The sequence below is a fragment of the Streptomyces sp. SID4985 genome (genome assembly GCF_009863025.1).
GTDB lineage: Bacteria > Actinomycetota > Actinomycetes > Streptomycetales > Streptomycetaceae > Streptomyces.
Genome location: NZ_WWIR01000306.1, coordinates 1 through 45567 on the forward strand (window position 1 = coordinate 1; position 45567 = coordinate 45567).

At 71.5% G+C, this 45567-nt stretch carries 45 protein-coding genes, 1 tRNA gene and 2 pseudogenes; 19 read left to right on the forward strand and 29 right to left on the reverse strand.

Annotated features, from left to right (window positions below; translation table 11 throughout):
* From GTW40_RS12440 to GTW40_RS12480, 9 genes and pseudogenes are all read right to left on the reverse strand, one after another.
* The coding region (locus GTW40_RS12440; protein WP_237525472.1) for an SDR family NAD(P)-dependent oxidoreductase at positions 1 to 806 on the reverse strand (806 nt) is incomplete at its 3' end.
* 82 nt (positions 807 to 888) lie between these two features.
* Positions 889 to 1320 (reverse strand): gas vesicle protein K, encoded by a 432-nt coding sequence (locus GTW40_RS12445; protein WP_161180233.1) that lies wholly within the window; start codon positions 1318 to 1320, stop codon positions 889 to 891.
* On the reverse strand, positions 1310 to 1561 hold the full coding sequence (locus tag GTW40_RS12450) for a gas vesicle protein (protein WP_161180234.1): 252 nt from the start codon (positions 1559 to 1561) through the stop codon (positions 1310 to 1312). Before GTW40_RS12450 ends, GTW40_RS12445 begins: the two co-directional genes overlap by 11 nt.
* Complete coding sequence (locus GTW40_RS12455; protein ID WP_161180235.1) at positions 1558 to 2373, reverse strand: GvpL/GvpF family gas vesicle protein; 816 nt, start codon at positions 2371 to 2373, stop codon at positions 1558 to 1560. Before GTW40_RS12455 ends, GTW40_RS12450 begins: the two co-directional genes overlap by 4 nt.
* A 346-nt stretch (positions 2374 to 2719) precedes the next feature.
* Positions 2720 to 3040, reverse strand: a pseudogene (locus tag GTW40_RS12460) (gas vesicle protein); the annotation flags it as partial.
* A gap of 42 nt (positions 3041 to 3082) precedes the next feature.
* Complete coding sequence (locus GTW40_RS12465) at positions 3083 to 3340, reverse strand: gas vesicle protein GvpG (RefSeq protein ID WP_161180236.1); 258 nt, start codon at positions 3338 to 3340, stop codon at positions 3083 to 3085.
* A gap of 10 nt (positions 3341 to 3350) precedes the next feature.
* Positions 3351 to 4064, reverse strand: coding sequence for a GvpL/GvpF family gas vesicle protein (locus tag GTW40_RS12470; RefSeq protein ID WP_161180237.1), 714 nt, complete (start codon positions 4062 to 4064; stop codon positions 3351 to 3353).
* A 3-nt stretch (positions 4065 to 4067) separates the two neighbouring features.
* Positions 4068 to 4544 (reverse strand): gas vesicle structural protein GvpA, encoded by a 477-nt coding sequence (locus tag GTW40_RS12475; RefSeq protein ID WP_161180238.1) that lies wholly within the window; start codon positions 4542 to 4544, stop codon positions 4068 to 4070.
* A 38-nt stretch (positions 4545 to 4582) separates the two neighbouring features.
* Positions 4583 to 4900 carry a gas vesicle protein gene (locus GTW40_RS12480; RefSeq protein WP_161180239.1) on the reverse strand — a complete coding sequence of 106 codons (318 nt, stop codon included), beginning with the start codon at positions 4898 to 4900 and terminating at the stop codon, positions 4583 to 4585.
* A 247-nt stretch (positions 4901 to 5147) separates the two neighbouring features.
* Here GTW40_RS12480 and GTW40_RS32620 point away from each other — a divergent pair.
* Positions 5148 to 6243 (forward strand): annotated as a pseudogene (locus GTW40_RS32620) (histone protein).
* Positions 6168 to 7088 (forward strand): SRPBCC family protein, encoded by a 921-nt coding sequence (locus GTW40_RS12490; protein ID WP_343245673.1) that lies wholly within the window; start codon positions 6168 to 6170, stop codon positions 7086 to 7088. Before GTW40_RS32620 ends, GTW40_RS12490 begins: the two are co-directional and overlap by 76 nt.
* Before the next feature lie 3 nt (positions 7089 to 7091).
* Here the strand turns inward: GTW40_RS12490 and GTW40_RS33715 are convergent, their stop codons facing one another.
* The 4 genes from GTW40_RS33715 to GTW40_RS12505 form a co-directional block, all read right to left on the reverse strand.
* Complete coding sequence (locus GTW40_RS33715) at positions 7092 to 7349, reverse strand: DUF6221 family protein (RefSeq protein WP_202485786.1); 258 nt, start codon at positions 7347 to 7349, stop codon at positions 7092 to 7094.
* Between the two features lie 122 nt (positions 7350 to 7471).
* Entirely contained in the window at positions 7472 to 8389 is a 918-nt protein-coding gene (locus GTW40_RS12495; RefSeq protein WP_161180241.1) for an aminoglycoside phosphotransferase family protein, read from the reverse strand.
* A gap of 164 nt (positions 8390 to 8553) precedes the next feature.
* Entirely contained in the window at positions 8554 to 10728 is a 2175-nt protein-coding gene (locus GTW40_RS12500; protein ID WP_161180242.1) for a TerD family protein, read from the reverse strand.
* 90 nt (positions 10729 to 10818) lie between these two features.
* Positions 10819 to 11412: a TetR/AcrR family transcriptional regulator gene (locus GTW40_RS12505; RefSeq protein WP_161180243.1), complete on the reverse strand. Its 594-nt coding sequence runs from the start codon at positions 11410 to 11412 to the stop codon at positions 10819 to 10821.
* A 54-nt stretch (positions 11413 to 11466) separates the two neighbouring features.
* Between GTW40_RS12505 and GTW40_RS12510 the strand changes: the two genes are divergently transcribed.
* Positions 11467 to 12054, forward strand: a complete 588-nt coding sequence (locus GTW40_RS12510) for a GNAT family protein (RefSeq protein ID WP_161180244.1) — start codon at positions 11467 to 11469, stop codon at positions 12052 to 12054.
* Complete coding sequence (locus tag GTW40_RS12515; RefSeq protein WP_343245672.1) at positions 12047 to 12538, forward strand: YbaK/EbsC family protein; 492 nt, start codon at positions 12047 to 12049, stop codon at positions 12536 to 12538. The genes GTW40_RS12510 and GTW40_RS12515 overlap by 8 nt, the downstream gene beginning before the upstream one ends.
* Positions 12539 to 12542: 4 nt before the next feature.
* Here the strand turns inward: GTW40_RS12515 and GTW40_RS12520 are convergent, their stop codons facing one another.
* Positions 12543 to 13775, reverse strand: a complete 1233-nt coding sequence (locus tag GTW40_RS12520) for an MFS transporter (RefSeq protein ID WP_161180245.1) — start codon at positions 13773 to 13775, stop codon at positions 12543 to 12545.
* A gap of 76 nt (positions 13776 to 13851) precedes the next feature.
* Here GTW40_RS12520 and GTW40_RS12525 point away from each other — a divergent pair, with 76 nt between their 5' ends.
* Positions 13852 to 14268, forward strand: coding sequence for a cytidine deaminase (locus GTW40_RS12525; protein ID WP_202485776.1), 417 nt, complete (start codon positions 13852 to 13854; stop codon positions 14266 to 14268).
* A 23-nt stretch (positions 14269 to 14291) separates the two neighbouring features.
* On the opposite strand, the gene GTW40_RS12530 is transcribed toward GTW40_RS12525, so the two are convergent.
* The gene (locus GTW40_RS12530) at positions 14292 to 14789 is read right to left on the reverse strand and encodes an inorganic diphosphatase (RefSeq protein ID WP_161180274.1); all 498 of its coding nucleotides are present in this window, start codon (positions 14787 to 14789) and stop codon (positions 14292 to 14294) included.
* Positions 14790 to 15633: 844 nt separating this feature from the next.
* On the opposite strand from GTW40_RS12530, the gene GTW40_RS12535 reads away from it, so the two are divergent.
* From GTW40_RS12535 to GTW40_RS12560, 6 genes are all read left to right on the forward strand, one after another.
* Entirely contained in the window at positions 15634 to 16125 is a 492-nt protein-coding gene (locus GTW40_RS12535) for an inorganic diphosphatase (protein ID WP_161180247.1), read from the forward strand.
* A 253-nt stretch (positions 16126 to 16378) separates the two neighbouring features.
* A complete protein-coding gene (locus GTW40_RS12540) occupies positions 16379 to 17692 on the forward strand; it encodes a GAF domain-containing SpoIIE family protein phosphatase (protein WP_161180248.1) in 1314 nt (437 codons plus the stop codon).
* A 142-nt stretch (positions 17693 to 17834) separates the two neighbouring features.
* Entirely contained in the window at positions 17835 to 18110 is a 276-nt protein-coding gene (locus GTW40_RS12545) for a hypothetical protein (protein ID WP_202485777.1), read from the forward strand.
* 63 nt (positions 18111 to 18173) lie between these two features.
* On the forward strand, positions 18174 to 19097 hold the full coding sequence (locus GTW40_RS12550) for an LLM class F420-dependent oxidoreductase (protein WP_161180249.1): 924 nt from the start codon (positions 18174 to 18176) through the stop codon (positions 19095 to 19097).
* Positions 19098 to 19152: 55 nt separating this feature from the next.
* A complete protein-coding gene (locus GTW40_RS12555; protein WP_161180250.1) occupies positions 19153 to 19995 on the forward strand; it encodes a DUF1684 domain-containing protein in 843 nt (280 codons plus the stop codon).
* A gap of 106 nt (positions 19996 to 20101) precedes the next feature.
* Positions 20102 to 20557: a hypothetical protein gene (locus GTW40_RS12560; protein ID WP_161180251.1), complete on the forward strand. Its 456-nt coding sequence runs from the start codon at positions 20102 to 20104 to the stop codon at positions 20555 to 20557.
* 10 nt (positions 20558 to 20567) lie between these two features.
* On the opposite strand, the gene GTW40_RS12565 is transcribed toward GTW40_RS12560, so the two are convergent.
* From GTW40_RS12565 to GTW40_RS12585, 5 genes are all read right to left on the reverse strand, one after another.
* Positions 20568 to 21587 (reverse strand): LacI family DNA-binding transcriptional regulator, encoded by a 1020-nt coding sequence (locus tag GTW40_RS12565; protein WP_161180252.1) that lies wholly within the window; start codon positions 21585 to 21587, stop codon positions 20568 to 20570.
* Positions 21588 to 21668: 81 nt separating this feature from the next.
* Positions 21669 to 22754, reverse strand: coding sequence for a rhamnose ABC transporter substrate-binding protein (gene rhaS / locus GTW40_RS12570; protein ID WP_161180253.1), 1086 nt, complete (start codon positions 22752 to 22754; stop codon positions 21669 to 21671).
* 15 nt (positions 22755 to 22769) lie between these two features.
* The gene (locus tag GTW40_RS12575; protein WP_161180254.1) at positions 22770 to 23777 is read right to left on the reverse strand and encodes an ABC transporter permease; all 1008 of its coding nucleotides are present in this window, start codon (positions 23775 to 23777) and stop codon (positions 22770 to 22772) included.
* Positions 23770 to 24828 carry an ABC transporter permease gene (locus GTW40_RS12580; protein ID WP_161180255.1) on the reverse strand — a complete coding sequence of 353 codons (1059 nt, stop codon included), beginning with the start codon at positions 24826 to 24828 and terminating at the stop codon, positions 23770 to 23772. Before GTW40_RS12580 ends, GTW40_RS12575 begins: the two co-directional genes overlap by 8 nt.
* Entirely contained in the window at positions 24825 to 26321 is a 1497-nt protein-coding gene (locus tag GTW40_RS12585) for a sugar ABC transporter ATP-binding protein (protein WP_161180256.1), read from the reverse strand. The genes GTW40_RS12580 and GTW40_RS12585 overlap by 4 nt, the downstream gene beginning before the upstream one ends.
* 200 nt (positions 26322 to 26521) lie before the next feature.
* On the opposite strand from GTW40_RS12585, the gene GTW40_RS12590 reads away from it, so the two are divergent.
* The 4 genes from GTW40_RS12590 (at position 26522) to GTW40_RS12605 (ending at position 34593) form a co-directional block, all read left to right on the forward strand.
* Positions 26522 to 29746 (forward strand): alpha-L-rhamnosidase, encoded by a 3225-nt coding sequence (locus GTW40_RS12590; RefSeq protein WP_161180257.1) that lies wholly within the window; start codon positions 26522 to 26524, stop codon positions 29744 to 29746.
* A 34-nt stretch (positions 29747 to 29780) separates the two neighbouring features.
* Positions 29781 to 30980, forward strand: a complete 1200-nt coding sequence (gene rhaI / locus GTW40_RS12595; RefSeq protein WP_161180258.1) for an L-rhamnose isomerase — start codon at positions 29781 to 29783, stop codon at positions 30978 to 30980.
* A gap of 110 nt (positions 30981 to 31090) precedes the next feature.
* Positions 31091 to 33127, forward strand: a complete 2037-nt coding sequence (locus tag GTW40_RS12600; RefSeq protein ID WP_161180259.1) for a bifunctional aldolase/short-chain dehydrogenase — start codon at positions 31091 to 31093, stop codon at positions 33125 to 33127.
* Positions 33124 to 34593, forward strand: a complete 1470-nt coding sequence (locus GTW40_RS12605) for a rhamnulokinase family protein (protein WP_161180260.1) — start codon at positions 33124 to 33126, stop codon at positions 34591 to 34593. The genes GTW40_RS12600 and GTW40_RS12605 overlap by 4 nt, the downstream gene beginning before the upstream one ends.
* A 95-nt stretch (positions 34594 to 34688) precedes the next feature.
* Here the strand turns inward: GTW40_RS12605 and GTW40_RS12610 are convergent, their stop codons facing one another.
* Entirely contained in the window at positions 34689 to 35231 is a 543-nt protein-coding gene (locus GTW40_RS12610) for a TetR/AcrR family transcriptional regulator (RefSeq protein WP_161180261.1), read from the reverse strand.
* A gap of 61 nt (positions 35232 to 35292) precedes the next feature.
* Here GTW40_RS12610 and GTW40_RS12615 point away from each other — a divergent pair, with 61 nt between their 5' ends.
* Positions 35293 to 35505: a DUF4287 domain-containing protein gene (locus GTW40_RS12615; RefSeq protein ID WP_161180262.1), complete on the forward strand. Its 213-nt coding sequence runs from the start codon at positions 35293 to 35295 to the stop codon at positions 35503 to 35505.
* Positions 35506 to 35565: 60 nt separating this feature from the next.
* Here GTW40_RS12615 and GTW40_RS12620 read toward each other — a convergent pair whose 3' ends face one another.
* The 4 genes from GTW40_RS12620 to GTW40_RS12635 all read right to left on the reverse strand — a co-directional run bounded on the left by GTW40_RS12620 (position 35566) and on the right by GTW40_RS12635 (position 38925).
* Complete coding sequence (locus GTW40_RS12620; RefSeq protein ID WP_161180263.1) at positions 35566 to 37182, reverse strand: cation acetate symporter; 1617 nt, start codon at positions 37180 to 37182, stop codon at positions 35566 to 35568.
* Complete coding sequence (locus GTW40_RS12625) at positions 37179 to 37613, reverse strand: DUF485 domain-containing protein (protein ID WP_161180264.1); 435 nt, start codon at positions 37611 to 37613, stop codon at positions 37179 to 37181. The genes GTW40_RS12620 and GTW40_RS12625 overlap by 4 nt, the downstream gene beginning before the upstream one ends.
* 556 nt (positions 37614 to 38169) lie before the next feature.
* A tRNA-Pro gene (locus tag GTW40_RS12630) sits at positions 38170 to 38243 on the reverse strand.
* Between the two features lie 160 nt (positions 38244 to 38403).
* Positions 38404 to 38925 carry a hypothetical protein gene (locus tag GTW40_RS12635; protein WP_161180265.1) on the reverse strand — a complete coding sequence of 174 codons (522 nt, stop codon included), beginning with the start codon at positions 38923 to 38925 and terminating at the stop codon, positions 38404 to 38406.
* 238 nt (positions 38926 to 39163) lie between these two features.
* On the opposite strand from GTW40_RS12635, the gene GTW40_RS12640 reads away from it, so the two are divergent.
* Both GTW40_RS12640 and GTW40_RS12645 read left to right on the forward strand, forming a co-directional pair.
* On the forward strand, positions 39164 to 40324 hold the full coding sequence (locus GTW40_RS12640) for a Gfo/Idh/MocA family oxidoreductase (protein ID WP_161180266.1): 1161 nt from the start codon (positions 39164 to 39166) through the stop codon (positions 40322 to 40324).
* Between the two features lie 109 nt (positions 40325 to 40433).
* Positions 40434 to 41438: a Gfo/Idh/MocA family oxidoreductase gene (locus GTW40_RS12645; RefSeq protein ID WP_161180267.1), complete on the forward strand. Its 1005-nt coding sequence runs from the start codon at positions 40434 to 40436 to the stop codon at positions 41436 to 41438.
* Between the two features lie 130 nt (positions 41439 to 41568).
* Here the strand turns inward: GTW40_RS12645 and GTW40_RS12650 are convergent, their stop codons facing one another.
* Complete coding sequence (locus tag GTW40_RS12650; protein ID WP_161180268.1) at positions 41569 to 42126, reverse strand: TetR/AcrR family transcriptional regulator; 558 nt, start codon at positions 42124 to 42126, stop codon at positions 41569 to 41571.
* 142 nt (positions 42127 to 42268) lie between these two features.
* Between GTW40_RS12650 and GTW40_RS12655 the strand changes: the two genes are divergently transcribed.
* A complete protein-coding gene (locus GTW40_RS12655) occupies positions 42269 to 43315 on the forward strand; it encodes an NAD-dependent epimerase/dehydratase family protein (RefSeq protein WP_161180269.1) in 1047 nt (348 codons plus the stop codon).
* Here the strand turns inward: GTW40_RS12655 and GTW40_RS12660 are convergent.
* The 3 genes from GTW40_RS12660 to GTW40_RS12670 form a co-directional block, all read right to left on the reverse strand.
* Positions 43303 to 43500: a hypothetical protein gene (locus GTW40_RS12660; RefSeq protein WP_161180270.1), complete on the reverse strand. Its 198-nt coding sequence runs from the start codon at positions 43498 to 43500 to the stop codon at positions 43303 to 43305. The genes GTW40_RS12655 and GTW40_RS12660 overlap by 13 nt on opposite strands.
* Positions 43501 to 43694: 194 nt before the next feature.
* Positions 43695 to 44567 (reverse strand): ATP-binding cassette domain-containing protein, encoded by an 873-nt coding sequence (locus GTW40_RS12665; RefSeq protein WP_202485778.1) that lies wholly within the window; start codon positions 44565 to 44567, stop codon positions 43695 to 43697.
* Positions 44568 to 44572: 5 nt separating this feature from the next.
* The gene (locus GTW40_RS12670) at positions 44573 to 45559 is read right to left on the reverse strand and encodes an ABC transporter permease (RefSeq protein WP_161180275.1); all 987 of its coding nucleotides are present in this window, start codon (positions 45557 to 45559) and stop codon (positions 44573 to 44575) included.
* Positions 45560 to 45567: the final 8 nt, after the last annotated feature.

A 45567-nucleotide genomic window follows, 5' to 3' on the forward strand; every position in this document is an offset into this window, starting at 1 on the left:
CGGGTCGTGAGGTCGGGCGCCACACCGTGCGCGAGGGAAGCGAGGCGGGCGGCGGGGGTGAGCACCAGCCGGGGGCGGCGGCGCTCGACGGCCCGTACGATCCGCCGCGCCGCCCGCTCCGCGTCCATGGACAGCAGGGGCGCGCCCGCGAGGGCGGAGAACCAGGCGTACTCCGCCTCGGCCTGCCCGCCGAACTCCGCCTGGAGATGCGAACCGGTGCGCATCAGCCCGGGGTGGACGGTCGTCACGCTCACCGCGCTCCCCGCCGTCTCGGCGCGCAGCCCCTCCCCCAGCGCGCGCACGGCCGCCTTGGCGCACGAGTACGGCACCATGTGCGGCACCGACAACAGCCCGCCGACCGAGCCGACGAGCCCGAGCCGTCCGCCCACCGGACTGCGGCGCAGATACGGAAGAGCGGCCAGGGACGTGTTCAGGGCGCCCTCGAAAATGGTGGCCGAGGCGTCGCGGAAGGCCCGGTTCCCGGCGATCTCGGCGGGGGCGACCTGGATGACACCGGCGTTGGCGATCACCACGTCGAGCCCGCCGGACGCCTCGGCCGTACGCCGCATCGCGTCCGTCACCGCGTCCTCGTCCCGTACGTCGCACGGGACGAGCCCCACGCGCCGCCCGGTCCGCTCCCGCATCCAGTGCGCGGCCCGCACCAGTTCGTCGGTGTCCCGGGCGAGCAGGGTCACCCGGCAGCCCCGCCGGACCAGGCACTCGGCCATCAGCAGCCCGAGCCCCCGCGACGAGCCGGTCACCAGGGCCGACAGACCGTGGGGCATGGTGTACCGGGGAACCGCCATGTCCTCACCTCCTCCCCGCGCCGCAACCTCCCGAGCACGGCACGCTCACCGAGTACCCCCGCGCCGGTACGTCAACAGCGGCTCAGTCGGCCGGTGGCAACAGCGTCCCCAGCGGGCCGAGGTCGAGGTTGAGGTCGTCCATGGTGAGCCCGTACCGCGCGCACAGGGCGTTCATCCGGTCGTGCAGGATCATCAGCGTGGCCCCGAGCCGCTCCTCCTGCTCCTCGGTGAGGTCCCCCTGGTCGACCCGGTGCAGCGCCTGCCGCTCCATGAGCTGGCGCAGGAGTTCCACCAGCGTGAGGACCAGCCGGACGAGGTCCCGCTCGACGGTGTCGGGGTCGGAGCTGATCCGGCGCGCCGGTGAGCGGTCCCGGCCGCCGGAGGGGGGCAGCTCGCCGGGCGCGGCGGGCAGCAGTCGGAAGGCGCGCTCGGCGGCCTCGGCGACCTCGGCGAAACGGTCGTCGGCGGTCTCGCCGGAACGGCGCTCGGCACCGCCCCTCTCCTCAGCCGCCATGCTCGTCCCCCGGCCCCAGCGGCAGCGCGAACGGCGACGGGCTGTTCTCCCCGATCGACACGATCAGCGCCCGCAGCGACACCCGCACCAGGTCGATGTCGGCGATGGACAGCACGACATCCCCGGTCAGGACGACCCCGCCGCTCAGCAGCCGGTCCAACAGGTCGATGAGCGCGACCTGCCGCTGCGGCAGGGGCTCGTCCGAGGACGAGGGAGACGGCGAGGGGGCGTTCGCGTTCACCGCACCGCCCCCGTCGGCGCGTCGTCGTACCCGGTGGCCGGTGTGGCGAAGGAGTACGGCACCCAGGGCCCCGTGACCTCCACCCGGACGCCCGGCAGCCCCTCGGCGGCGCGGGCCGCCTCGGCCCGGAACGCCTCGGAGTCCTCGCCCGCCACGAGGTAGGCGTCGTTGACGACGTTCTCGCCCGCCCCACCCGCGAGGGCCCCCTGCTGCACCCGGTGCCGGGCCCGCTCGACGGCGTACCGCCGCCCGGCCGCCTCGACCGCCCCGGCCGCCTGTTGCGCGACGCGGTGGACGCTGTCGCGGTGGGTCTGCTGCCGTCTGCGGCCGCGCAGATACGACCGGCCCGGGGTCAGCTCCGCGGTCTGCTCGGTCCCGGGTTCCGGAGCGGCCGACGCGGGGTCGGCGTAGATCTTCACGCCCCACTCGACGTGCCCGGCCAGCCGGTCGAGCCGGGACGCGAACAGCTCCCGCCCCTCGTCCAGGGTGCCCCGCGCCCGCGCGTCGTCCAGGTACACGGTCGCCAGGCGCAGCGGCAGTACGGTCGTCCGGGCGCCCAGGGTCTCGATCACCTGGTGATGGGCGCGGGCGACGGCCTCCAGCCAGTCCAGGTCCTCCAGGTGCCGGGCGAGCGCGTCCTCGCGGAAGTCCTCGGCGGGGACCTGCCCGGTCACGAGCAGCAGCGTGTCGTCGTGGGCGGAGGGCAGCAGCCGGACGGGAGCTCCGGCCACCCCGTCGAGCGCGGCGGCGGCTTCGTCCAGGCCGTCGGCGGCGCGGGCCACGGCGTAGGCGTAGGTGAGGAGGTCACTCATCGCGCATCCGTCGCCGACTGCGGGTCGCACGCGGTCGCTCTGCTCGGGACCGCTCCGTACGCGACTTCTCCGTACGTGACCTCTCCGTACGCGTGCGCGGTCTCTTCGTACGCGGCTTTTCCTCCGGCTCGACCGGCTCCTCGGCCTCCTCCGGCTCCCCCGCCTCCTCCGCCTCCTCCAGTTCCTCCGCCTCTTCGGCTTCTTCCGGCTGCTCCGCCTCGTCCGGCTCCTCGGTGTCGATCAGTTCGCCGTCCTCGATCAGTTCGCCTTCCTCGGCAGGCTCGTCGGCCTCGGCCGCTTCGAGGACCTCGGCTGCCTCACCGGCCTCGGCGAGCTCCCGCTCCTGCCGCAGCGCCTCGATCTCCTCGCGCAGCCGCCGGTTCTCGTCGGCGAGCGACCGCTGCCCCTCGCCCCGGGCGCGCGAGGACAGCGCGGGATCGTGCTCCCACCAGTCGATGCCCATCTCCTTCGCCTTGTCGACGGAGGCGACGAGCAGCCGGAGTTTGATCGTGAGCAGTTCGATGTCGAGCAGGTTGATCTGGATGTCACCCGCGATGACGATGCCCTTGTCGAGCACCCGCTCCAGGATGTCGGCGAGGTTGGCGGAGGAGCCCTGTCCGTACTGCGGCGCCGCTCGTGACGGTGAGGAGCCGAGCCGGTTGCCCATGGGATCAGTCACGGTGGTGGCCTCGTGTTCCCTCGCGCCCGATCAGGTCGGTCCGGGCCCGCCCTGCCGGAACGCCTGGATCTCGTCCAGCCGGTCGAGCAGTTCGTCCTCGCGACGGTCGAAGGTCTCCTCGTCGATCTCCCCGGCGACCAGCCGCCGTTCCAGGCCGGCGAGTTCACGGTGGATGGGCGCGGGGTCGTAGTACTCGTCCTCGGCCGCCTCCAGGACGCGCTCCAGCACCCAGCCGACGCCGCGCACCGGCGCGAGCGGCAGGGTCACGAGCTGTGTGAAGAGACCCATGCGATTGTCCTCATACGAAGCTGTAGGGCGGAAGAGGCCCGTGCAGCCGCAGGTCGAGGTCGTCGCCCAGCTGATGCGCGACGCTCAACTCGGTTGTCAGGAAGGCTTCTTCCTGGTCTTCGGGCACCAGAAAGGACACGCTGAGGAAGTTCTCGCCGGTCGGCTGGCTGGAGTCCACGTCCCGCGCGAACGGGCGCAGCGCCTCGACCACTCCCGTGGCCAGGGCCTCCTGCCGGGCCTGCACCTCCCGCGCGACCATCTCACCCAGGCGGACCGGGGCGCCGACATCGGCGGTACCTGCGCGGATCGCGTCGTTGAGCTCCCGTGCCGCGCTCGATTCCTGGAGGATCTGCCGCAGCAGGGTGTCCTCGTCCTGCGACGCCTTCAGGTGATATTCAGAACACCCTTCGAGTGCCCGCAGCCGCTCGGTGTATTCATCGGCCCGCTCCTCCAGCGCGGCCCGTACGGCGTCGTCGTCCTCCGCGACGAGCCCGAAGCGCAGCGGCAGTACGGTGCCGTCGGCCATGAGGCGTTCCTGCACCTCCTGGTGCGCGCCGATGTCGCGGCGCTTGGGCCGCAGGTTGTCGGGCGCGTCACTGACGACGGCGCACAGCGCGCCCGCCGACACGGCGCGCAGGCCGGACGGGGACTCGCCGACCGCGCGCAGGCCGTCGAGGCGCAGCGGGTGCTGTTTTCCGGTGACGGAGTAGATGTATACGGCCATGGCTCATTCCTTCTCGCGGGCCGAACTCCGCTCCCGCCGGGAGGTCCGCCGGGCCGGACGCCGTTTCCTCTCCACGGGCTCCTCCTCCGCTTCCTCTTCCTCTTCGTCCTCGTCACCGCCGGTCACGCCCTTGAGGGAGTCGGTGACCGCCTCGACGGCGCCGGTGATCGCGCCCTTGGACTTGCCCTGCGCGCCGCTCTCCATCGAGTCGCCGACGATGTCGGTCAGCTGGGCGGGGGCCTTCCGGCCGGATTCGAGGTCGAGCCGGTTGCACGCCTCCGCGAACCGGAGATACGTGTCGACGCTGGCCACGACGATGCGGGCGTCGATCTTCAGGATCTCGATGCCGACCAGGGACACACGGACGAACACGTCGATGACGAGTCCGCGGTCGAGGATGAGTTCCAGGACGTCGTAGAGGCTTCCACCGCCGCCACCGCCTTGGGCGACTGGTCCTCCGCCTTGTGGCACCAGGCTCATGGCGCCTCTCCCTTCACCGGCCGCCCGGGCGCCTCGCCTCAGCCTCGCCGGTCGATCTGTCCTCGGGTGTAGCGGCGGGTCCTCTCGTACGCCATGAGATCGCCCTCCTTGTCGAGGGTGACCCGGTACGTGGCCATCACACTGGTGGTCTCGGGGACTCGCTCCAGTTCGAGTACCTCGACATCGGCTTCCCACCCGTCATCCGTGGGTTTCAATGCGGAGACCGACTCCGGAGAGCGGCCGAGCAGCTCGCTCAACTGCTCGGCGGCGGTGCGCATGGCCCATGCGGCGTTGCCCTTGCCGGTTCCGCGACCGCTGCCGGAGCGGCGCTTGGCGGGTTCTTGTGCTGCGGCCATGGTGTCTCCGGTGATCGGATCTCTCCGCTGGTTGGGAGGGGGCGCCAGATTCCACGCGCGAACATACACTTTCATCATAACGGCGTATATGTCGCACGAATGTCGGCCGGTGTCGCCCCAGCGCACCGCGGCGGGCGGGTGCGGCGACGGTTCGCCGTACGTCTATGTCTCATGATCGCGGGCTGGGCCCGGGGCTGTCGTCCGGGAGAGCGGGCACCCGTCCTGCCGCTCTTGGAGGGACCGTTTCATGAACGACACGACCAAAATCGCTCTCGCCGCCGCGGTCGCGGGTGGCTATGTGCTCGGGCGCACCAAGAAAGGGCGTCTCGCTTTCGGCCTGGCGACGTACCTCGCCGGCCGCCGTTTCGGGCTCAACCCGCAGCAACTGCTGACCGAGGGCCTGGGACGGCTGGGCGAGGTACCGGGCGTCGCCGAGCTGAACGAGCAGGTGCGCGGAGAGCTGCTGAACGCGGGCCGCAAGGCGCTGGTCGCCACCGCCGACCGCCGGCTGACCGGCCTCGCCGACTCCCTGCGCGAGCGCACACTGCGCATCGGTGAGAAGGAAGAGGAAGAAGAGGAGTACGAGGAGGAGCCGGAAGAGGTCGAGGACGAGGCGGAGTTCGAGGAGGAGGAAGAAGAGGAAGAGCCCGAGGAGGGCGAGGAGGAAGAGGAGCCTCGCGGGGAGGAGGAAGAAGAAGAGGAGGAAGAGGAAGAAGAGGAGCCCGAGGAGGAAGAAGAGGAAGAGGAACCGGAGGAAGAGCCGGAGGAAGAAGAGGAACCGCGCGCCGACGAAGAGGACGAGGAAGAGGAAGAAGAAGAGCCGGAGGAAGAAGAGCCGGAGGAAGAGCCGGAGCCGCCGCGCCGCCGTCGCCCCACCGAGGGTGCCGCGAAGAAGCAGGCGGCGCCGTCCCGTTCACGTAAGCAGGCTGCCGCCAAGAAGGCACCGGCCAAGAAGGCACCCGCCAAGAAGGCACCGGCGAAGAAGACCGCGCAGAAGCAGGCGGCGAAGAAGTCCGCGCCCGCCGCGAAGAAGCAGGCACCGAAGAAGGCGGCGGCCAAGAAGACGGCGGCCAAGAAGGCACCTGCGAAGAAGGCTCCCGCCAAGAAGGCCCCGGCCAAGAAGGCAGCGCCCGCGAAGAAGAGCGCCGCGAAGAAGACGGCTGCCAAGAAGAGCGCCGGTCGGGGGAGGTAGGACATGGCCACCAAGGAAGGCGTCAAGGACAAGGCGGAAGGCGCCAAGGACAAGGCGCCGGGATCGGGCCTGGACATGCTCCGCGACGAACTCGTCGACTACCTCGGCGCCCAGGCGGAGCACCTCGTCGGGAAGACCGGCGACAAAATAGCCGACCTGACGGATCATCTGCTGGACAGTGCCGACAACGGCGGCGGCTTCCTCACCGGCGTCGGCAGCCGCATCCTCCACGGCGAGTCCCCGCTGAAGGCGATCGTCAGCGAGAAGGCCGGGAACATCAAGGACAGCGTGGTCGGCAAGGCGAAGGAGATGTTCGGCGGCGGCAAGGGCAAGGGCGGCTCGGGCACCACCAAGGTCATGAACATGATCGAGGTGCTGGACGTGGGCGTGCCACTCCGCATGGCGTACGACCACTGGACCCAGTACGACAAGTTCAGCGGCTTCACCAAGGGCGTGCGCAACGTCAGCCGGCACGACGAGATCAGCAGCGACTGGAAGGTGAAGGTGGGCCCCTCGACACGCGGCTGGAAGGCCACGGTCGAGGAACAGATCCCGGACGACCGGATCATCTGGAACTCCGAGGGCGCCAAGGGCACCACCCACGGCTGCGTCAGCTTCCACGAACTGGCGCCCAGCCTGACCCGCATCGTCCTGGTCGTCGAGTACTACCCCTCCGGCTTCTTCGAGAAGACCGGCAACATCTGGCGCGCCCAAGGCCGGCGTCTCCGCCTGGACTTCAAGAACTTCCAGCGCTACGTGACGTTCGCCGACGAAGAGGTGGAAGGCTGGCGCGGCGAAATCCGCGACGGCGAGGTCGTCCGCAGCCACGAGGAAGCGATGGAGGAGGAAGAACAGGAAGAGCCGGAGGAGGGCGAGGAAGAAGAGTACGAAGACGAGGACGAGGAGTCCCCGGACGAGGACGAGGACGAGGACGAAGGGGACGGCGAGTACGAGGACGAAGACGAGGAGTTCGAGGAGGAGGAAGAGGAGGGCTGAACCCTACGGGCGCCACTCCTGACGGTAATCAGGGTGCTCGGCGTAGGACTGCGCGAGCACCCTGAGCCCGTAAGTCAGCCCTTCATGGCGTGCGTCCGCCGGTTCCATCGCCTCGTACTCCCGGGCCAGCATGTCGATGAGGTCGAGCATCGGCAGGTGACTGTCGAGGAGGGCGTCACCACCGAAGCGGTGGGCCACATCGGCGTAGGCATGACCGTCCGCCATGTTCCGGTCCCGAAGGAACTTCACGAAGCCGCTCACCGGCTCATCTTGTCGCACTGGCGTCACCTACCATCAAGTGCCTTTCGTGGGAGGCCAGTTCTCCCGCGCTCCCGACGAAGGCCGGCCCGCAGCGCGGTGGCAGGCGTTCGACCTGGCCCTGGTCATCCGCGTACCGTCGCAGCGAGGCGCTCCAGCGACGCCCGCCCCGGAGGCCCCCAACTCGGCTTGCCCCCAGGGCGTCCCTCGTCGCCCGCGTGTCCGATGTGGAGGCAGGCCAGTGCGCGCAGCACGGCCCAGCCTCGGGCGCGGCGGAGGGTCGCGCGGTCCGGGGTCGGCTGGTACGTGGCGTGGAAGAGGTCGGTCGTGCCGTCCGGGAGGAGGATCCAGGCGGCGGCCAGGTCGAAGGCGGGGTCGCCCGCGAAGAGGTCGCCGAAGTCGATGACGCCGCAGAAGGTGCCGTCGGCGGTGAGGACGTTGGCCGGGTGGAGGTCGCCGTGGAGCCAGAGGCGGGGGCCGGTCCAGGGGGGCGCGGCAGCGGCGTCCTCCCACACCTCACGGAGGGCGGAGGGGTCGCGGATCAGGCCCAGGTCGGCGGCGGAGGCGAGCGCTCCGGTGAAGGACTCGGCGGTCTCGGCCAGCCGGCCGCCCCGGTCGCGGCCCGAGGGCGCGCGGTCGGGGGCCGGGCGGTGGAGTGCGCTCAGGAAGGCGGCCAGGGCGACCGCCGCCTCGGTGGGGTGCGTCGCGGGGGCACGGTCGGCGGGCTCGCCCGGTACCCAGGTGGTGACGAGCCAGGGGCGCGGGAACCGTTCCGAGGGCTCACCGAGCCGCTGCGGTACGGGAATCGGCAGCGGAAGCCGCGGGGCGAGCCCCGGCAACCAGGCGTGCTCCTTGCGCAGCAGCGCGTCCGCCGACTCCGTCGCCCAGGGCATCCGGACCGCGAGGTCGTCGCCCAGCCGCCACACCTGGTTGTCCCAGCCGAGCGCTCCGAGCTTCAGGGGGCGATCCGCGAGGTCGGGACACTGCTCGCGCAGCAGCTCCCGGACCAGGTCCTCGGTGATGTCCATCTGGGTCGCTGTCATACGGAGCAACGGTAGCGGGGCGGCGGCCGGTCCGGGCTTCACCCTCGGCCGCCACGCGCACGCGCACCTGCCGGAAAAGTCGAGGACGAGGAAAGCGAAAGGGCTGGTTCATTGAAAGTGAGAAGGAAGCCCCTTCATGGCCTCGTCTCCGGCGACTCTAACAGTCACGCCGGAATCAAGTCGCGCAGATTTTCCGGGGTGATGACCACCGAGTCCGGGTGCAGCCCCTCCGGGCGCTCCAGGCCGATGTAGGTGACGGGCCCGGCGGGAAGCGCCGCCTCACCGTCCCACACCGTGACGTCCGTGGCGCGATCGGACACCAGGCCGACCACATGACGCACCGTCAACTGCTCACGCTCGACAATGCCCCGCAACAGCAGCGCCGCCGACACCCGGTTCTCCTCCACCCGGTTGAACCCAGGGCTCCCCTTGAGATACAGGTGCAGCCACTTCGCCCGCCAACTCCCGTCCTCCGCCCGCACGAACGCCAGCGGCAGCGCCACCCGCCCCGGCCCCCGCAGCTCCGACTTCATCCGCACCGTACGCGGTTCGAACGGACGCCCCACCTGCTCGGCATCCCGCAGCATGAACCCGAAGAAGGACTCCTCGACCTCCTCGAACCCCTCCCCGGAGTAGATGTTGACCTGCGGCACGATGAAGTCGCCGCGCACCACGCCCAACCGCAGGTTGATGAACTCCGATGCCCCTTCGGGCGCGTCGGTGATGTCACCGGAGTGCTCGCCCTCGACCTCCTTGAGCGAGGTGTACGACAGCCAAGTGACCGTTTCGTAGCGGGAGTTCAGCAGTAGGGCGGAGAGGTCGTAGTCCGTGCTGCGCCGCTTCTGCTTCCAGTGCACGAAGAAGCGCAGCAGGTCCCCCTCCACCGCCGAGAGAGAACCGCGCGGAAGCACCCCGAGACCTGCGGTGGTCGCCCTGCCGCTGAGCGGGAGCGCCACGTCGAGGACGGCCGGGTCGACGAGCAGCTGCCCTGGGTCGGGCAGCCGGCGGCGCGTCTCGGCGTCCAGGACGGCGAGCAGGCGCTCGCGCGTGGACGCGGGCAGAGCGGGCCGGGTGTCGGCCTCGGCCCAGGCACCGCCGTGCCGGTTGACGAACACCCGCCGCGCGTCCGCCCTTTCGCGGTTGCCCACGTGCTCGCGCACGGACAGCAGGACCCGCCCGGAGACCTCCGGAGCGGCCGACTCGGCGGCAGCCACCACCGCTTCCCGCTCGTCCGGTGTCGCGGCCGTACGCAGCAGCCGGTCCAGGGCGCGGAACAACTTGCCCGGAGCCGACCCCAACAGCCGTGCCGCGCCGCCGACATCGCCCGCGCCGAGCAGCTCCTCGACGCGGCTGTCGAAGGACGGCGCCTCCTTCTCGCCCCGCGCGACGGCGAACACCTCGGCTGCGTGCGGCCACCGCTCCGCGTACTCGTGCGCGTGCAGCCGCTCGCCGAGCCGCTTCCACCGCTCCCGGTGCGCGTTCACGTCCGCGAGCTTGGCGGGGCTCGCCGCCACCACCGAGTCGAGCGCCGCGAGCAGGGTGCGCCGTACGGACCGCGACGGCGAGCGGAACCGGGTCGGCCCGACCAGGGTCACATCGCCGTCCGACAGCGCGCACGCCAGGCGGAGCACATCGGTGACGGTGTCCACGACGAGATCCGCCCCCGCCTTCAGCCGGGCCCGGTTGACGACGGCGCGGTTCTCCCGGACGGGTATCTCCTCGGGCTGCGGTCCCGTCGCGCAGCGCCCGGCGAGGGTCACGAGGTCACGCAGGCCCTCCTCGCCCAGGGGTGTGGTGCTGCCCGCGAGGGCGAGGTAGAGCGCCGTGACCTCGTCGTCCAGGGGGCCGCCGAGGTGCAGGACGGTCATGCGGTCACCCGCCGCGGCGATCAGTTCGTCATGGGCGGCGAGCATCTCGGCGTACGAGTGGCGGTAGTTGCCGTACGCCGGGAGAGTCAGCAAGTCGACCAGTCCGGTGCGGAGTTGGGCGAGTGTGTTCTCGCGGGACGACTCGTCGGCGAGCGCGTCGGCGATGCAGTCGGTCCAGAAGTCGTACGTGTCCGGCACGTTGGCCGGGAAGTCCACGAAGTAGACGTTGTGCCGGACATGATCGCCGACCATCTCGCGGACGGTCCCCAGCGTGCGCCGCGCGATCACGGTGACCGCCTTCGGCTCCAGTCCCGACAGTCGCGCCAGCAGCTCCGCCGAGAGCTTGAATCCCATGGACATCAGCACGGCGTCGAACTGCCGCGCCACAACGTCCCCTTGACCGGCCGGGCCGGAGGGGACCGGGAGTCGGAGGGTGTGCCGGAGAACCAGGGATTCGAGACGGTGGATCATCGGAGCATCTTCGCAGCGCACGCCGGGGCGGGTCATCGGAGTTTTTCCGGCACGGACACCGGCACCGGCACCGGGACCGCCCCCGCCGGGTCAGGCCGCCGCGAGAGACGCGAGGAAGTCGTCCAGCATCGCGGTCTGCACGTCCCCCGAGAACCGGCCGGGGTCGAAAAGGGCCTGGACGACCAGCCCATGGGCGAACGCGACTGCGGTGGCGGCAAGTTGGTCCGGATCGGCACCGGCGGGGACTTCTCCCAGGTCGCGGGCCGCTTCGAAGTGCGGGTACATGGTCGCGCGCAACCGTGCGTAGCGTTCGGCCTGTTCGGCGGCGAGGGCGTCGTCGGCCAGCGACAGGTCCCACGAACTGACCCAGATGCGGTTGCGGGCGGTGTCGTCGGGGGTCAGCGGCAGGATGTCGAGCAGCATGGCCCGGACGGTGGCGAGTCCGGGGGTGGGGTGTTCGCGGCGGGGCCGCCCCGCCGTGTTGCTCTCCAGCAGGCTCAGGGCGTGCGCGATCAGGGCGCGTTTGGTCGGGAAGTAGTGCATGAGCATCCCGGTCGAGACGCCCATCGCGGCGGCGACGGCACGCAGCGTCAGTGCGCCGAACCCCTTCTCGGCGAGCACCTGCCACACGGCACGGCTCACGTCCTCACGGCGGGATTCATGGTCGACGGGTGCGGGTGGCATACTGCTACCTTACATACCGAACGTTTGTTACGTACCCAGGGAACGAGGTGCCCCGTGTTCGCTCTGCCGCTCGGTGACCAGGCTCAGCTCCGCCCGCTGGAGCCCTGGCAGGCCCAGGAGTTCCTGGAGCACATCGACCGCGCGCGGCCCACGGTGGACCCGTGGATACCCTGGGCGACCTTCAGCACGGACCTCGAATCCGCCACCGCCACCCTCCAGCGGTACGCCGACCGCCAGGCCCAGGACTCCGGCCGGATCTACGGCATCTGGCTGGAGGGCACCCTGGTCGGCGGTGTCATGTTCACCCACTTCGACACCGCCTCCGGGGTGTGCGAGATCGGCTGCTGGCTGGAGGCCGCCGGTGAGGGGCGCGGCCTGGTGAACCGGGCCTCCCGGGTCCTGATCGACTGGGCCTTCCACGAGCGCGGGATGAACCGTGTCGAGTGGATGGCCGCGTCGGGCAACACCCGCAGCACCGAGGCCGCGCGCCGTCTCGGCCTGACCCGCGAGGGCGTGCTGCGGCAGCGCTATCCGTACCGGGGGGTGCGGCTCGACAAGGAGGTATGGTCGGTCCTCGCCGAGGAGTGGCCCCCTGCGGCGGCCGACACGACCGGAGCACCCGAGGGAGTCACCCGTGCGTGAACGAGTGGAACGCGTCCAGGCGGCCCTGCGCGCGCACGGCAGCACCGCCGACGTGGTGGAACTGCCGGTCCCCGCGCCGACGGCGGCGGCCGCGGCCGCCCAGCTCGGCTGCCCCGTGGGCGCCATCGCCAACAGCCTGGTCTTCACCGCCGCCGGTGAGCCCCTGCTCGTCCTGACCAGTGGCGCCCACCGCGTGGACACCCGCCTGGTCGCCCGTCTCCTCGACGTGAGCCGGAACAAGATCCGCCGCGCCGACCCCGACTACGTCCTCACCGTCACGGGCCAGGAGGTCGGCGGGGTGGCCCCCGTGGGTCACCCGGGCCCCGTACGCACCCTGATCGACACCACTCTGGCCGTGTACGACCATGTGTGGGCGGGCGCCGGGATGCCGCACACCGTATTCCGCACCACGTTCGCGGAGTTGGTGAGCATCACGGGTGGGGAACCGGCCGTGGTCGCGGACGAACGGGCCACCCCGGCCTGATCGTTCAGGCCGCGCGGGCCACCTCCACGCCCCGGTCCGAGCGCAGATTGCGTACGCCCGGCACGAGGGCCGTACCGGCGCAGACGACGGCGACCAGGACGGCTGAGGCCGCGAACGGCACGCGTGCGCCCCAGAGGTGCAGGGCGACGGGGGCGACGATCACGCCGAGCGGCTGTGCGGCGAGCGAGAGCAGCCAGTCGTAGGAGCTGACCCGGGCGAGCACGTGGTGCGGGATGGCCTCCTGGACCGTGGTCTGCCAGGTGGGGCTGAGGAAGCCGAGGCCCGCCATGGCGATGCCGTATCCGGCGACCAGCAGCGGAACGGGGGCACTTGCCGCGAAGAGCGCCAGCGGCAGGGCGTAGGTCGCCAGGACGAGGTTTCCGGCGAGCACCGGGCGCCGCGGGCGGGCCCGTCCGGCCAGCAGTGATCCGGCGAGCAGACCGATGCCGCCCGCCTGGGTCACGGCGATCCAGGCACCCTGCCCGCCGAGCCGGGTGACCGCCACGAGCGGGCCGAGGGTGAGCAGCACGTTGGCCACGAGGTTCCACGCGGCGTGGGCGACGAGGCTGGTCCAGTACCAGTCCCGGGCCCTCACTTCGGCCCAGCCCTCGACCAGCCCGGCGCGGATGGCGCGGCGTGCAGGCGCCGAACTCCCCTTCTGGTGAAGCCGGATGAACGGCATCAGGGACGCACTGGCCGCGAAGGCGGCGGAGTCGAGCACGAAGACCCAGCCGATGCCGACCACCCAGATCAGCAGGCCCGCGAGGGCGGGACCGGCGAGCAGCGCAACGCTTTTGGCCACCCCCATCAGCGAGTTGGCCTTCTGTCGCGCCGGACCGGAGACCGGCGCCACCCGTACGAGAAGCGTCGCGAGGTTGGACAGGCTGACGGCGGAGGCCGCGCCCGCCACCGCCTGGGCCGCGGCGATCACCGCGATCGAGGCGTGGCCGGTGAGGAGTTGGAGGGCCACGACGGCCTGGGTGAGGAGGCGGGTCGCGTCGGCGCCGAGGGCGACCCAGCGGGGGTTGTAGTGATCGGCCAGCACCCCGGCAACGGGCAGCAGGAGCAGCCGGGTTCCGAGAGCGCAGCCGAGCACCAGCGCGAGGGCGGTCGCCGATCCGGTGAGCTGGACGACGGCGAGGCTCAGGGCGGTCGGCACCAGGGCGTCACTCAGGGTGGACAGGGTGCGGCTGATCAGGAGCAGACGGAAGCCCGGCAGACGGAGGGGATGCGTCACGCCCGCATACTATGGGGGCCCGGCCGCCCGGCGGCGACCCGCCCTGATCAGCGAAATGACCCCCAGAGGTGGAGAGTTGACCATGCAGAGTCCCGGCGTCGACCACGAACTCGTCCAGGCCGCGACCCACCTCGTCCGCACCCGCGCCCGCGGCGACAACCACACAGTCGCCGCCGCGGGCCGCGCCCCGGACGGCCGGATCGTCACCGCGCTCAACGCCTACCACTTCACCGGCGGCCCCTGCGCCGAACTCGTCCTGATCGGCACGGCGGCCGCCCAGGGCATCTACGACCTGGACACCGTCGTCGCGGTGGGCGACCGCGAACGCGGCGTGATTCCCCCCTGCGGCCGCTGCCGCCAGGCCCTCCTCGACTACTTCCCCACCTCGCACGTCGTCGTCGGCACCGGAGACGACCTGCGCACCCTCCCCATCACCGCCCTGCTCCCCGAGAGCTACATCTGGTCCGACCACCAGCTCGACGCCGCCGACTGAGTTCGTCGGCCACGCGGGCCCGGTCAGGTGCCCTGGTGCGCCGGTGCGGCGGCGCGGGCGCGGGAGGCGGCGATCTCCGCGTACGCCTGCTCGCGGCCCTCCCAGTGCGAGCCCTCGACGGACTTGCCCGGCTCCAGGTCCTTGTAGACCTCGAAGAAGTGGGTGATCTCCATCCGGTCGAAGTCGGGGATGTCACCGATGTCCTGCACGTCGGCGTAGCGCGGGTCGTGCGCGGGGACGCAGAGGATCTTCTCGTCGGGACCGTGCTCGTCCCGCATGACGAACATGCCGACCGCCCGGCACTCGACGACACAGCCGGGGAACGTCGGCTCGCCGGTCAGCACGAGCGCGTCCAGCGGGTCGCCGTCGCCGCCGAGGGTGCCGTCGATGTAGCCGTAGTCGGCCGGGTACTGCGTGGAGGTGAACAGCATCCGGTCCAGGCGGATGCGGTGCAGTTCGTGGTCCATCTCGTACTTGTTGCGCGAGCCCTGGGGGATCTCCACGGTCACGTCGAGTTCCATCGTTTCCTCCTGGTGGCGGGTGCGGTCGCCCAGCGCGTGCGGGTGCCGGTGCGGACGTACGGCGTGGGCGAGGGGCCGGGCGTGGGGGGGGCGGGACCGTACGACGGCGCGAGGCGGATGGCGGCCGCGGCGGGGAGTCTCACCGGAGGCCGACGGAGCGGCGAGGACCGGAGTGGCGGGTGCGGGCATGATTCCTCCTGGTCGCTTCGTTGGACCAGGGACCGTCAGCGGCGGATGCCGCGGTTCACGGTGAGCCCCATCACCGGCGCGCTCGGCGCATTCGTAGTATGCCCGGCGCTGTGCCGTGGCAGGCATTCAGCGTACGCCGAACGGGGCGTGTCGGCCGAGCGCCCCGGGTCGTCCCGGTCGCGGCCCGCTCCCCTGGCCGCGCCGCGCCCCGCGAGGTGCGGTAGGAGCCGATCTCGTCGCCATTTGGAGGTCGTCTCGATTGGTGCGTATGACGGGCACCTGTCATCGGTGCCGGATTCGTGTGACCCAGGCCGTGCGGCCTCGGCCGCCCGCTCTTCGTACCGCCGCGCGCACGCCCCGTGCACTGCCCGCCGCGCCTTGGCACCGGAGGGCGGCCACTCCAGCTCCTCCGTGAGCCGTGCGCGCCCCTGGTGTCCTTGCGGCCCTAGCCTCACAGCCGGGCTCGCCGGAATCGACCGATTCCACGATATCCGCCCCGTCAGGTCCGCTTCGCGTGGTTGGTCCCCGCCTCCGTGCGGGAAGAATGGTGGTGCCGGGGGCGATGGGGCTCGCCCTGTGACCGCATGGCGACCGTGCTTCGACCGTGCTGATGGCCTCTGCGTGGATGGTGTGCGCATCACGGGAGGTGGCTGCGATGGAGTTCCTGGTCACGGTGGACGCGACGATCGGCTCGCCGTTCGCCCCGCCCGACGGCTCGGACGGGCACGACCTGATGAGCGCGGGCTCGACGCGGGTGACCGGCTACCCGGTCGGCGCGGGCTGGATCGGCGACACCCTCACCGGACAGGGCGGTACGGTCCCCGTCCTGCTGCTCATGGAGGAACCCGCGCTGCCGGACCGTACCGTGCGGGCCCGTCCCGTGGCCCTGCTCCACGCGCTGGTGGACGGCCGCCCGGAGACCCGCGTGCTGTGCGTGCCCGCGCACGACGCGAACTTCGCCTCCCTCGGCAACGTGAGCGCCCTGCGCACCTGGCACGCCGACGAGGACACCGTCGCGACCGTACTGCGCCGCTTCGACCGCTCCCACCGCTGGCGCGTCATGGACTTCGAGGGGGCCACTGCGGCGGAGGAGTTCCTGACGGAGGCACGGATGGCGTACGAGCAGCTGACGGGAAGCCTGGAGTGAGGGGTGCCGCAGCGCCCGCGCCCTCACGTGATACGCGACCAGCCGCGCGGCCAGTTCACGGAACTTCCGCTCCACGAAGCCCAGTTGGGGTGTTATCGCGACCTGGTCCGTCCCTCCCGCGCGTACACACCGGCCGCGACCTCGATCACGCACCGCGAGCTGGATCGACGCCAAACCGCCGGAGGCAACACGCTGAGGTTTCCGAACCAAAGGCACCAAAGGTTAGAAAGGGGGCACAAGGATAGGGAGTGCGATGAAACAGGACGATCCACCACAGCCCGAAGCCATGTCCGACGCGTCCGCTCCGGAGGCCTCCGCGGCGCGGCTGCGGCTGCTGGCCGAGGCGAGCCGCGCGCTGGCGTCCAGTCTGGACGCCGGGGAGGCGCTGCGCAGGCTGGCCCGGGTGGTGGTGCCCAATCTGGCCGACGCCTGTGTGATCGACGTGATCGAGGGCGACGGTCTGCGGCGGCTGACGGTCACGGACCGTGACCCGGAGCGGGCGGTACGGGTGCTGCCGGGCTCGTCCCTGCCCGCGCCGGACGAGTCGGCGGCCGAGCTGGCCAAGGTGCTGCGCGGCGCGGGCCCCGTGGTGATCGACCGCTTCGGCGGGCCGGAGCCGCACGACCCGCTGCGGGCCGCGCAGTGGCGGCTGTACCGCAGCCTGGGCGCCGAGACCGCGCTGATCGTCCCCCTGCGCGCCCGGCGGCAGGCGCTCGGCGCGCTGACCTTCGTCCGGCGCGCCCCCGCGACCCCCTTCGACGAGCAGGAACAGGCGCTCGCGGCCGACCTCGGACACCGGGCGGGCCTCGCGCTGGACAACGCCCGGCTCTACGCGCTTCAGCAACACACCGCCGAACAGTTGCAGCTCTCCCTGCTGCCGGACCTGTCCGGCGTCGGCGACGTACAGCTGGCCGCCCGCTATGTGGCCGCGCGCGAGCGGGCCGAGGTGGGCGGCGACTGGTACGACGCGTTCCGGCTGCCCGACGACTCGCTGATCCTCGCCATCGGCGACGTGGTCGGCCACGACCTGACCGCCGCCGTCCGCATGGGCCAGTTGCGCAACATGCTGCGCGCGCTGGCCTACGACAGCGGGGACGACCCGGCCGGCACGATGGGCCGTCTGGACCGGGTGATGCAGGGCCTGACCGCCGTCGAACTCGTCACGGCGGTCATCGCCCGCGTGGAGACACCGCCGGACGCGCCCTGGCGGCTGCACTGGACCAACGCCGGGCATCTGCCGCCCCTGCTGGTCTGCCCCGACGGCCGCAGCGACCTCCTGGAGGAGGGGCACGCCCCCATCCTCGGTGTGGACCCGGGCCTCGACCGCGACACCGCGACCGTCACCCTGCCGCCCGGCTGCACGTTCCTGCTCTACACCGACGGGCTGGTGGAGCGCCCCGGTGAGGACATCGGGCGCGGTCTGACCCGGCTGCGCCAGTGCGCGACCGCGTTCGCGGACGAGCCGTTGGAGGTCTTCCTGGACGAGCTGCTCGCCCGGATGGGCGACGACCGGCAGGACGACATCGCCGTACTGGCCATGCGCGTTCCCTCCGGTCCGCCCCGCTGAATCCGTCCGCCTTCGGGAGGTACACGCGCCCGCGCACCCAACTGCTCCACCGGGCAGCAGACTTGGGCGCCTCGACCAAACGCCGGTCCGCGCGGCGCCTGCTGTGCGAGACCCGCGCGGTGGCCGAACTCGGCGCCGCAACGTGCGCTTCGCCGTGATCGGCCCCGGCGCCGTCGACACCGAACCCTTCGGCCACCAGCAGCCGCACGTCCAGGAGAGCGACGAGCGATTCATCGCCGGTATCGAGAAGTTGCACCCCGAGGACATCGCCGACACGGTCGCCCACGTCACCACCAGCCCCCGCCGCCGCGCCATCAACGAGATCGTCATCCGCCCGACGGACCAGGCGGTCCGAGCGCCCTTCCATGTGGCCCGCGCACATGTCTGCCCCGGACACACGGCTGCCCCGTACACATGACTGACAAGAAGCTGTCACAAAAGAACCGGAATGCAACCCCCGCCGAGGGCCGTTTCCACTGACATGACTGTGGGAGTAGCGCTCAACGCGGCCGACGCGCCGAATCAGGTGGACGCCACGGTGCGGCTGGCCCAGGAGGCCGCGGCCGCCGGGGTGCGGTCGGCCTGGTTCGGCCAGACCTTCGGTGCGGACTCGCCCCAGCTCGCGGCGATCGTCGGGCGCGAGGTACCCGGACTGGAGGTGGGCACCTCCGCGATCCCCGTCTTCGGCCGCCATCCGCTGCTCGTGTCTAGCCAGGCGCTCACCGCCCAGGCGGCGACACACGGCCGCTACCACCTCGGCCTGGCCCTCGGCACGAAGCTGCTGACGGAGACCGGCTTCGGCCTGCCCTTCGCACGCCCCATCGCCCGCCTGCGTGAATTCCTCACCGCGCTACGACAATTGACGCAGACCGGGACGGCCGACTTCCACGGCGAGCTGCTGACCGCGACCACCCCGGTCCCCGCGCGCGTACCGGGCGCCGACGGCGGCGTCCCCATCCTGGTCGCCGCGATGGGACCACAGGCGCTGCGCGTCAGCGGCGAACTGGCGGACGGCATCCTGCCGTACCTGGCCGGACCGCGCGCCCTCGCCGACCACGTCGTCCCCGCCCTGACCGCCGCGGCCGAGGCCGCCGGCCGTCCCGCACCCCGCGTCGTGGCCCTCGTCCCCGGTGTGGTCACGGACGACGTGGACGCGGTGCGGCAGAAGGCCACCGAGTACCTCGCCTTCTACGAACAGATCCCGTCCTACGCCCGCGTCCTCGAACTCTCCGGCGCCCGCCGCGCCTCCGACGTGGCCGTGATCGGCGACGAGAAGACGGTCGCGGCGGGGGTACGCCGGTACCGCGACGCCGGTGCGACAGAGGTCGTCTTCTCCGGCACGGAGATCGCGGGCGACGAGAACCGCCGCCGCACCTGGGCCCTGCTCGGCGAGCTGGCTTCCTGATCCCGTCGTCACACCGTGCCGCCGTACACCACTCTCGCGTATGAAGGAGCCCCGTATGACCACCGAAGCGACCACGACCGACCTCCGTGCCTTCACCGAGGACTGGCTGGAGTGGTACCGCGCCCACGAGGCCCGGCTCGCCGCCCCGCACGGCTTCCTGTCGATCACCGGTCTGCACTGGCTGGACGACCACCCGCAGCGCTTCCCCGACGCGCCGGGCACCTGGCACACCGGCGGCGAGGGTGTCGTCGTGCACTTGGACGAAGGCGAAGAGTTGCTGGTGGACGGCGTGCAGGTCCGGGGCGAACACCACTTCGGCGTCCTCCCCGAGCGCGGCGGAGTCGACGCCGTCTGGGGCGACGCCGTCATCGAGATCGCCAAGCGCGGCGGCCACGACATCGTCCGCCCCCGCCACCCGGACGCGCCCCTGCGTACGGCCTTCACCGGCACCCCCGCCTACGCCCCCGACCCCCGCTGGGCCGTCACCGGCCACTACATCCCCTTCGACGTGCCCCGCCCCACCACCGTCGGCGCCGCGGTCGAGGGCCTTGAGCACGTGTACGACGCTCCGGGCCGGATCGAGTTCGAACTCGACGGCCACGTGCTCTCGTTGACCGCTTTCCCGGGCGCGGGCGAGGGCCGCCTGATGGTCCTGTTCACCGACGCCACCTCCGGCGTCACCACCTACGCCGCGAACCGCGCCCTCACCATCGACCCGCCCGCCCCCGACAGCACGGTCCTCCTGGACTTCAACCGCGCCGCGAACCTCCCGTGCGCGTACACCGACCTCGCCACCTGCCCGCTGCCTCCGACGGAGAACCGGCTGCCGGTGGCGATCGAGGCGGGGGAGAAGATTCCGCGGGAGCGGGGGGGCGTGAGCGGGGTGCTCGACGCCTGAGGCGGGCCGTGGGGGCGTGAGGCCGAGGTGCCCGTGGAGGTCGACAGCGGCCTTCGCTGGACGGGAGCTCAACCTCACGCCGCCGACGACAGGACACAATGCGGCCGTGGACCTGAGACCGGAGCTGTTGCCCCCGCCCGTGAGCCCCCAGCGGCTGGACGCGCTGTGCCACGACATCGAGCGGATCGCTGAGCTGCTGCTCCGCGGAGCGGAGAACGCGGACGACGAGATCAGGGCCTTCAACGCGAAGACGGGTCACCACTACGTGGCACCGGACTTCACCGAGTACGACGGCAGCCGAAGCCTGAGCGCGTTCGCGTCGGAGGCCGCCCGCCCCGCCCGGCCCCGGATCGCGGACATCACCACGGACGAACTCACCGAGCTGGTCCGCAGAGTCCTCGCCGACAGCCCGGAGTCCGGCTATTACCTGCGGCTCCTCCGAGCCAACGTGCCCCACCCCCGGATCGGCGACCTGATCTTCCACCCACCGCCCGAACTGCGCGAGGCCTCGGCCGAGCAGATCGTCGCCGAGGCCCTCGCTTACCGGCCGATGCCCCTCTGACCAACCCCGCTCATCGCGCCACCAGACTCGACCCCCGCACCACCAACTCCGGCTGCAGCACGACCCGTTGGTGCGTATGGCCGCCCGCCCCCGCCTCCGTCTCCTCCAGCAGGAGCTCCGTCGCGAGCGCCCCCATGGTCACCGCGGGCTGGCGCACAGAAGTCAGGGGTACCGCCGAGGCCGCCGCGAACTCGATGTCGTCGTAGCCGACGAGGGCCATGTCCTGGGGGACTCTGACTCCGGCCGCGTAGAGGGCCTGGAGGACGCCCAGGGCCAGGAGGTCGTTGGCGCAGAAGACGGCCGTGGGGCGGTGGGCGAGGCCGAGGAGGCGGGCGCCCGCGTCGCGGCCGGCGGCGACGTCGAGGCGGTCGGTGGGGAGTTCGCGCAGGGCTTCGGGGGGCAGGCCGGCCTGGGCGAGGGCGAGGAGGGCACCTTCGCGGCGGTCCTTCACCTGGTTGAGCTGGGGCGGACCGCTGACGTAGGCGATGGAGCGGTGGCCGGTGTCGACGAGGTGGCGTACGGCGAGCAGTCCGCCCGCCACGTCGTCCACGGAGACGGAGCACTCGGTGGTGCCCTCGGCGACCCGGTCGACCAGGACGAACGGGATGCGGTGGCGGCGGAAGGCGTCGATGTTGCGGCCCGTGGCGTCGGCGGGGGTCAACAGGACGCCACGGACGCGGTGTTCGGCGAAGAGGGAGAGGTACTCGGCCTCCTCGGCGGGACTTTGGCCGCTGTTGCAGACCATGACCCCGATCCCCGCCTCGCGGGCGGCGCGTTCGGCTCCGCGTGCGACGTCCACGAAGAAGGGGTTGCCCATGTCGAGGACGAGCAGGGAGATGATCCGGCTGCGCCCGGCGCGGAGTTGGCGGGCGCTCTCGCTGCGGACGTAGCCGAGCCGGTCGATCACGGCCTGGACGCGCAGCCGGGTCTCCTCGGTGACCGTCTCGGGGCGGTTGATGACGTTCGAGACGGTGCCCACCGAGACCCCCGCGTGCCGGGCCACGTCCTTGATGCCGACTCTGCCTGCCATGCGCGCCTGTGCTCCGTTCCGCCGTCCCCCACCCCGCGTCCAGCCTATGCCGGGCGCGACGCACCGCCCCCGGGCGCCGGGTCAGAAGTTGTACTGGTCGATGGTGCCCTTGTCGAAGACGGTGGGCTTGCCGAGGTCGACGACGCCCTGGTCGCCGATGGTGAAGCTGCCGAGGTTCCCGGCCTTGAACGTCTCGCCGCGCTGCCCGGTGATCTGCCCGGAGGAGAGCGCGACGGCGGCGTGCGCGGCGAGGGCGCCGAGCTTGGCCGGGTCCCAGAGCTCGAAGGCCGCGACGGTGCCGTTCTTGACGTACCGGCGCATGTCGTTGGGGGTGCCGAGGCCGGTCAGCTCGACCTTGCCCTTGTACTTGGAGCCGGACAGGTACTGCGCGGCGGCCTTGATGCCGACGGTGGTCGGGGAGATGATCCCGGCCAGCTTCGGGTGCTCCTGGAGGAGTCCCTGGGTCTGCTGGAAGGACTGCTGGGCGTCGTCGTTGCCGTAGGCGGTCGCGACCAGCTTCATGTCCTTGTACTTCGGCTTCTTGAGTTCGTCCTTCATGAACTCGATCCAGGTGTTCTGGTTGGTGGCGGTCTGCGCGGCGGAGAGGATCGCGATCTCCCCCTTGTAGCCGAGCCGTTGGCCGAGCAGCTGGACCTGGGAGCGGCCGAGGGCTTCGGCGCTCGCCTGCGAGACGAACACGTCGCGGCACCCGGCGTTGGTGTCGGAGTCGTAGGTGACGACCTTGATGCCGTTCCGCATGGCCTGCTTGAGCGCGGTGCACAGGGCGCCGGGGTCCTGGGCGGACACGGCGATGGCGTCGACCTGTTGCTGGGTGAGGGTGTTGACGTAGGAGACCTGGCCCGAGGTGTCGGTGGCGCTGCTCGGGCCGACTTCCTTGAAGGAGGAGCCCAGTTGCCTCAGCGCCTGCTCTCCGCCCTTGTCCGCGACGGTGAAGTAGGGGTTGTTCACCTGCTTGGGCAGGAAGGCGACCGTAAGTCCCTTCTTGGTGGCGGCGTTCGGGTCGGCGTGGGCGTGGGACGCCTTGGCGCCGCCGTCCTCCTGGGCCACGGATTTCTTGGTGGTGCCCCCGCACGCGGTCGCGGTGAGGGCGAGCGTGATGACAGCGGCGAGTGCCGTACTCGCCTTGCGGATCGCGGGAGTTGACATCGCGGGTGGTTCCCTTCAGGAGGCGTGCGTCGGGACGGTGGCCGCAGCGCCGCGCCCGGCCCGCGCGGTGGTGATCCGGCGTGCGAGGCGCGGACCGAGCACGGAGACGACGAGCAGGACGCCGGTGACGACGATCTGGGACTGCGCGGAGACGTCGAGCAGGCTCATCACGTTCTGCAAGGTGCCGAGCAGGAAGACCCCGGCGAGGGCACCGCCGAGCGTGCCCCGGCCGCCGTCGAAGGAGACGCCGCCGAGCAACACCGCTGCGATGACGGAGAGTTCGAGTCCTGTGGCGTTGTCGTAGCGGGCGCTGGCGTAGTGCAGGGCCCAGAAGATCCCGGTGGCGGACGCCATCAGGCCGGTGGCGGTGAACAGGTACAGCTTCTGCCGCTTCACCCGGATTCCGGCGAACCGGGCCGCCTCCTCGCCCGCGCCGATGGCGAAGAGAGACCGTCCGAACGGGGTGGCGTGCAGGGCGACGACGGCGACGGCGAGCAGGACGAGGAAGGGCGGCAGGGCGTACGGGAGGAAGGTGCCGTCGATGCGGCCCGCCGCGAAGTCGAGGTACTGGCCGGGGAAGTCTGTGACCGCGTCGGAGCCGAGGACGATCTGCGCGATGCCCCGGTAGGCCGCCAGGGTGCCGATGGTGACGGCGAGGGACGGCAGCCCGAGGCGGGTCACCAGGAGGCCGTTGACCAGCCCGCACACGACGCCGAGCAGCAGGCAGAGCGGGATGATCGTCTCGATGGCCATTCCGGCGTTCCACAGGGCGCCCATCACCGCCCCGGACAGTCCGGCGGTGGAGGCGACCGAGAGGTCGATCTCGCCGGACACCACCAGCAGCGTCATGGGCAGCGCGATCAGCGCGACCGGCAGGGTGTTGCCGATCAGGAACGACAGGTTGAGGGCGTTGCCGAAGCCGTCCACGAAGGAGAAGGACAGCAGGAGGAGGACGAGCAGGAGGGCGCCGACTATGGTGTCCCAGCGGATGGCGCGCGCCAGGGGTGTGGGCGTGTCAGCCATGGTGGCCTTCCCTCCTGTTCGACAGGGACCGTTTCTTCAGGGCGCGGGCGACGCGCAGCGCCACGATCCGGTCGACGGCGATGGCGAGGACGAGCAGGACGCCGTTGACGGCCAGCACCCACACGGAGCTGACGCCGAGGGCGGGCAGCACGCTGCCGACGGTGGTGAGGAGCAGGGCGCCGAGTGCCGCGCCCCAGACGCTGCCGGAGCCTCCGGTGAAGGCGACGCCGCCGACCACCACGGCGCTGACGACGGTGAGTTCGTAGCCGCTGCCGGTGGAGCTGTCGACGTTGCCGAAGCGGGCCAGGTAGAGGGCTCCGGCGAGTCCGCTGAGGGCACCGCAGGCGGTGTAGACGGCGAGGACGCGCCGTCGTACGGGGATGCCGGCCAGGCGTGCCGCCTCGGGGTTGGAGCCGAGGGCGTACAGTTCGCGGCCGCCGCCGTAGTGGCGCAGGTAGGAGGCGGTGGTGACGAGTACGGCGAGGGCGATAAGGACGAGCCAGGGGACGGCCCCGATGCCGCCGGAGCCGAAGTCGACGAAGCCGCCGGGCAGGTCGGAGGCAGTGATCTGGCGGGAGCCGACCCAGAGGGAGTCCAGGCCCCGCACGATGTAGAGGCTGCCGAGGGTGACGACGAGGGCGGGGACCTGGCCGAGGCTGACGAGGGCGCCGTTGAGCAGCCCGCAGCCGATGCCGAGGGCGACCGCGAGCAGGATCGCGGCCGTGACGGAGCCGCCGCTCTGGAGATGGTCACCGGCGGCGAAGGCGCAGAGGCCGAGGACGGAGCCGACGGACAGGTCGACGTTGCGGGTGACGACGACCAGCGCCTGGCCGGTGGCGACGAGGACCAGGATCGTCGCGTTGAGCAGGAGGTCCTTGACGCCCTGGGTGGAGAGGAACGCGCTGTTGCCCGCCTGGGCGACCACGATCATCACCAACAGGACCAGGAGGATGGCGAGTTCGCGCAGTTTCAGCACGCGGTCGACGAGCCGGGTGGCGCGGGAGCGTTCCGGTCCGACGGCCGGGGCCTGCGGGTGCTCGGTGACGGTCATGCCGCCCTCCCGGTGGCCGCCGCGAGCACGGATTCCTCGGTGGCGGCCGCGCGCGGTATCTCGGCGGTGAGCCGTCCCTCGCGCATGACGAGGACACGGTCGGCCATGCCGAGGATCTCCGGCAGATCGGAGGAGATCATCAGGACGGCGACCCCGTCGGCGGCGAGCCCGGACAACAGCCGGTGCACCTCGGCCCGGGTGCCGATGTCGATGCCGCGCGTGGGCTCGTCGACGATGAGCACCCTGGGCCCGGTGGCGAGCCACTTGGCGAGGACGACCTTCTGCTGGTTGCCGCCGGACAGGGTGCTCACGGCGTCCGCGAGGCGCGCGTACTTGACCCGCAGCCTGGCCGCCCAGTCGACGGCCCGGCCGCGTTCGGCGCGGCGGCTGCTCAGTCCGGCCCGCGTGGTCGTGCGCAGTCCGGTCAGGCCGATGTTGCGCTCGATCGACTGGGCCATCACCAGGCCCTGGGCGCGCCGGTCCTCGGGGACGAGGCCGAGACCGGCCGCCATGGCGGCACTCGGGGCGCCCCCGGTCAGCGGCTTCCCGCACACTTCGACCGATCCGGCGTCCCACCGGTCGACGCCGAACACGGCCCGCGCGACCTCGCTGCGACCGGCGCCGACCAGGCCCGCGAGCCCGACGATCTCCCCGCGCCGCACCTCGAAGGACACGTCGGTGAAGACACCCTCCCGGGTCAACCGGCTTACCCTGAGTGCGACTTCACCGATCTCGGCGGCTTGTTTCGGATAGAGCTGATCAAGGTCCCGGCCCACCATGCGGCGTACGAGATCGTCCTCGGTGAGCCCCTCGACGGGCTCGCTCGCGATCATTCTGCCGTCGCGCAGGGTCGTGACGTCCTGGCAGAGGGCGAAGATCTCCTCCAGGCGGTGGGAGATGAACAGGATCGCGGAGCCCTGTTCGCGCAGCGTGCGCACGACACCGAAGAGGCGGGCGACCTCGCTGCCGGTGAGGGCGGCCGTCGGCTCGTCCATGATCAGGACGCGGGCGTCGAAGGAGAGCGCCTTGGCGATCTCGACCAGCTGCTGGTCGGCGATGGACAGACCGCGCGCGGGCCGCTCGGGATCGAGGTCGACGGCGAGCCTGGTGAACAGGTCCCTGGCGGCGGCGTTCATGACCTTGTGGTCGACGCGCCCGAGGGAACGGCGGGGCTGCCGCCCCATGAAGATGTTCTCGGCGACCGACAGATCCGGAAAGAGCGTCGGCTCCTGGTAGATGACGGCCACCCCGGCGTCGCGGGCGTCGGCCGGGCCGTGCAGGACGACCGGCCTCCCGTCGAGCAACAGGGCACCGGCATCGGGGCGGTGGACGCCCGCGAGCGTCTTGATGAGGGTGGACTTCCCGGCGCCGTTCTCGCCCGCCAGGGCATGGGCCCGGCCGGCGTACAGCTCCAGGGAGACGTCGTGGAGCGCGCGGACGGCACCGAAGGACTTGCTCAGGCCCTGCGCGGCCAGGACGGGGGGCTCCGGCATGGTCACACCGATCAGTCGGGTGAAAGGTTTCAGTCAGTGCCCACGGAAGCTAGACCCGGGCCAACTATGCAGTCAATGGGCCGGAGTTGGATTTGTTTCCGACGGCCCGAGACCGTCCCGCACCCTTGACGGGCCGCCTCCACGCCCCTAGCTTCGCCTCCCGTGAAACGATTCATCGCCGAGTCGTTACGGAGCCGACCGTGATCAGCAGAAGACAGCTGTTGGGCACCACCGCCACGTCCGCGCTTGTGACCGCCGTGGGCACCGGGGCCGCCTCGGCCGCCGAGCCCTCCGGGACTGCCGGGCTCCCTGGGTCCGAGGTCGCCGCCGCCGTCGAACACCGGCCGCTGCGCGTCTCCCGCCCGACCGTGGAATACGTGAGCCATCCCCTGGGTCTCGACACGGCACGCCCCAGGCTCAGTTGGCCCCTGGCACCACAGGGACGGGGCCAGACGCAGAGCGCCTACCAGGTCCGGGTGGCCACCGCCCCGGGCCGCTTGACCGCGCCCGACATATGGGACAGCGGCAAGGTCGTCTCCCGGGAATCGAACCTGGTCCCTTACACCGGGCCGGAGTTGAGGTCCCGCACTCGCTATCACTGGCAGGTCCGCGTCTGGGACTCGGCCGACCGCGCCGGTGAGTGGAGCGAGCCCTCCTGGTGGGAGACGGGCCTGACGGCACCTTCCGACTGGTCGGCGCGGTGGATCGCCGCTCCCGCACGCCTGGTCGGCGCACCCTCCCTGGAAGGCGCGTCCTGGATCTGGTTCCCCGAGGGCGATCCCGCCAACAGCGCCCCCGCCGCTACGCGTTGGTTCCGGGGCCGCGTCGAGGTCCCCGCGGGAGCGACCCGGGTCCGCCTGGTCATGTCGGCCGACGACGGCTTCACCGCTCACGCCAACGGCGTACAGCTCGCACACGTCGAACCGGACGGCCCGGCGGACAACTGGCGGCGCCCGGTCGTCGTGGAGACTCAACCGGAGCCCGGGACCGTGGTGTTCGCCGTCTCCGCGACCAACGCGACGGCGGGACCCGCCGGTCTCATCGGCCTGATCGAACTGACCACCCCGCAAGGCGTCCGCACCGTCGTGACCGACGCCTCCTGGAAGTCCGTCGACAAGGAGCCTGCGGGCGACTGGCGTTCGGCCGGTTACGACGACGGCTCATGGGCTTCGGCCAAGGTGCTCGCGCCATGGGGCGGCGGCCCCTGGGGCAGGATCTCGGCCGCCTACTCCCCCGCCGCGCAGCTGCGCCACGAGTTCCGCCTCCCGGCCGGGAAGAAGGTCGCGCGGGCCCGTCTGTACGCGTCGGCGCTCGGCCTCTACGAGGCTCACCTCAACGGCACCCGCGTGGGCGAGGACCGGCTCGCCCCGGGCTGGACCGACTACCGCCGACGCGTCCAGTACCAGACGTACGACGTGACGAAGCAGCTCACCCGTGGCGCCAACGCGCTCGCGGTGACCCTCGCGGCGGGCTGGTACGCGGGCAACATCGCCTGGTACGGCCCCCATCAATACGGTGAACTCCCCGCCTTCATCGGCCAGTTGGAGGTGACGTACACCGACGGCTCGACGGACCGGGTGCTGTCCGGCACCGACTGGCGTGCGGCGACCGGACCCGTCACGAGTGCCGATCCGATGGCGGGCGAGGACTACGACGCCCGGCGCGAGACCCCGGGCTGGACCCGGCCCGGCTACGACGACTCCGCCTGGACCGCCGTGGAGGGCGTGGAAAAGGTGACGGCCGCGCTGGTCGCCCAGGTCGACGGTCCCGTACGCCTGGAGCGCGACCTTCCCGCGCAGCGGGTGACCGAACCGCGGCCCGGCGTCTTCGTCTTCGACCTCGGCCAGAACATGGTGGGCGCCGTCCGTCTGCGCGTCCGGGGCGATGCGGGCACCACCGTACGGCTGCGGCACGCGGAAGTGCTGAACCCCGACGGCACGCTGTACACCGCGAACCTGCGGACGGCGCGGGCCACGGACACCTACGTCCTCAAGGGCGGCGGCACCGAGACCTTCGAACCCCGCTTCACCTCCCACGGGTTCCGCTACGTCGAGGTCACCGGCTACCCCGGCAGGCCGCCCCTCGACGCGGTCACCGGCCGGGTGATCCACACGTCGGCCCCCTTCACGATGTCCTTCAAGACCGACGTCCCCCTGCTCAACCAGCTGCACAGCAACATCACTTGGGGACAGCGCGGCAACTTCCTGTCCATCCCCACCGACACCCCGGCCCGCGACGAACGGCTCGGCTGGACCGGTGACATCAACGTCTTCGCGCCGACGGCCACTTACACCATGGAGTCCGCCCGCTTCCTCACCAAGTGGCTGGACGACCTGAGGGACGGCCAGACGGCGGACGGCGCCTTCCCCAACGTGGCGCCGTACATGGACGTCGGTACGGGCGTGGCGGGTTGGGGCGACGCCGGAGTGACCGTCCCGTGGGCGCTGTACCGGACGTACGGAGACGTACGGGTCCTGGAGCAGGCATGGGCGTCGATGGTGCGGTGGCTCGACCACCTGAAGGCGCACAGCACCGGATACCTGCGCCCGGCCGAGGGCTACGGCGACTGGCTGAACGTCGACGACGAGACCCCGAAGGACGTCATCGCCACCGCGTACTTCGCGCACAGCGCCTCGCTGGTGGCCTCCGCGGCCGAGGCCCTGGGCAAGGACCCGGCCCCGTACCGAGCACTCTTCGGGAACGTCCGGGACGCCTTCCGGGCCGCGTACGTCACCGGGGGCGGCCGCGTGAAGGGCGACACCCAGACGGCGTACGTCCTGGCCCTCTCCATGGACCTGCTCGCCGCGTCGGACCGCACACCTGCCACCGACCGCCTGGTGGAGCTGATCGAGGCACGCGACGGGCACCTCTCGACGGGCTTCCTCGGCACCCCGCGCCTGCTGCCCGTGCTCACCGAGACCGGCCACACGGACGTCGCCTACCGGCTCCTGACCCAGCGCACCTTCCCCAGCTGGGGCTACCAGATCGACCGGGGTGCCACCACCATGTGGGAGCGCTGGGACTCCATCAAGCCCGACGGCACCTTCCAGGACGCCGGGATGAACTCCTTCAACCACTACGCGTACGGCTCGGTCGGCGAGTGGATGTACGCCCACATCGCCGGGATCGCCCCCGCCGCCCCCGGCTTCCGGAAGATCCTCGTGCGCCCGCGCCCCGGCGGCGGCGTGACCGAGGCGCACGCCCGCTTCGACTCGGTGTACGGCCGCGTCTCGACGGACTGGAAGACGGACGCCCAGGGCTTCCGCCTCACCCTGACCGTGCCGCCCAACACCACCGCCGAGGTGTGGATCCCCGACGGCCGACGGCCGGCCCACGTCACCGGCGACACCGCCCGCCTCCTGCGCCGCGAGGACGACAGCACCGTCTTCACCGCTCCCCCGGGAACCCACCACTTCTCCAACTGACCTACCGGACACCATCCTTGAGAAGGGCTGCGCGATGACCTCCGGAACCAGCAAGGACGCCGCCGGCATCAGGACCTTGTCCCCGGACGAGGTGAAGGCGGCGCTGAGGACCCAGGCCGTCGAGACGCCGTCGTGGGCGTACGCCAACTCCGGTACGCGCTTCAAGGTGTTCGCGCAGCCCGGCGTCCCCCGCACCCCCTTCGAGAAACTGGACGACGCCGCCCAGGTGCACGCGTACACGGGCGTGGCGCCGACCGTCGCCCTGCACGTTCCGTGGGACCGCGTCGACGACTACGGGGCGCTGGCCGCCCACGCGGAGAAGCGTGGGCTGCGGATCGGGGCGATCAACTCCAATGTGTTCCAGGACGACGACTACAAGCTGGGCTCGGTCACCAACCCCGATCCCGCGGTGCGCCGCAAGGCCGTCGCCCATCTCCTCGACTGCGTCGGCATCATGGAGGAGACCGGGTCGAGGGACCTGAAGCTCTGGTTCTCCGACGGCACCAACTACCCCGGCCAGGACGACCTCCGGACCCGCCAGGACCGACTCGCCGAGGCGCTGCGCACGGTCTACGACCGCCTCGGCGACGGCCACCGGATGCTCCTGGAGTACAAGCTCTTCGAACCGGCCTTCTACGCCACCGACGTGCCCGACTGGGGCACCGCCTACGTCCACTGCCTCCAACTCGGCCCGAAGGCACAGGTGGTGGTGGACACCGGCCACCACGCGCCCGGCACCAACATCGAGTTCATCGTCGCGACGCTGCTGCGCGAGGGAAAGCTCGGCGGCTTCGACTTCAACTCCCGCTTCTACGCGGACGACGACCTGATGGCCGGTGCCGCCGACCCCTTCCAGCTGTTCCGCATCATGTACGAGGTGGTACGCGGCGGGGGGTTCACCCCGGACGTGGCGTTCATGCTCGACCAGTGCCACAACATCGAGGCGAAGATCCCGGCGATCATCCGCTCGGTGATGAACGTGCAGGAGGCCACGGCCAAGGCGCTACTGGTCGACGGCGAGGCCCTGGGCGAGGCCCAGCGCGCGGGGGACGTCCTGGCGGCCAACGGGGTCCTGATGGACGCGTTCAGCACGGATGTGCGGCCGCTGCTGGCGGAGGTACGGGAGGGGGCGGGACTGGAGGGCGATCCGCTGTCCGCCTACCGGCGGTCGGGCTGGCAGGAGCGGATCGTCGCGGAACGGGTCGGGGGCGTGCAGGCGGGGTGGGGGGCATGAGCGGTATGGGGGCTGAACACGTGGCGGGGCGGCACATGGGGGAAGGTCACATAGCGGGGCAGCACATGGAGGAAGGCCACGTAGCGGGGCACCACATGGGGGAAGCGCACATGCCTGAGCAGCATCCTGTGGTGGCCGAGCTCCTGCACCGCGCCCACCGCCTCGGCGCCGATCCCCGCAACACCAACTACGCGGGCGGCAACGCCTCCGCGAAGGGCACCGCCCCCGACCCGGTGACCGGTGACGACACCGACCTGATGTGGGTCAAGGGCTCGGGCGGTGACCTCGGCACCCTCACGGCGGAGGGCCTCGCCGTACTGCGCCTGGACCGGCTGCGGGCACTCGTGGACGTCTATCCGGGGAAGGCCCACGAGGACGAGATGGTCGCGGCCTTCGACTACTGCCTGCACGGCAAGGGCGGTGCGGCGCCCTCCATCGACACCGCCATGCACGCCCTGGTGGACGCCCCCCACGTGGACCATCTGCACCCTGACTCCGGCATCGCCCTCGCCTGCGCGGCGGACGGCGAGAAGCTGACCGCCGAGTGTTTCGGCGACCAGGTGGTGTGGGTGCCGTGGCGGCGCCCCGGTTTCCAGTTGGGCCTGGACATCGCCCGCGTCAAGGAGGCCAACCCGCGGGCGATCGGGGTGATCCTCGGCGGCCACGGGATCACCGCCTGGGGTGCCACCTCGGCGGAGTGCGAGCGCAACGCCCTGCACATCATCCGCACCGCCGAAGCCTTCCTCACCGCACGCGGAAAGGCGGAACCCTTCGGCCCGCCGCTCACCGGGTACGCCCCGCTGGAACCGGCCGCACGCCGGGACCGGGCCGCCGAGCTGGCCCCGACGATCCGCGCCCTCGTCTCCCGGGACCACCCCCAGGTGGGCCACTTCGACGACTCCACCGACGTCCTGGACTTCCTCTCCCGCGCCGAGCACCCGAGGCTCGCCGCGCTCGGCACCTCCTGCCCCGACCACTTCCTCCGCACGAAGGTCCGCCCCCTCGTCCTCGATCTCGCCCCGAGCACACCGCTGGACGACGTGAAGACCCGGCTCCGAGAGCTGCACGCCGCCTACCGTGAGGAGTACGCCGCCTACTACGCGCGGCACGCGGGCCCCGGCTCCCCCGCGATGCGCGGCTCGGACCCGGCGATCGTCCTCGTCCCGGGGGTCGGCATGTTCTCGTACGGCAAGGACAAGCAGACGGCCCGGGTGGCGGGTGAGTTCTACCGCAACGCGATCCGCGTGATGCGCGGGGCCGAGGCGGTGTCGTCGTACGCGCCCGTCGAGGAGCGCGAGAAGTTCCGTATCGAGTACTGGGAGTTGGAGGAGGCCAAGCTGCGGCGGCTGCCCGCGCCCCGGCCGCTGGCCACCCGGATCGCGCTGGTGACGGGCGCGGGCTCGGGCATCGGCCGCGCGATCGCGCATCGGCTGGCCGCCGAGGGTGCCTGTGTGGTGGTGGCCGACGTCAAGGGCGCGGCGGCGGTGGCCGAGGAACTGGGCGGTCCGGACAGGGCGGTTCCCGTCGCGATGGACGTGACGAGCGAGGAGCAGACAGCCGACGCCTTCCGCCAAGCGGTCCTCGCCTTCGGCGGGGTGGACCTGGTCGTCAACAGCGCCGGGATCTCCGTGTCCAAGCCACTGCTCGAGACGACGGCGCGGGACTGGGATCTCCAGCACGACATCATGGCCCGCGGCTCCTTCCTGGTGTCCCGCGAGGCGGCCCGGGTGATGACCGCACAGCAACTCGGCGGCGACATCGTCTACATCACCTCCAAGAACGCGGTCTTCGCGGGCCCGAACAACATCGCCTACTCCGCCGCCAAGGCCGACCAGGCCCACCAAGTACGCCTTCTGGCAGCTGAGTTGGGAGAACACGGCATCCGGGTCAACGGCGTCAACCCCGATGGCGTGGTGCGCGGCTCCGGCATCTTCGCGGGCGGCTGGGGCGCGCAGCGGGCGGCGACGTACGGCATCGAGGAGGAGAAGCTCGGCGAGTTCTACGCCCAACGCACCCTGCTCAAGCGGGAGGTACTCCCCGAGCACGTGGCCAACGCGGTGTTCGCGCTGATCGGCGGAGACCTCACCCACACGACGGGCGCGCACATCCCGGTCGACGCGGGTGTGGCGGCCGCGTTCCTGCGGTGAGCACCGGATCCGGGACGCACGCGTACGCCGCCGTCGACCTCGGCGCGTCCAGCGGGCGCGTCATGGTCGGCCGGGTAGGCCCCGGCACCCTCCACCTGACCGAGGCCCACCGCTTCCCGAACCGGCCGGTACGACTCCCCGACACCCTGCACTGGGACATCCTCGCCCTCTACGCCGGGGTCCTCGACGGCCTGCGAGCCGCCGGACGCCTGACCCCCCTGACCTCGATCGGCATCGACTCCTGGGCCGTGGACCACGGCCTCCTCGACGCCGAAGGGGCGCTGCTCGGCAACCCGTTCCACTACCGGGACACCCGCACCGAGGGCGTCGCCGAGCGGGTGTGGGCGACGGTCCCGGCGGCGGAGCTGTACGCGCGCACGGGCATCCAGTACGCCCCGTTCAACACCCTCTACCAACTGGTCGCCGCCCAGGGTACTGCCCAACTGGGCGCCACCCAACAGGTGTTGCTGATCCCGGACCTGCTGACGTACTGGCTGACAGGCACACGCGGCACCGAACTCACCAACGTCTCCACCACGCAACTGATCGACCCCAACACCCGCACCTGGGACGGCGAGTTGGCCCGCCGACTCGGCATCGACCCGAACCTCTTCGCTCCCCTGCGCCACCCGGGCGAACCGGCCGGGCACTTGCTGCCGACCGCCCTGGCGGAGACCGGCCTGACCGGCCCGGTCCCCCTCACCACGGTCGCCTCGCACGACACGGCATCCGCCGTCGCCGCCGTTCCGGCCCGCGCCGGGGAACGGTTCGCCTACATCTGCACCGGCACCTGGTCCCTGGCGGGCCTCGAACTCGACACCCCCGTCCTCACCGAGGCGAGCCGCCGGGCCAACTTCACGAACGAACTCGGCCTGGACTCCACCGTCCGCTACCTCCACAACATCATGGGCCTCTGGCTCCTCCAGGAATGTCTGCGCGACTGGAACGAGCCGAACCTGACCCAACTCCTGTCCGGAGCAGCCGAATCAGAGCCCCTCAGGTCGGTCGTGGACGCGAGCGACCCGGCCTTCCTCGTCCCCGGCGACATGCCGCACCGCATCGCCACGGCCTGCCACGCGACCGGCCAGCCCGTACCGAAGACCCGAGCCGCCACCGTCCGCTGCGTCCTCGACTCGCTGGCCCTGGCCCACCGCCGAGCGATCCTGGACGCCCAGCGCCTCTCCAACCACCCCGTGGACGTGGTGCATTTGGTCGGCGGCGGCGCCCGCAACGCCCTCCTGTGCCAACTGACCGCCGACGCCTGCGAACTCCCCCTCATCGCCGGCCCCACCGAGGCAGCCGCCCTCGGCAACGTCCTCGTCCAGGCCCGCGCTCACGGCGACACCGGCGCTTCCCTCACCGACCTGCGCACCCTCGTGGCCGACACCCAGCCCTTGAAGCGCTACGAGCCACGGGGTGCGCCGGAGGCGTGGCGGAGGGCGGAGCGGCGACTCGGCAGGGCGTGACCGCAGCCGAGCACGCGGCCTGGCGGCCAGGGGGTCGATCGACAACGCCCCGAGCACGCGGCCTGCCGTGCGCCCCACGGGCAACGCCCGCCCGCTCAGAGGTCCGTCGCATCCGGGTAGTGGCGACGCAGTTCGCCGAGCACACGCTCGTCGGCGGACCTGACCTCCCAGTTGACGGGGATCCACAGGAGCGGGCCGGAGAAGTGGTCGGCGGCCAGGCGGGCGTCGGTGACGTGGAGGAGTCCGTGGTCGGCGAGGCGCTGGAAAGTCGCGGCCAGGGTGTCGAGGACGCGTTCGAAGCCCTGCTCGTACCAGGTGGCGCCGAGTCCGGGGAAGGTCTCCGCGGTGGCGATGATCAGGCGCCGTAGCTGGATCACCTGGGGCTGGGTGAGGGCGGTCAGGAACTGACGGGCCAGCCGGGTCAGGTTCTCTTCCAGGGCGTCGGCGTCGGCCGGGATGTCGGCCACCAGCTCGACCATGGAGTCGACCCGGTCGGTGGTGGCCAGGACGACCTCGGCGAACATCTTCTCCTTGTCCGCGAAGTGCTTGTAGACCGTCTGCTTGGAGACCGCGGCCCGCTTCGCGATGTCGTCCATGCTCGTCCCGCCGTACCCCTTCGGCTTCACCCGCAACGCCATCAGTCGGCTCAGCCTGGGCGACCTCGCATCAAGATCACCACGAAGAGACAGGACACCGCACATGACCGAACCGGTGAAGGGCCCCGCCGGCTACTTCCCCTCGATCGAGAAGAAGTACGGCCGCCCGATCGACGACTGGGAGGCCCTCATCCGTTCCTCGCCCCTGACCAGGCACATGGAGCTCGTCTCCTGGCTCAAGACCGAGCACGGCCTCGGCCACGGTCACGCCAACGCCCTGGTCGCCCACACCCTGGCCGAGAACAGCGGGAAGTAACCTCCGCGGACCCGGCACCGCGGGGTCCCCTGGACGGAAGGGGACCCGGGAACCCCCGCCTCACGGCGTCCGGTCCCGTGACGGCGGCCCCGCCAGAAGGCGATGCTCGGCGGATTCGTAGCGGCTGCGTTCCCGCTCGGCGGTGGACTTGCCGGAGAGCAGGCTGGTGAGCCACCCGGCGAGGAAGCCCGCGGGGATGGAGGCGAGGGCGGGGGTGTTGTACGGGAACCAGTCGAAGTCGGCCTCGGGGAAGGCGGCCAGGGGCGATCCGGAGACGAGGGTGGTGCCCGGGGTCAGGGCCAGGACCGTGAGCGAGCCGACGATGAGCGTGGCGAGCAGGCCCGCGCGGGTGTAGCGGCGCCAGAAGAGGGTGTAGAGGAGCGCGGGCGCGATGGCCGAGGCGCCGAGGGTGAAGGAGAGGGTCGCCAGGGGCTGGAGGCTGCGGTGCTGAGCGAGGGCCGCCACCAGGATGACGGGGATGCCGACCAGCAGGGCGCACGAGCGGGCGAGGGTGAGTTCGCGCGCCGGTGGCAGCGGGGTGGGGCGGGAGGCCGTCAGGTCGTGGGCGAGGGCGTTGGCGCAGGCGAGCGTCATGCTCGCCACGGACGCGAGGAGGGTGAGGAAGACGGCGGTGGTGACGGTGGCGAAGAGCAGGCTCTCCGAGCGGGAGAGGCCGCTGCCGAACGCCGCGCGGGCGCCGAGCAGATAGGCGGTGGTGCCGTGCGGGTCGGCCCCGGTGATCCGGGCGTGGCCGAGGAGAGCGGTGGCGCCGGTGCAGATCAGTACGAGCATCAGGATGAACAGGGTCACCGAGGAGACCGCCCAGGACATGGCCCGGCGCACCTGGCGCGGTGTTCCGGCGGTGTACATGCGCATGGTGACGTGGGGCAGGCAGGCGGCGCCCAGCACGATGGCGCACTGGGTGCTCGCCATGTCGAGGGCGGGGTGCGGGCTGCTGGAGTACTGCAGCCCCCAGCGCAGGTAGGCGGGACCGGCTCCGCTCTTGTGTGCCGCGGTGCGGAACAGGGTCTCGGTGCTCCAGCCGAAGGTGTGCAGGATCAGCCCGCTGACGACGAGGCCGGAGGCGAGAAGCATCACCGTCTTGAAGATCTGGACGAGCGCGGTGCCCCGCATCCCGCCGAGAGCGGCGTAGCTGATCATGAGTATCCCGGCGCCGACCACGCAGCCGTTCTTCATGGCCGGTTCGGTGAACCCCATGACGTAGGCGAGGAGTTCGCCCACACCGGCGAGCTGGACGATCATCATCGGGACGAGCGCGAGCAGGGTGACGGCGCAGGCCGCGATACGAACGCTCCGTGCGGGATGGCGGTGGCCGAGCACGTCGCCCATGGTGTAGCGGCCGGTGTTGTGGAGCGGCTCGGCGAGCAGGAACATCAGCAGGAGCAGGGACAGTACGGCGCTGAGGGCGAGCACCACCCCGTCGTACCCGCACAGCGCGATGATGCCGCCGATGGTGAGGACGGTGGCGGCGGAGATGTAGTCCCCCGCGATGGCGAGGCCGTTGCGCAGGGGCGAGAGGGACTTGTAGCCGGTGTAGAACTCGGCCAGGTCGTCCGCATCCGGGCCGGTGAGCACACAGAGCAGCAGGGTCAGTGCGACGACGGAGCAGAAGGCGGCCAGGGACCAGGACTGCGCGGGACCGCTGAACTCCGTCACCGGCCTCCTTCCTGGTGCGCCGGGTGCGACTGGCGGACGCGGTGGATCAGCGGGTCGACGACGGACCGCGCGGAGGCTTCGTAGAGCAGGACGGCCAGCCAGGTGACGGGTATCTGCGCGAGGGCCAGCACAAGCCCGGTGGGCAGCCCGCCAGGCCCCGGACGGGTCATGAGCCCTGGCGCCTTGACCGTCAGCACGAGGAACCCGGCGAAGTAGCCCAGCGCGGTGAGGGACGGCACGCGCCGCTGCCAGCGGTAGGCACGGCGCAGCAGCCGCAGGGTACGGTGCGGGCCGGAGCGCCTGCCTGTCGGCTCCGGGCGGGACGATCCGTCTCCCTGCGACCAACTGGGTGCACGTTGGGGTGTATCGGCGGGGCCGGGATGGTCGGGCGGCGGTGGGCCGGGGGGAAACTCGGAGCTGTCGTGGGACATTTCGGAATCTCCTGGCGGGAACTGGGTCCGAGACGGCACGGATCAGAGTCGTAGGCCCATCGCACATAGTGCGGGTCGAGGTCATGGAGTGCGCGAATATGTCGGCCGACAGGGACAGTTACCCGTGACCTTATGTCGACATGTTTCCAGCCGACGGCCGTTATCGGCCAAAGCGGGAGCAGCGGCCGCGCGGGTGCACGAGCCGCCCGTCGGCCGCTCGCCCGTTGCCCGCTCGCCCGACTGCCGCGCCGTTCAGCCTCGCGAACTCGACAACTTCTCCCGAACCTTGGCGACAGCGAACCCCCAGCACTACTAGGCCGTCGCCTTGCCGGGTACGGCGATCTCGTCGAGGCTGGTGAGCACGTCCAGCAGACGGGGCCCGGGTTCCGCGAACGCCCGCTTCACCGCGTCGGGCAACTCCTCGGCGCGGGTGACGCGGATACCGAGGAATCGCTGACCTGAGTCAGGATCGCTGGTCTCCCACCGGCCCCCAGGAATGGCGAAAGGCCGGTCTCGGATTGCTCCAAAACCGGCCCTCACCTGCGACTCTCTCGAGTCGGGACGACAGGATTTGAACCTGCGACCCCTTGACCCCCAGTCAAGTGCGCTACCAAGCTGCGCCACGTCCCGGTGCGGTCACAGGCGGAGTGGGTCCGCGTGATCTCGCAGGTCAAACCCTACCGTACCGGCGGGGATGCTGGTGGCGGGGGCTATGTGGGGCGGGGCTGTGTGGGGTGGGGCATGTGTGGTCGCGGGGCATGTGGCGCGCGGCTAGGGGGAAGGGCGGTCCCTACTTGATGAGCGCGTTCGCCACCACCACGATCACGCCCAGCAGGGCGTCGCCGAGGCCGAGGAGGAGGGCGGCGGGCCAGTGGCGGCGTGAGCCGCGGGCCGTGATCACGCCCAGGGTGAAGAGGATGGCGATGTTGAGGAGGAACGCCGGTTCCTCGACCTCGGTGGGGGGCCACCAGCCCCAGCCCGCGCCCGCCAGGATGAACACCGTCGGGAGGACCGCGGCGATCAGGGGCCACTCGTTGGCGAGGGCGCGGAAGGAGGTCCAGCGGCGGCGGGGGCCGCGTTCGGCGATGTAGTGGGCGTAGCCGTGGGCGAGGGCGGAGGCGAAGGCGGTGACGAGGACCCAGAGGGCGTCGTAGCGGCGGCTGGCGGCGGAGCTGTGGCCGTGCTGGGTGAGGGCGGCGACGAGGGAGCTGGCGAGGACCGCGCCGTAGACCCCGCCGAACAGGACGGCCTCGCGTGTGTCGTGCTGCCGGTGCGGTACGCCGGGTGCCGCCTCCACGGTGCTGTCAGCCATGTCTCTCACGATCACCCGCGGGTGCGGTGGCCGCCACCCTGGCGGGCAGTCGGGCGGCACCACGCGCCGCTGCGGCCGCCGCAGTCTCTCGGCTCCTCCGGCCTCTCCGGCTCCTCCGGCTCCTCCGGCTCCTCCGGCAACAAGATCGGGAATGGCCCGCACCGAACGGTTGACGCGTCAGCCATGTCCGTACAAAGGTGGCCGCGACAGGAGTGAGCCGGTCCGACGAGGGGCTGTCATGGTGGATGCGCTGGGGATCGCCGTCATCGGGTTCGGCTGGATGGGGCGGGTGCACACCCAGGCGTACAGCAGGGTCCGGCACCATTTTCCGCAACTCTCCCTGCGCCCCGAGCTGGTGACGGTGGCCGAGGAGGTACCGGGGCGGGCCGAGGATGCCGCCGAGCGGTACGGGTTCGCGACCGCCACCCGTGACTGGCGGGAGGCCGCCGCCGACCCGCGCGTACACGCCGTCAGCATCACCGCGCCGAACTTCCTGCACCGCGAGATCGGCGTGGCCATGGCCGAGGCGGGCAAGCACGTGTGGGTCGAGAAGCCGGTCGGGCTGAGCGGCGAGGACGCTCGCGCGGTGGCCAACGCGGTGGCCAAGGCAGGCGTCCGGAGCGCGGTCGGCTTCAACTACCGCTGCGCCCCCGCCGTGGAGGCCGCCCGCGACCTGATCGCCGCCGGGGAACTGGGCGCGGTCACCCATGTGCGCGTCCGCCTGTTCAGCGACTACGCGGCGCACCCGGACGGCGCGCTGACCTGGCGGTACGAGCGGGCCCGGGGCGGCAGCGGGGTACTCGGGGATCTCGCCTCGCACGGCGCCGACCTGGCTCGTTTCCTCGTCGGCGACATCGCCTCCCTCGCCGCCGACACGGCCGTCTTCGTGCCCGAGCGCGCCCGCCCGACCGGGGCCACCGCCGGTCACGCGCTGGCCTCAGGCGGCGAGCCGGGCCCGGTGGAGAACGAGGACTACGTGAACTGTCTGCTGCGTTTCGCCTCCGGCGCGCGCGGCGTCCTGGAAGCGTGCCGGGTCTCGGTCGGCGAGCAGAACAACTACGGCTTCGAGGTGCACGGCACCCGGGGCGCGGTGTTCTGGGACTTCCGCCGGATGAACGAGCTGCGCGTCAGCCGGGGCACGGCCTATCAGGACCAGCCGGTCAGCACGGTGTACGTCGGTCCGGGCGACGGTGAGTTCGCCGCGTTCCAGCCGGGCGCGGCCAATGCCATGGGCTACGACGATCTGAAGGTCATCGAGGCCTACCGATTCCTGCGCTCGGTCGCGGAGGGCGAGCCGTACGGCGCGACGCTCGCGGACGCGGTACGTGCCGCCGCCGCACTGGACGCCATGGTGGAGTCGGCCGAGCGGCGGGGGTGGGTCGACCTGCCGACCACATAGGGGCACCGCACACTTCGTCGCCCACGCGTCCCTCGTACTCGCACATGTCGTACGCCCACATGTGGCGCCGCCACATAACACCACCCACAGACAAGGAGCAGCCCCGCACATGCGCATCGGAATTCTCGGCCTCGGCCGCATCGGCGCCTTTCACGCCGAGACCCTTTCCGCACTGGACGCCGTCGAGTCGCTGGTCGTCGCGGACCCGGTCGCGGACGCGGCCAAGGCGGCCGCCGAGCGGTTCGGGGCGCAGGTGGCGGACTCGCCGGAGGCGCTGCTCGCCGCCGGGGTGGACGGGCTGGTGATCGCGGCGGCCACGGATGTACACCCCGAGCTGATCCGGGCCGGACTGGCGGCGGGTGTGCCGGTCTTCTGCGAGAAGCCGGTCGCCCGCACCATGGCGGAGGGCGTCGGGGTGTTGCGGGACGTGCGGGACAGCGGGGTGCCGGTGCAGATCGGCTACCAGCGCCGGTTCGACGCGGGGTACGCCGCCGCCCGGGCCGCCGTGCGCGCGGGCGAGTTGGGCGCGTTGCACACGGTCCGGTGCGTGGGTCTGGACCCGGCGCCGCCGCCCGCCGCGTACATCGCCGGTTCCGGCGGCATCTTCCGGGACTGTTCCGTGCACGACTTCGACATCCTGCGCTGGGTGACCGGCCGCGAGGTCGCCGAGGTCTACGCGGTCGGCGGCAACCGGGGTGCCGACTACATCCGCGAGGCGGGTGACGCCGACACCACGGGCGCGGTTCTCACCCTGGACGACGGCACACTCGTCACTGTGTCCAACTCCCGCCACAACGCCCGGGGTTACGACGTACGCATGGAGTTGCACGGCTTCGCGGACTCCCTCGCGGTCGGCCTGGACGACAAGCTGCCGATCCGTTCGGCCGAGCCGGGCGTCACCTTCCCCGAGGGCACTCCGCACGGCTTCTTCATGGACCGCTTCGCCGACGCCTACCGCGCCGAACTCACCGCCTTCACCGAGGTCGTGGCGGGCACCCGCCCCTCCCCCTGCACGGTCGAGGACGCGCTGGAGGCGGGCTGGATCGCCGAGGCGTGCACGCTCTCGCTGCGCGGGCACCGGCCGGTGACGCTCGCGGAGGTCCGTACGGCCTGACGAAGGTCCTTACGACCCGACCGAGTTCCGTATGGCCCCGACCATTACCGTGCCACCATCACGGCGCCGGTCCGGCCCCTCCGGCGCCGCCCTCACCCCAGCCGGACTCCCCCGGCACCCAACCCCGCCCTCACGCCCGCAGCCCATCCACGATCAGCCCCAGAATCCGCTCCGCCCGCGCCTCCCCGTCCCGGGCCGGGTCGATCCGCCACAGGACGCTCAGCTGGAGCAGCACATCCTCCGGATCGACCCCGGCCTTGAGGGAGCCGTCCGCCGCGCCCGCGTCCAGGAGTACACCGATCGCCCCGAGGAAGGGGTCGTAGAACTCGTCCTCGCGGCCCGCGCCCGTCGCCGCGTGGATGACCTCGGCCACGCCGAACTTGAGGCGGCCGTAGCGTGCGACCTCCGCGAACCACAGGCGCAGGGCGGTCAACGGGGTGTGGGTGTCGCGGAGTTGGGGCGCGAGGTCGATGAGGTGCTGGAGGTCGTTGCGGTACAGCTCCATGATCATCGCTTCCCGGGTGGGGAAGTGCCGGTAGAGCGTGCCGATGCCGACGCCCGCCTTCCTGGCGATGGCCGTGAGGGAGGCGGTGCTCGACGCGGCGATCTCCTCACGGGCGACGGCGAGGATCCGCGCGCGGTTGTCGCGGGCGTCTTTCCGGGTGGGCTTGGCGGGCTGCGCGTTCACGGATGAGGTTTCCGTCCGGTCTCGGATTGCTAAGCGGAGGGGCCTCCGGTACGTTGAGAGGCAGAGCCGGAGGGCCCTCCGTTTTCTGTCATTCTGGCACACCCCCCCTTCCCGCACACCCCTTTCCTCCGTGAGGACAGTCATGCCCGAACTCGTCCTGGTCACCGGCGGCACCGGCTACATCGCCGGCTGGTGCGTCACCGAACTGCTCCGCCGCGGCCACTCCGTACGCGCCACGATCCGTACCCCCGGCCGCGAACAGGCCGTCATCGACGCGGTCGCGCCCGAGGTCGGCCCCGGCGACACCGACCGGCTGAGCTTCGCCGTCGCCGATCTCACCGCCGACGCGGGCTGGGACGAGGCGATGCTCGGTGTCGACCGCGTCCTGCACGTGGCCTCGCCGCTGGGCACCACGGAGTCGGGGGACCTCGTCACCCCGGCCCGCGACGGCACGCTGCGGGTGTTGCGCGCCGCGACCCGGGCCGGGGTCGCCCGCGTGGTGATGACCTCCGCCGCGAACGCCGCGAGCCCCTCCTCGTACGCCACCGACGGCGTCACCGACGAGACACTGTGGACCGACCCCGACGATCCCTCCCTCATCCCCTACCGGCGCGCCAAGACCCTGGCCGAGCGGGCTGCCTGGGACTTCATGGCCACCCACGACGGCCCGACCGAGCTGACCACCGTCCTGCCCGGCGCCGTCTTCGGTCCCGTCCTCACGCCGGACGCCCAGGGTTCCGTCGGCATCATCGCCCGGATGCTCTCCGGGAAGATGCCCGGCATGCCCCGGATCGGGCTGGAGATCGTGGACGTACGCGACCTGGTGGACGTCCATCTGCGGGCCATGACCGCACCGGCCGCCGCGGGCCAGCGCTTCCTCGCCACCGGCGAGTTCCTGTGGATGGCGGACATGGCGCGCGTACTGCGGGACGGGCTGGGCAGCCCCTGGGCAGGACGGGTGCCGACGCGGAGGCTGCCCGACTTCGCCGTACGGCTCGCGGCACGGTTCGGGGACCCCACGCTGCGCGAGATCACGCCCGCCCTCGGCCGCCGCAACCGGCACTCCACCGAGAAGGCCCACCGACTGCTGGGCTGGCAGCCCCGGCCCGCCGCGCAGGCCGTGCTGGACTGCGCGGAGAGCCTGATCGCGCACGGTGCCGTGCGGGTCGAGGCGGCTCAGCCGCAGTAGCGCACCAGCCACTCGTCGGCGTGGTAACGGTCGCGCGCCGAATCCGGCCTGGTCGCGGGGCTGGTCTCGACCGTGTCCTCGGGGCGTATCCGCTCGGGCAGCGTGCCGAAGCGGTCGTGGCGCTCCGCGTCCGCCGAAGCGGTGTCATGGGGTGTGCGCCGGAGCCGTGTGGTGCGGTGCGTCATGCCGTCCTCCCGTCTGCCGCCCTCACGGGCGTCCCCTGTCCTCGGTCACAACGCTGTCAACGGTCATAACGCCCACCCGTGCCCGGCAGTTCCCGGCCTCGTCCGGCCGCGTGCGCCGGTTTCCGGAGAACGCGACGACGCCCGGGCGAGTCCCCACGCGGGGCCACCCGGACGTCATACGATCAGGCGCCCGCCTACGAGGACGCGGACGGCTTCGATGAACCGGCCGACGAGGGATCCGCCCCGTCCCCCACAGGCAGCCCCTCCACATCCACCCCCCGCACCTGCGCCAACTCATGCCGCAGCGCAGCGAGTTCCGCACCGCCCGCCATGTGGTTCGTCAGGTCCTCCAGTGTGATGTCCCCCCGCGCCGCGCTCAGTTCGAGCGTGCCGAGGCGCAGCACGCTGAAGTGGTCGCCGACCATATAGGCGTGGTGCGGATTGTGGGTGATGAAGATGACGCCGAGGCCCCGTTCGCGGGCGGCGGCGATGTACTTCAGCACCACGCCGGACTGTTTGACGCCGAGCGCGGCGGTCGGCTCGTCCAGGATGAGAACCCGCGCGCCGAAGTGGACCGCGCGGGCGATGGCCACGCACTGGCGCTGGCCGCCGGAGAGGGTGCCGATGGGCTGTTCCAGGTCGTCCAGGGCGATGCCCATGGCGCGCAGTTCGCGGTCGGCGGTCTCCTTCATGCGGGCGATGTCCAGGCGGCGCAACGGCCAGGGCCCCTTGGTGAGTTCGGAGCCGAGGAAGAAGTTCCGCCAGACCGGCATGAGGGGGACGGTGGCGAGGTCCTGGTAGACGGCGGCGATGCCCTTGGCGAGGGCGTCGCGCGGGCTGTCGAAGCTCACCGGCTCGCCGTCCACGAGGAATTGGCCCTCGGTGTGCCGGTGCAGCCCCGAAATGATTTTGATGAGGGTGGACTTGCCCGCGCCGTTGTCGCCGAGGACACAGGCGACCCGGCCCGCCCCGACCGTCAGGTCCACCCCGTGCAGGGCGCGTACATTGCCGTGCGACTTGCCCGCATCGCGCAACTCCACCAGTGGGGCGGTGTCTTGGTCGGTCATCGTGTTCACCTCCGCGTCGCCGTGCGCTGTACCCACAGGTTGATCAGGACGGCGCCGAGCAGCATCACGCCGAGGAAGGCCTTGAACCAGTCGGGGTTCCAGCCCGCGAAGACGATGCCCTGGTTGACCATGCCGAACATGAACGCGCCGAAGACGGGCCCGATCGCGGAGCCGGAGCCGCCGGTGAGCAGACAGCCGCCGATGACCGCCGCCGCGATGTAGATCAGCTCCTGGCCGACGCCCTCGCCGGACTGCACGGTGTTGAAGGAGAACAGGTTGTGCATGCCGGTGAACCAGGCGCCGAAGCCCACCAGCATGAACAGCGTGATCTTGGTGAAGTCGACCCGTACGCCCACCGCGCGGGCGCTCTCCTGGCTGCCGCCGACGGCGAAGATCCAGTTGCCGTACCTGGTGCGCAGCAGGACCCAGGTGGCCAGCGCGGCGAAGGCCAGCCAGTAGAAGACGGTGATCTTCACCTCGACCCCGCCGAGGTCGACGGAGGACGCGAAGACCGCCTTGGCCTGCTCGAAGCCGTCCATGTCGCTGACGTCGTCGGTCGCGACGTTCCCGGTGACCAGCTTGGTCACCGCCAGGTTGACGCCCTGGAGGATCAGGAAGGTGCCGAGGGTGACGAGGAAGCTGGGCAGCTTGGTCCTGACCACCATCCAGCCGTTGAAGGCGCCGATGGCGAGGGAGAGGACGAGGGAGAGGAACACGCCGGTCCACACGTTCACGGTCAGCTGGTAGCTGATCATGCTCGCGGTGAGCGCGGAGGTGATCACCGCGACGCCCGAGGACAGGTCGAACTCCCCGCCGATCATGAGGAGCGCGACCGGGAGGGCCATGATGCCGATGGTCGAGCACTGGTAGAGGACCGTGGCCATCGAGTCGCCCTGGCGCAGCGAGGGCGCGGCGATCAGGAAGAACACGAAGACGGCGGCGGCACCGAGGAAGACACCCGTCTCGGGCCGGGCCAGCAGCCTGAGCGCCAGGGGGCGCC

What these genes read in the sequence shown, in the direction of transcription:
- GTW40_RS12580 (WP_161180255.1), bottom strand. Translation starts at nt 24,828, where the DNA reads ATGACCGTCACCGAGCACCCGCAGGCCCCGGCCGTCGGACCGGAACGC.
- GTW40_RS12640 (WP_161180266.1), top strand. Translation starts at nt 39,164, where the DNA reads ATGGTGGATGCGCTGGGGATCGCCGTCATCGGGTTCGGCTGGATGGGG.
- GTW40_RS12635 (WP_161180265.1), bottom strand. Translation starts at nt 38,925, where the DNA reads ATGGCTGACAGCACCGTGGAGGCGGCACCCGGCGTACCGCACCGGCAG.
- GTW40_RS12660 (WP_161180270.1), bottom strand. Translation starts at nt 43,500, where the DNA reads ATGACGCACCGCACCACACGGCTCCGGCGCACACCCCATGACACCGCT.
- GTW40_RS12540 (WP_161180248.1), top strand. Translation starts at nt 16,379, where the DNA reads ATGAAACAGGACGATCCACCACAGCCCGAAGCCATGTCCGACGCGTCC.
- GTW40_RS12555 (WP_161180250.1), top strand. Translation starts at nt 19,153, where the DNA reads ATGACCACCGAAGCGACCACGACCGACCTCCGTGCCTTCACCGAGGAC.
- GTW40_RS12465 (WP_161180236.1), bottom strand. Translation starts at nt 3,340, where the DNA reads ATGGGTCTCTTCACACAGCTCGTGACCCTGCCGCTCGCGCCGGTGCGC.
- GTW40_RS12565 (WP_161180252.1), bottom strand. Translation starts at nt 21,587, where the DNA reads ATGGCAGGCAGAGTCGGCATCAAGGACGTGGCCCGGCACGCGGGGGTC.
- GTW40_RS12455 (WP_161180235.1), bottom strand. Translation starts at nt 2,373, where the DNA reads ATGAGTGACCTCCTCACCTACGCCTACGCCGTGGCCCGCGCCGCCGAC.
- rhaS (WP_161180253.1), bottom strand. Translation starts at nt 22,754, where the DNA reads ATGTCAACTCCCGCGATCCGCAAGGCGAGTACGGCACTCGCCGCTGTC.
- GTW40_RS12500 (WP_161180242.1), bottom strand. Translation starts at nt 10,728, where the DNA reads ATGATCCACCGTCTCGAATCCCTGGTTCTCCGGCACACCCTCCGACTC.
- GTW40_RS12655 (WP_161180269.1), top strand. Translation starts at nt 42,269, where the DNA reads ATGCCCGAACTCGTCCTGGTCACCGGCGGCACCGGCTACATCGCCGGC.
- GTW40_RS12470 (WP_161180237.1), bottom strand. Translation starts at nt 4,064, where the DNA reads ATGGCCGTATACATCTACTCCGTCACCGGAAAACAGCACCCGCTGCGC.
- GTW40_RS12665 (WP_202485778.1), bottom strand. Translation starts at nt 44,567, where the DNA reads ATGACCGACCAAGACACCGCCCCACTGGTGGAGTTGCGCGATGCGGGC.
- GTW40_RS12600 (WP_161180259.1), top strand. Translation starts at nt 31,091, where the DNA reads ATGCCTGAGCAGCATCCTGTGGTGGCCGAGCTCCTGCACCGCGCCCAC.
- GTW40_RS12575 (WP_161180254.1), bottom strand. Translation starts at nt 23,777, where the DNA reads ATGGCTGACACGCCCACACCCCTGGCGCGCGCCATCCGCTGGGACACC.
- GTW40_RS12480 (WP_161180239.1), bottom strand. Translation starts at nt 4,900, where the DNA reads ATGGCCGCAGCACAAGAACCCGCCAAGCGCCGCTCCGGCAGCGGTCGC.
- GTW40_RS12645 (WP_161180267.1), top strand. Translation starts at nt 40,434, where the DNA reads ATGCGCATCGGAATTCTCGGCCTCGGCCGCATCGGCGCCTTTCACGCC.
- GTW40_RS12610 (WP_161180261.1), bottom strand. Translation starts at nt 35,231, where the DNA reads ATGGCGTTGCGGGTGAAGCCGAAGGGGTACGGCGGGACGAGCATGGAC.
- GTW40_RS12505 (WP_161180243.1), bottom strand. Translation starts at nt 11,412, where the DNA reads ATGCCACCCGCACCCGTCGACCATGAATCCCGCCGTGAGGACGTGAGC.
- GTW40_RS12625 (WP_161180264.1), bottom strand. Translation starts at nt 37,613, where the DNA reads ATGTCCCACGACAGCTCCGAGTTTCCCCCCGGCCCACCGCCGCCCGAC.
- GTW40_RS12490 (WP_343245673.1), top strand. Translation starts at nt 6,168, where the DNA reads ATGCTCCGCGACGAACTCGTCGACTACCTCGGCGCCCAGGCGGAGCAC.
- GTW40_RS12615 (WP_161180262.1), top strand. Translation starts at nt 35,293, where the DNA reads ATGACCGAACCGGTGAAGGGCCCCGCCGGCTACTTCCCCTCGATCGAG.
- GTW40_RS12585 (WP_161180256.1), bottom strand. Translation starts at nt 26,321, where the DNA reads ATGCCGGAGCCCCCCGTCCTGGCCGCGCAGGGCCTGAGCAAGTCCTTC.
- GTW40_RS12550 (WP_161180249.1), top strand. Translation starts at nt 18,174, where the DNA reads ATGACTGTGGGAGTAGCGCTCAACGCGGCCGACGCGCCGAATCAGGTG.
- GTW40_RS12530 (WP_161180274.1), bottom strand. Translation starts at nt 14,789, where the DNA reads ATGGAACTCGACGTGACCGTGGAGATCCCCCAGGGCTCGCGCAACAAG.
- rhaI (WP_161180258.1), top strand. Translation starts at nt 29,781, where the DNA reads ATGACCTCCGGAACCAGCAAGGACGCCGCCGGCATCAGGACCTTGTCC.
- GTW40_RS12495 (WP_161180241.1), bottom strand. Translation starts at nt 8,389, where the DNA reads ATGACAGCGACCCAGATGGACATCACCGAGGACCTGGTCCGGGAGCTG.
- GTW40_RS12445 (WP_161180233.1), bottom strand. Translation starts at nt 1,320, where the DNA reads ATGGCGGCTGAGGAGAGGGGCGGTGCCGAGCGCCGTTCCGGCGAGACC.
- GTW40_RS12475 (WP_161180238.1), bottom strand. Translation starts at nt 4,544, where the DNA reads ATGAGCCTGGTGCCACAAGGCGGAGGACCAGTCGCCCAAGGCGGTGGC.
- GTW40_RS12535 (WP_161180247.1), top strand. Translation starts at nt 15,634, where the DNA reads ATGGAGTTCCTGGTCACGGTGGACGCGACGATCGGCTCGCCGTTCGCC.